The 51404-nt window shown below is 43.8% G+C and carries 43 protein-coding genes and 1 pseudogene; 17 read left to right on the top strand and 27 right to left on the bottom strand.

What is annotated here, in order from left to right; translation table 11 throughout:
* Positions 1–234: 234 nt before the first annotated feature.
* Together CKO50_RS23790 and CKO50_RS20115 are read left to right on the top strand one after the other, a co-directional pair.
* Positions 235–569, top strand: a pseudogene (locus tag CKO50_RS23790) (ISAs1 family transposase); the annotation flags it as partial.
* A 161-nt stretch (positions 570–730) separates the two neighbouring features.
* Complete coding sequence (locus CKO50_RS20115) at positions 731–1933, top strand: aromatic amino acid transport family protein (RefSeq protein WP_176474718.1); 1203 nt, start codon at positions 731–733, stop codon at positions 1931–1933.
* Between the two features lie 33 nt (positions 1934–1966).
* On the opposite strand, the gene CKO50_RS20110 is transcribed toward CKO50_RS20115, so the two are convergent.
* The 3 genes from CKO50_RS20110 to pomA form a co-directional block, all read right to left on the bottom strand.
* Complete coding sequence (locus CKO50_RS20110; RefSeq protein ID WP_095729601.1) at positions 1967–2473, bottom strand: hypothetical protein; 507 nt, start codon at positions 2471–2473, stop codon at positions 1967–1969.
* A gap of 585 nt (positions 2474–3058) precedes the next feature.
* Positions 3059–3988, bottom strand: coding sequence for a flagellar motor protein MotB (locus tag CKO50_RS20105; protein WP_095729600.1), 930 nt, complete (start codon positions 3986–3988; stop codon positions 3059–3061).
* A gap of 2 nt (positions 3989–3990) precedes the next feature.
* Positions 3991–4758, bottom strand: a complete 768-nt coding sequence (gene pomA / locus CKO50_RS20100; RefSeq protein ID WP_010372079.1) for a flagellar motor protein PomA — start codon at positions 4756–4758, stop codon at positions 3991–3993.
* 234 nt (positions 4759–4992) lie between these two features.
* On the opposite strand from pomA, the gene xseB reads away from it, so the two are divergent.
* The 3 genes from xseB to dxs all read left to right on the top strand — a co-directional run bounded on the left by xseB (position 4993) and on the right by dxs (position 8167).
* The gene (gene xseB / locus CKO50_RS20095) at positions 4993–5232 is read left to right on the top strand and encodes an exodeoxyribonuclease VII small subunit (RefSeq protein ID WP_010372081.1); all 240 of its coding nucleotides are present in this window, start codon (positions 4993–4995) and stop codon (positions 5230–5232) included.
* The gene (gene ispA / locus CKO50_RS20090) at positions 5232–6131 is read left to right on the top strand and encodes a (2E,6E)-farnesyl diphosphate synthase (RefSeq protein ID WP_095729599.1); all 900 of its coding nucleotides are present in this window, start codon (positions 5232–5234) and stop codon (positions 6129–6131) included. Before xseB ends, ispA begins: the two co-directional genes overlap by 1 nt.
* A 164-nt stretch (positions 6132–6295) precedes the next feature.
* A complete protein-coding gene (gene dxs / locus CKO50_RS20085; protein WP_095729598.1) occupies positions 6296–8167 on the top strand; it encodes a 1-deoxy-D-xylulose-5-phosphate synthase in 1872 nt (623 codons plus the stop codon).
* Positions 8168–8261: 94 nt separating this feature from the next.
* On the opposite strand, the gene CKO50_RS20080 is transcribed toward dxs, so the two are convergent.
* The 14 genes from CKO50_RS20080 to CKO50_RS20015 form a co-directional block, all read right to left on the bottom strand.
* Positions 8262–11342, bottom strand: a complete 3081-nt coding sequence (locus CKO50_RS20080; protein WP_095729597.1) for a ligand-binding sensor domain-containing diguanylate cyclase — start codon at positions 11340–11342, stop codon at positions 8262–8264.
* Between the two features lie 24 nt (positions 11343–11366).
* The gene (locus tag CKO50_RS20075) at positions 11367–11849 is read right to left on the bottom strand and encodes a phosphatidylglycerophosphatase A (protein ID WP_095729596.1); all 483 of its coding nucleotides are present in this window, start codon (positions 11847–11849) and stop codon (positions 11367–11369) included.
* An 8-nt stretch (positions 11850–11857) separates the two neighbouring features.
* Positions 11858–12820 (bottom strand): thiamine-phosphate kinase, encoded by a 963-nt coding sequence (gene thiL, locus CKO50_RS20070; RefSeq protein WP_095729595.1) that lies wholly within the window; start codon positions 12818–12820, stop codon positions 11858–11860.
* Positions 12821–12863: 43 nt separating this feature from the next.
* A complete protein-coding gene (nusB, locus tag CKO50_RS20065; protein WP_010372094.1) occupies positions 12864–13274 on the bottom strand; it encodes a transcription antitermination factor NusB in 411 nt (136 codons plus the stop codon).
* An 11-nt stretch (positions 13275–13285) separates the two neighbouring features.
* Positions 13286–13750, bottom strand: coding sequence for a 6,7-dimethyl-8-ribityllumazine synthase (gene ribE / locus CKO50_RS20060; RefSeq protein ID WP_010372096.1), 465 nt, complete (start codon positions 13748–13750; stop codon positions 13286–13288).
* A gap of 116 nt (positions 13751–13866) precedes the next feature.
* Positions 13867–14979, bottom strand: coding sequence for a bifunctional 3,4-dihydroxy-2-butanone-4-phosphate synthase/GTP cyclohydrolase II (gene ribBA / locus CKO50_RS20055; protein ID WP_095729594.1), 1113 nt, complete (start codon positions 14977–14979; stop codon positions 13867–13869).
* Between the two features lie 28 nt (positions 14980–15007).
* Positions 15008–15664: a riboflavin synthase gene (locus CKO50_RS20050; protein ID WP_010372102.1), complete on the bottom strand. Its 657-nt coding sequence runs from the start codon at positions 15662–15664 to the stop codon at positions 15008–15010.
* A gap of 1 nt (position 15665) precedes the next feature.
* Positions 15666–16778, bottom strand: coding sequence for a bifunctional diaminohydroxyphosphoribosylaminopyrimidine deaminase/5-amino-6-(5-phosphoribosylamino)uracil reductase RibD (ribD, locus tag CKO50_RS20045; RefSeq protein WP_095729593.1), 1113 nt, complete (start codon positions 16776–16778; stop codon positions 15666–15668).
* Complete coding sequence (nrdR, locus tag CKO50_RS20040) at positions 16775–17224, bottom strand: transcriptional regulator NrdR (RefSeq protein ID WP_010372109.1); 450 nt, start codon at positions 17222–17224, stop codon at positions 16775–16777. Before nrdR ends, ribD begins: the two co-directional genes overlap by 4 nt.
* 85 nt (positions 17225–17309) lie before the next feature.
* Entirely contained in the window at positions 17310–18566 is a 1257-nt protein-coding gene (glyA, locus tag CKO50_RS20035) for a serine hydroxymethyltransferase (RefSeq protein WP_010372111.1), read from the bottom strand.
* Positions 18567–18823: 257 nt separating this feature from the next.
* Positions 18824–20107 carry a threonine synthase gene (thrC, locus tag CKO50_RS20030; protein WP_095729592.1) on the bottom strand — a complete coding sequence of 428 codons (1284 nt, stop codon included), beginning with the start codon at positions 20105–20107 and terminating at the stop codon, positions 18824–18826.
* Entirely contained in the window at positions 20107–21045 is a 939-nt protein-coding gene (thrB, locus tag CKO50_RS20025; protein WP_095729591.1) for a homoserine kinase, read from the bottom strand. The genes thrC and thrB overlap by 1 nt, the downstream gene beginning before the upstream one ends.
* Before the next feature lie 5 nt (positions 21046–21050).
* Positions 21051–23465, bottom strand: coding sequence for a bifunctional aspartate kinase/homoserine dehydrogenase I (gene thrA / locus CKO50_RS20020; RefSeq protein ID WP_095729590.1), 2415 nt, complete (start codon positions 23463–23465; stop codon positions 21051–21053).
* A gap of 240 nt (positions 23466–23705) precedes the next feature.
* Complete coding sequence (locus CKO50_RS20015; RefSeq protein ID WP_095729589.1) at positions 23706–24071, bottom strand: response regulator; 366 nt, start codon at positions 24069–24071, stop codon at positions 23706–23708.
* Between the two features lie 198 nt (positions 24072–24269).
* Between CKO50_RS20015 and CKO50_RS20010 the strand changes: the two genes are divergently transcribed.
* From CKO50_RS20010 to CKO50_RS20000, 3 genes are all read left to right on the top strand, one after another.
* The gene (locus CKO50_RS20010) at positions 24270–26030 is read left to right on the top strand and encodes a sensor histidine kinase (RefSeq protein ID WP_095729588.1); all 1761 of its coding nucleotides are present in this window, start codon (positions 24270–24272) and stop codon (positions 26028–26030) included.
* Between the two features lie 157 nt (positions 26031–26187).
* Complete coding sequence (gene rdgC, locus CKO50_RS20005) at positions 26188–27102, top strand: recombination-associated protein RdgC (protein WP_010606126.1); 915 nt, start codon at positions 26188–26190, stop codon at positions 27100–27102.
* 347 nt (positions 27103–27449) lie between these two features.
* Positions 27450–28343 carry an EamA family transporter gene (locus CKO50_RS20000; RefSeq protein WP_095729587.1) on the top strand — a complete coding sequence of 298 codons (894 nt, stop codon included), beginning with the start codon at positions 27450–27452 and terminating at the stop codon, positions 28341–28343.
* 50 nt (positions 28344–28393) lie between these two features.
* Here the strand turns inward: CKO50_RS20000 and CKO50_RS19995 are convergent, their stop codons facing one another.
* Complete coding sequence (locus CKO50_RS19995; RefSeq protein ID WP_095729586.1) at positions 28394–29233, bottom strand: HDOD domain-containing protein; 840 nt, start codon at positions 29231–29233, stop codon at positions 28394–28396.
* Positions 29234–29625: 392 nt separating this feature from the next.
* Between CKO50_RS19995 and CKO50_RS19990 the strand changes: the two genes are divergently transcribed.
* Positions 29626–31326 carry a Zn-dependent hydrolase gene (locus tag CKO50_RS19990; RefSeq protein ID WP_095729585.1) on the top strand — a complete coding sequence of 567 codons (1701 nt, stop codon included), beginning with the start codon at positions 29626–29628 and terminating at the stop codon, positions 31324–31326.
* An 894-nt stretch (positions 31327–32220) separates the two neighbouring features.
* Here the strand turns inward: CKO50_RS19990 and CKO50_RS19980 are convergent.
* Positions 32221–32613, bottom strand: coding sequence for an HIT domain-containing protein (locus CKO50_RS19980; protein ID WP_095729584.1), 393 nt, complete (start codon positions 32611–32613; stop codon positions 32221–32223).
* A gap of 112 nt (positions 32614–32725) precedes the next feature.
* Between CKO50_RS19980 and CKO50_RS19975 the strand changes: the two genes are divergently transcribed.
* From CKO50_RS19975 to CKO50_RS19955, 5 genes are all read left to right on the top strand, one after another.
* Positions 32726–34957, top strand: a complete 2232-nt coding sequence (locus CKO50_RS19975; RefSeq protein WP_095729583.1) for a S9 family peptidase — start codon at positions 32726–32728, stop codon at positions 34955–34957.
* A 378-nt stretch (positions 34958–35335) separates the two neighbouring features.
* The gene (locus tag CKO50_RS19970) at positions 35336–36976 is read left to right on the top strand and encodes a methyl-accepting chemotaxis protein (protein WP_095729582.1); all 1641 of its coding nucleotides are present in this window, start codon (positions 35336–35338) and stop codon (positions 36974–36976) included.
* A 146-nt stretch (positions 36977–37122) separates the two neighbouring features.
* The gene (gene gshB, locus CKO50_RS19965; protein WP_176474717.1) at positions 37123–38169 is read left to right on the top strand and encodes a glutathione synthase; all 1047 of its coding nucleotides are present in this window, start codon (positions 37123–37125) and stop codon (positions 38167–38169) included.
* Entirely contained in the window at positions 38153–40132 is a 1980-nt protein-coding gene (locus CKO50_RS19960; protein ID WP_176474716.1) for a flavohemoglobin expression-modulating QEGLA motif protein, read from the top strand. Before gshB ends, CKO50_RS19960 begins: the two co-directional genes overlap by 17 nt.
* Before the next feature lie 59 nt (positions 40133–40191).
* On the top strand, positions 40192–40977 hold the full coding sequence (locus tag CKO50_RS19955; protein WP_095729579.1) for a hypothetical protein: 786 nt from the start codon (positions 40192–40194) through the stop codon (positions 40975–40977).
* A gap of 284 nt (positions 40978–41261) precedes the next feature.
* On the opposite strand, the gene yaaA is transcribed toward CKO50_RS19955, so the two are convergent.
* A complete protein-coding gene (yaaA, locus tag CKO50_RS19950) occupies positions 41262–42038 on the bottom strand; it encodes a peroxide stress protein YaaA (RefSeq protein ID WP_095729578.1) in 777 nt (258 codons plus the stop codon).
* Positions 42039–42310: 272 nt separating this feature from the next.
* On the opposite strand from yaaA, the gene tal reads away from it, so the two are divergent.
* The 3 genes from tal (at position 42311) to CKO50_RS19935 (ending at position 45206) form a co-directional block, all read left to right on the top strand.
* Complete coding sequence (tal, locus tag CKO50_RS19945; protein WP_095729577.1) at positions 42311–43261, top strand: transaldolase; 951 nt, start codon at positions 42311–42313, stop codon at positions 43259–43261.
* Positions 43262–43512: 251 nt separating this feature from the next.
* Positions 43513–44688: an ATP-binding protein gene (locus CKO50_RS19940; RefSeq protein WP_095729576.1), complete on the top strand. Its 1176-nt coding sequence runs from the start codon at positions 43513–43515 to the stop codon at positions 44686–44688.
* 326 nt (positions 44689–45014) lie between these two features.
* Positions 45015–45206 carry a DUF3545 family protein gene (locus CKO50_RS19935; RefSeq protein WP_010372168.1) on the top strand — a complete coding sequence of 64 codons (192 nt, stop codon included), beginning with the start codon at positions 45015–45017 and terminating at the stop codon, positions 45204–45206.
* A gap of 196 nt (positions 45207–45402) precedes the next feature.
* Here CKO50_RS19935 and ung read toward each other — a convergent pair whose 3' ends face one another.
* The 7 genes from ung to cobT are packed head-to-tail and all read right to left on the bottom strand — an operon-like array spanning position 45403 to position 51361.
* Complete coding sequence (gene ung / locus CKO50_RS19930; protein ID WP_095729575.1) at positions 45403–46071, bottom strand: uracil-DNA glycosylase; 669 nt, start codon at positions 46069–46071, stop codon at positions 45403–45405.
* Positions 46055–46918, bottom strand: coding sequence for a cobalamin-binding protein (locus tag CKO50_RS19925; protein ID WP_095729574.1), 864 nt, complete (start codon positions 46916–46918; stop codon positions 46055–46057). Before CKO50_RS19925 ends, ung begins: the two co-directional genes overlap by 17 nt.
* Positions 46918–47514 (bottom strand): cob(I)yrinic acid a,c-diamide adenosyltransferase, encoded by a 597-nt coding sequence (gene cobO / locus CKO50_RS19920; protein ID WP_095729573.1) that lies wholly within the window; start codon positions 47512–47514, stop codon positions 46918–46920. The genes CKO50_RS19925 and cobO overlap by 1 nt, the downstream gene beginning before the upstream one ends.
* Position 47515: 1 nt before the next feature.
* Complete coding sequence (locus CKO50_RS19915; RefSeq protein WP_095729572.1) at positions 47516–48988, bottom strand: cobyric acid synthase; 1473 nt, start codon at positions 48986–48988, stop codon at positions 47516–47518.
* On the bottom strand, positions 48985–49524 hold the full coding sequence (gene cobU / locus CKO50_RS19910; RefSeq protein WP_095729571.1) for a bifunctional adenosylcobinamide kinase/adenosylcobinamide-phosphate guanylyltransferase: 540 nt from the start codon (positions 49522–49524) through the stop codon (positions 48985–48987). Before cobU ends, CKO50_RS19915 begins: the two co-directional genes overlap by 4 nt.
* Entirely contained in the window at positions 49524–50306 is a 783-nt protein-coding gene (locus tag CKO50_RS19905) for an adenosylcobinamide-GDP ribazoletransferase (protein WP_095729570.1), read from the bottom strand. Before CKO50_RS19905 ends, cobU begins: the two co-directional genes overlap by 1 nt.
* Entirely contained in the window at positions 50306–51361 is a 1056-nt protein-coding gene (gene cobT, locus CKO50_RS19900) for a nicotinate-nucleotide--dimethylbenzimidazole phosphoribosyltransferase (RefSeq protein ID WP_095729569.1), read from the bottom strand. Before cobT ends, CKO50_RS19905 begins: the two co-directional genes overlap by 1 nt.
* Between the last annotated feature and the right edge of the window lie 43 nt (positions 51362–51404).

Below are 51404 nucleotides of genomic sequence, written 5' to 3'. Positions count from 1 at the left end.
TTTAGGGTAGTAAGATCGTTTAGATCTTCAAGTAATTCAATAAATTAAATTGGTTTCAGGGGCGACTAATTGCTAACGGACCATTGGGGTTCTTCTTGCTGCTTACCTATTAATAAACGACTCCAGCTGCATTTGCATGCAATTGAACAAACAACGTCGCCGTTATAGGCCTAGCTACATGAGTAATTCGATGAATCGCATTACAGTCCAGAAGGTAGGCATCACCCTTTTTTGCTAGTCGCAGTCGAAAGACACAGTAAGTCCGGCTCAACAACAAGAATAGACACGCACTTTTACATTGCTTCTGTCGAGCCAGATGCACAGATGTTGCAAAAAGCGATCCGCCATCATTGGCGCATAGAAAACCAACAGCATTGGGTGTTGGATGTCGTGTTTAAGGAAGACACTGCCAAATCAGTGAGCCAATTTCGGCGGAAAACATGGTGCTGTTCAGGCGGGTTGTTCGCAATCTAGTAAAACAACACACAGGCCGTAAAGATTCGATACGTGGCAAGTGTGTTCGGGCCAGTTTTGACAGTGAATTCAGGGCCGAGCTTATCTTCGGTTAAAGGTCGTTAACAAAGTATGCTCTCACCCTGCGTAAGCGGTGCTTTTATTTCTGTAATAAATAAAATACAACCGCACCCAACTTACATACCGATTTACTATTTCAATTCATCGCTATTCGTTATATCTTGCCCGCCATCATAATAATAATTTGGGGCATGTCGTGCTTAAAAATAAAACTCTGGGCAGCATGCTGATTGTAGCAGGTACTACAATTGGCGCGGGTATGCTCGCCCTCCCTATTGCATCCGCAGGACTTGGCTTTTCTACCGCCATTGTGTTACTCGCAATCACATGGCTGTTAATGACTTACACCGCATTACTGATGTTGGAAGTACATCAGTACGCAGATCAAGACGCAACACTAAATACACTGGCGAAAAACTTACTTGGTAAAACGGGGCAGTATGTCGCAAACTTTTCAATGGTATTTTTGTTTTATGCATTATGTGCAGCTTATATCGCAGGTGGTGGCGCACAGCTTCAAACCAAGCTTGTTGGTATGATGGGCGACGGAATAACCCCTCAACTAGGCTCTGTACTGCTTGCTGTTATCATAGCAACCATAGTGACATTAGGCACAAGTACCGTCGACAAGCTTAACCAGTTACTATTTACCATTAAAGTTATCGTGCTCGCGAGTTTGTTTTTTATCCTGACTCCCTATGTTCATGGCCAACATCTTATCGATATGCCAGTGGAGCAAGGACTTGTTATTGCGGCAATTCCTGTAATTTTCACTTCATTTGGGTTTCATGGCTCAATCCCATCAATCGTTAAGTACGTGGGCGTAGATATCCGCCAATTACGTAAAGTAATGATGTTTGGTGCTTCCCTCCCGCTTATCATCTATGTATTTTGGCAACTACTAAGCCAAGGTGTTATGGGTCAAGAGAGCTTAATGGCAAGTGAGGGACTACCGGGTTTTGTCACCAGTATTTCGTCTATTGCACACAACGACAACGTACAATTATTTGTGACGGTTTTTGCAGATCTTGCTCTCGCGACTTCATTCTTAGGTGTGAGTCTCGGCTTATTTGACTTTTTTGCAGATGCCTTTAAACAGCAAGATACCAAGAAAGACCGTGTAAAAACGGCGTTCATTACCTTTTTACCACCGCTAGGGTTTGCCCTTTTTTATCCCAAAGGTTTTATCATGGCACTGGGGTATGCGGCAATTGCGCTCGTGGTGTTAGCGGTATTTCTACCAGTTGCTATGGTATGGAAACAGAGAAAAGTTAGAGGTAATGATGGATATCAGGTTAAAGGTGGTACGCTTGGACTAGGACTTGCCGCCATTTTTGGTGTGATGATCATCACCTCTCAGCTAATGCAAATGGCTGGCCTTATTCCTAGTTTAGGGTAATGATGATTTCGATAGCTGGCCGAGGACTCTCAGCTAGCTTTCACCTTTTCTACAATAGCTTACTTCTTCTCCGTTGTGCTTAAGCTTCCAAAACATAATTATTGGAGCAAAAGCCAAGCACAAAGTCACCACATTGGTGATGGGTATGATAGTTGCGTATAAATAGGTCGAATAACTCAAATCCATTAAATGGTAATCAGTTAATCTAAACAGTTGTAAAATAGGTGCGGGTAAAACAACGAGCTGGGCTAATATACTCTGCCACATATACATTTTATCTTTTACAGCCCAATACGCAACAATCCCCATAAATAGGATATCATTTAAGGCCCAGTATACGTAACGGATGACTTGGTGCTCATCAATAGAGCGAACAAAGTCGCTCGAGAACGTACCCACTATATAAAAAATAGCTACAAGTAACGAATACCTTAGCGCTTTTTTATCTCTTAGTACAAAACAGAGGAAAGCAGAAAGCAAAGCAATCCAAACACTATTTTGTGCGAAGAATATACGAATAGGTTCCCAAGCTTCTAGCATAGTCAGACGCTATTCAGGCTTTTTTTCTACAGAGCCATCATCAGCATCACCACCATCACCATTACCGCCTGGTAGTTTAAAGTTTTGAGGTTTTTTTATTGAAATCATTCTATTTTTCCTTATAAGTAGAACCAAACGGAACAATAGCGAATTCACGGATAAAAAGCAACGAACTGTAATGCTAAGTTAACCGAATACAAACTCTATTTAAGCAGTAAAACATAATGCCATCAGCGTATAAAGTGAAGCTATCTACAACAAGCAAGGTAACAGAACACAAAAGTAAAATAGCAATAAACACTCACTGCCAAACAAGCAATTGAACGATGCTACTTATACAACCTGATACTCAATCAAACAAAAAGGGAAGCTTGACTGTAGCCTCCCTCTGCTATGTTTTATGTGCTTTATTAACTAGCGAGTTGGTCTGAAACCCCAGCCCCAAGGATGAGAATTCTCATCGTCACCCTCACCATTGCCATCAGGTATTCTTGCATTTAAAACAGCCATAGTTTTCACCTTAGACTTACTTGAATTACTGAGTTTGACTCTAAATAAGTTTTTTAATTTGGCAATAAACTGTAATTAATTTTCTCGAACCCCAATGGGGTCAGACTCTTTAGCTTTACCCTGTAAAATAGAAATTTCAACGCGTCTATTACGGCGTCTATCAGCATCGCTGTCATTGGGAACAAGCGGTCTGGTGTCTGCGTGTCCAACCACGACCATTCTGTTCTTATCAAAACCACGAACGCGTTCCATCACAGTTGCGACGGCCACAGCTCGAGTTGCCGATAAGTCCCAGTTGTTCGAATAAAGCTCGTTCGTCACTCTAAAATCGTCGGTATGACCCGACACTGTGATTTCCCCAGGAACATCTTTCAGTAACTCTGCAATTTCTTCAACCACAGGCTCAAATTTAGGCTGCAAAAATGCACTACCTGCAGGGAAAGAGCCATTCTCCTGAATACGTATAATGATTTGCTGCCCTAGAGATTCAAGCTCAATCGCACCATCCATAATTTGCTTTTCTAGCTGCTGTGCAATCTTTTTCACAAGCTCATTAACTTGTTCTTGATCTGCGGATGCTATTGCTTGCGTTGACGCCATTTCTTGAGCTGTACTGGCTGATTCACCACCACGCTTATTGCCCCGCTGCTCTTGCCGACCACCCGCAGACGATTCATCACCGGCTTGGAACTCTAGCATTTGCTGCGTCATTTCCACGGTTTGCTGTTGGATAGTTTCAATTGGCGTGGGCTCTGGCTTACCTGGGGTAAATTCCATCGCAATCACGCTGGTACCTTTTGGGATATCCTTTACTTCAATTTTGTTTTGCACACCGAAAGCAAATTTCATCGACCCGGCAATTTGCTTAAATTTCAGCACGTCCATTTCTGAAAAAGCCAACAGTAATACGAAAAAGCACATCAGTAATGACATCAAATCAGCAAATGTCCCCATCCAAGCCGGAAGACCCGGAGGGGGACATTTACATTCTTTCTCGTCTGACATGGTTATTCCTCAGCCTCTGCGCCACGTTTAGACTCAGGCAAATAATTTTTCAAAATACCTTCAATGACTTTCGGGTTTTGGCCATCTTGAATACCTAAGATTGCATCTAAGATAAGGCGCTGGTTTCGTTCTTCTTCATCTTTACGAAGCTCAAGCTTTACCTGAATTGGGATCGCAACCACATTAGCTAAGAACGCACCATACAAAGTTGTCAAAAGTGCAACAGCCATAGCAGGCCCAATTGCTTTTGGGTCATCCATGTTAGATAGCATAGCTACCAAGCCTATGAGTGTTCCGATCATCCCCATCGCAGGCGCAATATCAGCGAGGGATTTAAATAAACCCGCGCCTAGTTCATGTCTTGAAGACGTCAGAGAAATATCTTTTTGCAGTGTAGCACGCACAACATCAGCGTCATGACCATCGACTAGCATATCGACGCCTTTGCGCATAAACTGATTGGGAATTTCAGCTTCTTCTAACGCTAAGAAACCACCTTTACGCGCAGAATCAGCAAGCTCAACGGCTTTTTCAATCAGCTCTTCAGGGGTTTCGATCTTAAACATGAAGGCCTTACCAGCCACTTTACCAATGCCGAAAAATTGTCCAAGCGTAAAATTAGACAACACGATAAAAATTGAGCCACCAAATACGATAACGACGGAAGGCGTGTTATAGAACATAGCGATCTGGCCATCACTACTTAGTACCATCGACATTACAATCAAACCTATGGCACCCAGAATCCCTATTACCGTTGCTAAATCCACATGTCCTCCGGGGGAAGTTATTTGTGATAAATCACGCAGTTATTATTGTTTGAGTTATCGGCAAGTTTCTCTACAACTTAACACTATTATATTAAAAAGTGTTTAAAATGCGAGTTTATAGCAGATCTTGTAATGCCGATACTCCGTCAGATCAAAAAGTCTCTGGTTTTTTTGACCTTGGCGCGCAATCCCCCTAAAATTGCCACACTTTTACTTTACGGGTCAGCGTGACATATGGCGGTAAAAAAACCTGATAACTTGAGCTTTGAAGAGGCCATGCAAGAGTTGGAACAAATCGTTGCAGACATGGAAAACGGTAGCTTACCTCTAGATCAAGCACTTAAGCAATTTGAGCGTGGGATAAAACTCGCAAAAGCTTCAAACCAAAAACTTCAGCAAGCTGAGCAGCAGGTCGCTATTTTAATGGGCGAAGATGAACAAGCACAATTACAGCCATTTGAAAACGAAGCCTAATGTCAGCGAAATTACAAGAAAAACTCCTGTCTGCTAAGACGCGTGTAGAAACCACCGTTTTACACTATTTTGATAATGTGCTTGATACTGAAGAGAATATCAAAGCCGCAACACGCTACAGTATAGAAAATGGTGGTAAACGCTTGCGACCATTTTTGGTGTACTGCACTGGTGAATTATTTGCTGCGGCTCCCGAAGACTTAGACAAGGCTGCTGCCGCAATTGAGTGTGTTCATAGCTATTCGCTAGTGCACGATGATTTACCCGCGATGGATGATGATGAACTTAGACGCGGCCGTCCAACTTGTCATATTCAATTCGATGAAGCGACAGCTATTTTGGCTGGTGACGCTCTGCAAACGCTGGCTTTTGAGCTGTTAAGTGAGCATCAATTCGCAGTAAACCACCATGCACAAATAAAAATGATTTCCGCGCTAGCTAAGGCATCGGGTCTACAGGGTATGGTTGGTGGCCAAGCACTTGATATAGCTGCGACTGATCGTTCAATTACCATAGATGAGCTTGAACGTATCCATAAGCTAAAAACAGGTGCACTGTTAAGCTGTGCTGTGGAGCTTGGGATCTTATGCGGCAACCCAGAGCGAGTTACCGAGCAAGCATGTAATGCAATCCGCACTTATGGTCGTGCAATAGGTCTTGCATTCCAAGTCAGAGATGACATTCTTGATGTAGAAGGTGACACGGCAGTGCTTGGTAAGCCACAAGGCTCTGACATAGAACATAATAAGTCTACCTACCCTGCACTGTTAGGTTTAGAGCAAGCAAAAGAAAAAGCCGAACAATTGATAGATGAAGCACTTGATGCGCTTACAAAAATAGATGGTGACACAGAAATACTTGCAGATTTAGCAAAATACATCATAGATCGAGAATATTAAGCTGACGTATAAAATAACTACGCCAAGCTAAGAAAATGTTCACAAGTACTTTGTAAACGCTGGCTAACATAATATCATGGCCAGTTAGTGAAGAATTTTAATAATTATGAAGTGAACCACGTGAGGAATTGCGCTGAGATTCACTTAGGACTCTGATAAAAACCATGAAACTTGATAGTAGCAAGTATCCCTTACTCGCGTTAATTGACGAGCCAAGTCAACTCCGTCAATTACCCCAGCACAAGTTAACCGCCTTCAGTGATGAGCTTCGCGAGTATTTGCTGAACTCAGTCTCTCAAAGTAGCGGTCATTTTGCCTCCGGCTTAGGCACTGTAGAACTTACCGTAGCGTTGCATTATGTGTATAACACACCAAGCGACAGGCTCGTTTGGGATGTAGGTCATCAAGCCTATCCACACAAGCTACTGACAGGTAGAAGAGATAGAATGCATACTATCCGTCAAAAAGATGGTCTGCACCCTTTTCCTTATAGAGAAGAAAGTGAATACGATACGTTTAGTGTTGGCCACTCTAGTACCTCTATATCAGCAGCACTTGGTATGGCTATCGCAGCCGAAAAAGAAGGGATCGGACGCAAGACCGTTGCCGTTATTGGTGATGGTGCAATGACCGCTGGCATGGCGTTTGAAGCCATGAACCACGCTGGGGACATCAATCCAGATATGTTGGTGATCTTAAACGACAATGAAATGTCTATCTCGGAAAACGTTGGTGCGCTCACCAATCATTTTGCGAAGATCCTCTCTGGTAGCTTTTACACCAATATTCGAGAAGGCAGCAAAAAATTGCTGTCTGGCGTGCCTCCGGTTAAAGAGCTTGCAGGCCGTATGGAAGAGCATTTAAAAGGGATGATAATTCCGGGCACCTTCTTTGAAGAGCTAGGTTTTAACTACATTGGGCCAATTGACGGGCATAACGTAGATACTTTAGTAGATACGCTGCGTAATATGCGCAACCTAAAAGGTCCTCAACTGTTGCATGTTAAAACCCAAAAAGGGAAAGGCTATAAACCAGCAGAAGCAGATCCTATTGGTTATCATGCAGTGCCAAAGTTCGATCCAAGCGTGCATAGCTTACCCAAATCAAAACCCAGCGCACCGACCTTTTCAAAGGTATTCGGAGATTGGCTATGCGATATGGCAGCGCAAGATAATAAGTTGATGGCTATCACGCCAGCAATGCGGGAAGGCTCAGGCATGGTACGCTTTTCTAAAGAGTACCCTACTCAATATTTTGACGTTGCCATTGCTGAGCAACATGCTGTGACACTGGCAGCGGGTTTTGCTTGTGAAGACCTCAACCCAGTGGTTGCAATCTATTCTAGCTTCTTACAACGTGCATACGACCAACTCATTCATGATGTCGCACTACAAAATCTGCCAGTGCTGTTTGCTATTGATCGTGCCGGTGTCGTTGGTGCGGATGGTGAGACGCACCAAGGCGCATACGACTTAAGTTTCTTGCGCTGTATCCCTAACATGGTGATCATGGCACCAAGCGACCTTAATGAGTGCCGCCAAATGCTCTACACAGGTCACCGTTTAGATAGGCCAGCAGCGGTAAGATACCCTAGAGGCAGTGCTGGAAGCGCAGAGATTAATGCAGAAATGAACGAACTAGAAATTGGTAAGGGCAAGGTAGTAAGAAAAGGTGAAAAGCTGGCTATTTTAAGCTTTGGTACATTGCTTGAAAACGCTCAATCCGTTGCAAAAGAGCTAAATGCCACACTAGTTGATATGCGCTTTGTAAAACCTTTAGACACGGCTCTTATCGAGGAGTTAGTAGTAACTCACGAGCGCTTTGTAACACTTGAAGACAATGCGATTTCTGGTGGTGCAGGCTCTGCAGTGAGCGAATACCTATTAGCCCAAGGTCATCTAAAGCCAATCAAACTACTTGGCCTACCTGATGAGTTTATCAAGCATGGCTCGCAAACTGAGATCCACGCCGAACTAGGTTTAAGCAGCGAAGGAATAAGTCAGCAAATTAAGGCTTGGCTAAATCCACAGTCTTGACTCTGTGAGCTGTTCTAAAAAAGGCTTCCACATGGAAGCCTTTTTATGCTCTTGTTCTGAAATGCGTTTACAGTTTAAAAGTTAGTGCCGAGCTTTACCTCATCCACACTCTTACTTCCGCAAGTCCATTGCTTTGCAGAAGTTGTAGCTGAGACTCTATGTTCGCGCTTTGCTCAAATTCGAATGCATCCAATTGATCGTCAAAGATGATTGTCGCAGCACCATCACCGCCACGTTGTTTGACCTGATGTAATGCGATATCAGCTAGGTTCACAGATGATTCCCAACCAATGACCTTACCACCCAGTAGTGGCAACGGGTAATATGACCACCCCATCGACACCGTCAATTTAGTTGTTTTACCATTCGGTAAACGGTAATCCGTTTCAGCAATCGCCTTACATAAGTCGCTGACATACTCTTCGATATAGTCTCTGCTAAAGTCACGCAGTAGCAATAGGAATTCATCGCCGCTCCAACGGACGACATAATCAGAACCTTGCGTTCGTGTATTGAGTAACGTCGCTAATTGTTGCAAACAACTATCACCGCCAATTGGACCATAAGAATCATTAATTTTGCTAAAATCATCAATGTTCATGATCATCAATACCAAACTCTTATTTTGAGCCTGTAATGACTGTGCATTGCGCTGATAATGCTCGACATCTTTTGGTAGCTGATCAAAGAGGAAGCGACGACTACGTAGCCCCGTCAATTCATCTGAGTGACTTACAAGCTTAAGTTGAGTATTGACTTGATTAAGCTTTTCGTTGGCTTTTCTGAGTTCTGTCGTACGTTCTGCTATCAACGCTTCTAGCGCGGCTTGCTTCCTTCTTTCTTGTGCTCTAAATACCCAGAAAATGAGATAGAACATAAATATAAACGCACAAGTGATAAACAGTCTAAAGTAAATCGTCTCATCAAAACGGCGCGGTAACATAATGGATAAGTTAAGCACCTTCGCCTGCTCCCAATCTTGCCCTTGGCGCTTCACTTCTAAAACAAAGGTGAAGTTGCCCGGTGGCAAATTGGTATAAATTGCTTCGCGGCGTGACTGAGCATCACGCCATTGCGTATCGTGCCCTTTAAGCTTGTATCTAAATTCAATGCTATGCGGCGCGTAAAAATCGATTGCTGTATAATTAATGGTTAGATCACGCTCAGATGTATCAAGCTGGATCACTTGATTTAATGATTCTGTACTAAATACTCTATCGTGGGTAGACAATGACTCTAGTCTTGGCAATAAATCTCCGCCACCAAAAAGCTGGACATTTTTAGGGATCTCAACAACACCTTGTAAACTGGGGTAAAAAATAGCAGATTCGGTTTCAACCACAGCATCATGCCCAAGTCCTGAACAACATTGGCTTGGTCTGCCATCAAGTTGCCTATCGAATGGGCTTATTACTTGTTCAACCTGCAAACTATCTATAACGTGACCAAATTGCGCGACGGGCATGCGATATACCCCTTTCATCGTGCTCACCCAGATGAGCTGATTGCTCTTGTCATAATGCAGTGAAAATATCGATCCGTAAGGCAATCCATTTGAAGCATCAAGCTGGTACCAATCACCATCTGAAGTACGATAGAATAACCCATCGTTGAGGGAGCCAACTAAAGTCGTCACGGTATCCAAATGCAAAATACTGGTGATATAAGCGGTATCCAATGACGTTTGAGAACCAATTTTTTCGATCCCCTTATCATTGTAACGATAAGCTCCTTTGTTTGTACCAATGAAACCGTATCTAGGGAAGTCTTCAACAAAAGTGACGAATTGGCTACCGAGAAAGGCATTATAGGCAAACGGTGTTATCCCCTTGTAATCAAGACGATACAAACCTCTCCCTGTACCAAACCACATTCCCCCTCGGTTTGAAGGGCTTAGTGAAAAGACTGGATTCTGTCTGAGCTCTCGCTCAGTTAATTTTTGTAGTGTGCCATTTTCGTAGATAAGTGCACCACGGTCTGTCCCAAGAATGAGTTTTTCGCCAATAAACTCCAAGTCGTGTATCACGGAACGATTTAACTGCGCACTAGTTAGCACGGGTTGATAACTATCATTCAATCCCATAATGCCAAGCCCCTCACGACTAGCAACCCATAACTGACCAGAGGGTCCCTGTGTGATGGCTGAAATTGCTTGGTTTACTCTAGGACCAATATGGTGCCGCTCCACTTTTCCTGAGTGGGCCAGCCACAAGCCTTCATTTAAACTGGCAAGCCAGATATTATTATCTTTGTCCATAAAGATATCTGCAAACCAGATACTTTGATCCAACTGAATTGGCTCGACAGCTTGCCAAACACCATTATTCTGTCGATATAACAGCCGACCATAAGTAGAGACCCATAGCCCGCCTTCCTTATCATTTAGAAACTTATATACGGCATTGTTACCTGCATCTTGATAACGGCGTAGTACTTCGTCAATATCTAGAAAATACGCCCCCAGCTCTGATGCTAAGAACAACTTACCATCGACCCAAGCTAAGTCATGTATAATGGTTTGCGCTAACTGCTCAGGTAGTGAAACCTTACTCGCCAGCTCAAGCCTAACGCCATCACCGTTGCGATTGCTTGATTCACTGATTTTAAGTAGGTGACGTTCATTCACTAGCCAAATACCATCAGGCACCAATGCCATTTTAGTCACAGAACCTACGATTTGGTTTATTTGAGTCACATCTAACGTACTTTGTTCGATGTTATTGGCGGCTAACGTCAGCTTTTTCGCAGAAACATAATACAGACCATTCGCAGCAATCCAGATCCCGCCATCTTCATCTTGCAAGATATCCCGTACAGGCCCCTGCAGATCGAAACGCCGAGCTTCTAAGGTTTGGGGATTAAGTCTTAACAATCCTCGACGCGTGCCAACCCAGAGCATGCCAAATCGATCCACCACCAATTTATTAATGGCATTGCTATTTAAAAATTCGGTATTTTGGGTGTTGAAGTTTTGGAATTGATGACCATCAAACTGACTTAAGCCAAACTGAGTTCCGAGCCAAATGTAGCCCTGATTGTCTTGAACAACACTCTTAACGCTTTGTGACGGTAATCCACTTTGGATATTCCACTGTTTAACTACGTAATCATCTATCGCCGCAAAACTCGTAATTGGTAGCAGCAAAGTGAAAATGAAAAACAATAGCCTTGTCATCTCGATTCCATCACATCAGCACAGTTAGACTAAAATGCCAGTTTTAAACAAAGCTTGCACGCAAATCAATGAAAAAATGCCAGCTAATACATCATCTAGCATAATCCCAGAGCCACCGTGCAAACGTTTATCGAGCCATCTTATCGGACCCGGTTTCAAAATATCGAAAAAGCGGAACAAAATAAAGCCAACGATTAATGACTGCCAGCTAAGTGCCGCCCCTATCATGGTAATATAAAAGCCTGCCACTTCATCCCAGACAATGGCTGGATGGTCATGAACATTAACATCGCCCGCTGTTTTACCACACACCCAAATCCCAAATAATGTCATGGCAATCGCAACAAGACATTGCAGCCAAATTGGTGCACCTTGGGTTGCAAAAATAAACGGTAATGCGGCGAAGGTACCGAAAGTACCTGGTGCTTTTTTCGCTAAACCAAGACCAAACCCGAGTGCAAAGAATTGATGCGGCTTCTTTAAATTAAATACATACTGCTTAGCCAAACCAACTCCTAGCTAAAATGTTCAAAACCAAGCCCTGAGAGCTGGTATGGTTGACCTTTTTTGAGCAATTGAATTTCACCATTATTAGCCGTAATTTGGCCAATGCAAACTGGCTCAACACCATATTGCTTCAATCTGGTTTCCACGGCATTTTTGTTATTATCATTGACCGTGAAGAGTAACTCGTAATCATCACCAAAACCGAGCGCGAGCTTCATGCGTGCATCTTCATCAAGGCTTGAGCGCAGCGCATCAGACTGAGGAACTTTATCGGCGTTTATCTTAGCGCCAACTAACGAGCTACGTAAAATATGCTTAAGATCCGCAAGTAGACCGTCTGAGATATCGATTGCTGAGGTAGCAAGCCCTCTAAGCACTTGACCAGCTGCAACCCGTGGCGCTGGGTAGTGAAACTTTTCAAGCGCCGCTTTGTAATGTTTTGGCTCAAGCGTCCAGCCCTGCTTTCGCGCTTCAATAGCAAGCCCTGCGTCACCAAGTGGACCTGTTACATAAATCCAATCACCCACTCGCGCTCCTGAGCGCTTGAGTGCTTTACCAGTTGGTACGATACCTTTAGCACATACAGTGATAGTTAATGGGCCTTGTGTTGTATCACCACCGATCACCTGTACGTTATAGTATTCAGCGATTTCGTGCATGCCTTCGGTGAAGGCTTCTAGCCATTCCATGTCAGCCTTAGGTAGCGTTAAACCAAGTGACACCCAAGTAGGCTCTGCACCCATTGCAGCTAAGTCGCTAAGATTCACAGCGATAACCCGATGGCCTAGTGCCCGAGGTGGAATATCTTCAAAAAAGTGCACACCCGCAACTAGCGTATCCGTTGTTACCGCAAGCTGATTGCCAGCAGGAACTGAAACTAAGGCGCAGTCATCACCGATCCCAAGCTCCACATCTCGGCGAGTAATGCCACGGCCTTTAAAGTAGTGATTGATTAGCTCAAATTCTTTCATACACAAAAAAGCCGGCCAAGGCCGGCTATTCCTATAGTAAAGCTTATTTGCGAATAAACTTAACCGCTTTGTCTAGTACACCGTTAACGAATTTGTGGCTCTCTTCAGCGCCAAACATTTTCGCTAACTCAATACCTTCGTTGATAGCCACTTTATATGGCACATCTTCACGGAATTTAAGTTCATAAGCACTAACACGTAACACGGCAAGCTCAACCATATCCAATTCTTCAAGTGGACGAGCTAAATGCGGACGAATTGCTTCGTCTAGCTGCTTTTGGTTAACAACAACACCACGCGCTAAGTCTTTGAAGTATTCTACATCGACTTTCGTTACGTCGTTTTCGATCAGCATTTGCTGTTCGATATCGGCAATTGGGTTACCACTTAGCTGCCAAGAATAAATAGCTTGTAAAGCAAGTACACGTGCTTTGCGTCTAGCTGCTGGTTTCACTGAGATTCCTCTTAAATTTGCTCTAGCACGTTCACCATTTCTAGAGCTCCAAGGGCGGCTTCTCCCCCTTTGTTGCCCATTTTAGTGCCCGCGCGCTCGATAGCTTGCTCAATGCTTTCAGTAGTAAGTACACCAAAAGCAACAGGGATGTCATAATCTAATGAAACGCTAGCTAAGCCTTTGTTAGACTCGTTAGCAACCAAATCGAAGTGTGGCGTACCACCACGAATAATCACACCTAGCGCAATAATCGCGTCGTGCTCTTTTTTCATTGCAACGCGCTTTGCTGCTAGTGGTAGTTCAACCGCTCCCGGTACATATACAACCGTGATGTCTTCATCGCTAACACCACCGGTACGTTTTAATTCATCTACAGCGCCTTCAAGTAAGCTGCTACCGATAAAATCGTTAAAACGTGAAATGACAATGGCAAATTTTTTGCCAGGAGCGTATTTATTACCTTCGATTACTTTCATTAGATGTTCCTAATCTGTATGAGCAATTGCCAAATTGAGGCGCATGATAGCACAGTAATGTGGCAATCGCCTACTATCTGAATATAGGCGATTGCGATCAATTTGGCATTTTGGAATTATTTTGGTTCGACGTATTCAACCACTTCTAAGTGGAAACCAGACAGTGCATGATATTTTTTAGGTAGACTCATGAGGCGCATTTTCTGAATGCCTAAATCAGCCAAAATTTGCGACCCCACACCTACGGTGCGCGAAGTACCTTGGAATTTACGGTAGTTCACCTGCTCTCCCGCATCTTCCGCTGCAAATGCTTTAACCAGCGCTTCCATCTCTTCGCTGCGCTCTTGCTTACCAAGAATGACTAATACGCCTTCGTTGTCGGCGATGTGCTTCATGGCACTTTGCAGTGTCCAGCTTCTATCCGCACTACGATCTGAATGAAGAATGTCGTTAAACGTGCTTTGCAAATGCACACGGACTAAATTGGCTTCTTCCGATTTGATCTCGCCTTTTACCATCGCATAGTGAAGTTGACTATCAATGGTGTCTTTGTACGTCACTAGGTTAAACTCACCAAACTCTGTAGGCAGTTTACACTCTGCTACCTTTTCGATGGTAGTTTCGTTTAAGTTACGATATTCAATTAAATCAGCAATGGTGCCGATTTTAATATCGTGCTCTTTTGCGAATACTTCTAGTTGTGGGCGACGTGCCATAGTGCCATCTGGATTTAGAATTTCAACAATCACAGATGCAGGCTCCAATCCCGCCAAACGCGCTAAATCACATCCGGCTTCAGTATGGCCTGCACGCGTTAAAACGCCGCCTGGTTGCGCCATAATTGGGAAGATATGACCAGGTTGCACAATATCTTCAGGCACTGCACCTTTGGCAACTGCAGCTTGCACTGTACGAGCGCGATCTGCCGCTGAAATTCCCGTCGTTACGCCTTTCGCGGCTTCAATAGACAAAGTAAAGTTGGTAGAGAACTGAGCGCCATTGGTTTTCACCATTAGTGGCAAGTTCAGCTGCTCACAGCGCTCCTGTGTCATGGTCAAACAGATTAACCCGCGACCATATGTTGCCATGAAATTAATTGCATCTGGTGTAATGTGCTCTGCTGCAATGATCAGATCACCTTCATTTTCTCGGTCTTCATCGTCCATCAAAATAACCATTTTACCGGCTTTAATGTCCGCGATGATTTCCTCAGCACTATTTAAACTCATAGTTTTCCCATTTTTACTTTGTCTATGGCTACTTTATAAAGCCAGCTTTCGCCAATAGACTGGTTGTGAGAGTGGACTCGCTGGCAGCGCTTGGCTCACCCTGAATTAGTCTTTCGAGGTAGCGGGCGATTTGGTCAACCTCTAGGTTTAGTTTTGACCCGACTTGAAAACCTGCAATCGTCGTTTCTTGCGCCGTGTGTGGCACTATGGTCAATTTAAAGCGATTTTGTTCCACGGCATTGACCGTCAAACTGATGCCATCAATGGCAACTGAACCTTTATACGGAATATACTTCATTAGCGATGACGGCGCGGCTAACCAATAGTCGGTCGCTCTGGCATTAGCGGTTATCTCTACCACTTCAGCGATGCCATCCACATGGCCAGACACCAAATGACCGCCAAGGCGTGAAATCGGCTGCAGTGCCTTTTCAAGGTTGACCTTTTGGCCTTGTTGGTACTCGGCAAAACGCGTCAAACTTAAGGTTTCGTTAGAAACATCGGCTTTGAAGCCATCATGAAACTTCTCAGTTACGGTCAGACAAACCCCGTTCGTGGCAATACTATCACCCAAGTTTACATCGCTCATATCAAGAGATGTCGTGGTCACACGAACAATTAAATCACCGCCCTTGAGCTGCAATTGAGTTAATGTTCCTGTTGCTTCGATAATACCTGTAAACATTTTACTTCTCTTTAGTCGCGATAAGTTTGAGATCAGGCCCCACTTGGCAAACGTCGCCAAACACTAACTCAGGTATTTGCGACATGGCACTAAGTGGAGAGGTGTTAAACAGCCCTTTTCCAGCGCCAATTATTTTCGGTGCCAAATAGACGATATATTCATCAATTAGCCCTTGTTCATGCATTACCCCCGCAAGGGTGGCACCGGCTTCTAGCCAAACATAATTACAGTGCTTTTCAGCCAGCTTGTTGAGCACGGCTTTTAGGTCGAGCTTACCGTTGATTTCAGGCACGACAATTTGCTCTACGAAATGAGGCCATTGCACTGAATTATCAATAGTACGGCGAAAAATAATCACTGGAGATGCAGTTGTAAATAGCGCAAGTTCTGGTGTCAGACGATTTTGTGAGTCAATAATCGCACGTATCGGCTGGCGTAACTCAGATTGAGGATAATCGGTGTCTTGCAAAAACTCCTCACGAACATTGAGTCTTGCGTTGTCTACCATAGCCGTATCGGCTCCGGTCAATACCACGCAGCTTTGCGCGCGGTGGCGCTGTACGTCTAAGCGCGCTGCAGCTGAGGTTATCCACTTGCTCTGGCCATTGTTTAATGCGGTTTTGCCATCAAGAGAAGCGGCAAGCTTACAGGTCACAAACGGCACCCCATACTCCATTCGCTTCAAGAAACCGTTATTTAGCGCCCTTGCTTGTGGCTCTAACAAACCAAAAGCCGTTGCAATTCCCGCGGCTTCTAACATTGCCAACCCACGCCCTGCAACTTGTGGATTGGGGTCAACCATAGCAGCAACCACTCTGCTGACGCCTGCGTCAATCAGACCTTTAGCACACGGCGGCGTTCTGCCATAGTGACTACATGGCTCAAGCGTTACATAGGCAGTTGCACCAGCGGCTTTAGCTCCAGCTTGCTTAAGCGCATGCACTTCAGCATGGCCTTCACCTGCTTTTAAGTGCGCGCCTTCGCCGACGATTTCACCATCTTTTACGATCACACAGCCGACGTTTGGATTGGGTGTTGTGGTGTATTTACCACGCTTTGCAAGCGCGATGGCGCGGCTCATGTAATCATGGTCTTGCGCTGTGAACTGGCTCAATCCCCCAGCCTCGCAATTTCTTCACCAAACTCACGAATATCTTCGAAAGAGCGATATACCGAAGCAAATCGTACATAAGCCACTTTATCGAGCTTTTTGAGGGCTTCCATAATACATTCGCCAATCATGTCGCTTGGTACTTCACGTTCGCCAGTACCACGAATTTGAGATTTAATCTGATGCACGACTTCTTCTATTTGTTCTGTGCTGACAGGGCGCTTTTCCAGCGCTCGGTGCATGCCATTGAGTAACTTATCCTCATTGAAAGGCTCCCTGGTACCATCTTGTTTTATCACGCGCGGCATTAAGAGCTCTGCGCCCTCGAAGGTAGTAAAGCGTTCGTGGCATAAAATACACTCACGACGGCGACGGACTTGGTGGCCGGAAGCAACCAAACGTGAATCTATCACTTTGGTATCTTTGGCTGTACAGAATGGACAATGCATAGACGCTCTCGTTGACTCAAAAACAAAAAAGGCCGCTTGAATGCGGCCTTAATCATAACAAAAAACTGCTTTTTTGTGAGCGAAATTATGCGTAAACAGGTAATTTAGCGCAAATTGCTTTTACTTTTTCTTTCACTTGTGCCTGTACAGACTCATCATTGATGTTGTCTAGTACGTCACAGATCCAGCCAGCAAGCTCTTTCGACTCAGCTTCTTTGAAGCCACGACGAGTGATCGCAGGAGAACCGATACGCAGACCAGAAGTAACGAACGGTGAACGTGGATCGTTTGGTACAGAGTTTTTGTTTACTGTGATATTTGCACGGCCAAGCGCTGCATCTGCATCTTTACCTGTGATGTCTTTATCAATCAGGTCAAGTAGGAACAGGTGGTTTTCAGTTTTGCCAGAAACCACTTTATAACCACGCTCCTGAAGTACCGCAACCATAGCTTGTGCATTTTTAACCACTTGCTCTTGGTATGACTTGAACTCTGGCTGTAGTGCTTCTTTGAACGCAACCGCTTTTGCAGCGATAACGTGACATAGAGGACCACCTTGGCCACCAGGGAATACGGCAGAGTTTAGCTTTTTGTAGATTTCTTCATCATCACAAGCAGAGATGATAAGACCACCACGAGGACCCGCTAGCGTTTTGTGCGTTGTTGTTGTTACAACGTGTGCATGAGGCACAGGGCTTGGATAAATACCAGCGGCAACTAGACCTGCAACGTGCGCCATATCAACAAGTAGGTAAGCGCCTACTTTGTCAGCGATTTCGCGGAACTTAGCCCAGTCAACGATACCTGAGTACGCAGAGAAACCACCGATGATCATTTTTGGCTTGTGCTCAAGTGCTAACGCTTCAACTTGCGCGTAATCGATTTCACCAGTTTCTTCGTTTAGACCGTACTGGATAGCATTGTACGTTTTACCAGAGAAGTTTACGTGTGAACCGTGCGTTAAGTGACCACCGTGAGCCAGGCTCATACCTAGCACTGTGTCATGTGGCTGAAGTAGCGCTTGGAATACCGCCGCATTTGCTTGTGAGCCAGCGTGAGGCTGAACGTTTGCGTAAGTCGAACCAAATAGCGCATTGGCACGGTCAATCGCGAGCTGCTCAACCACGTCAACGTGCTCACAACCGCCATAGTAACGCTTACCTGGGTAACCTTCAGCATACTTGTTTGTTAGCTGAGAACCCTGCGCTTCAAGTACACGTGGGCTACAGTAGTTCTCAGAAGCGATAAGCTCGATGTGCTCTTCTTGACGTGAAGTTTCTGCTTCAATCGCTGCAAATAGTTCTGGGTCAAAATCTGCAATATTCATGTTACGTTCTAACATGGTTTCTCCTAGGTAAACGTAAGGGTATTTTTAAAGACAATCTAGCATCACAAGATAACGAGTTTGCCTATGAAATCAGCATGGGCATATTTAAGCAGGGATTGAATTTATTTCACACCCCTATCGCGATGATATTTTTTTATTTAAACATTAATATTTTAAATAAGACAACCTAAGTTGCATTTGAAAAGCTAATATAGTCTTGAAATTGACCTTATCTGAGTGGCCGTTCTACCCACTCAGACAGGATCTCTGATTTAGTTGAGTTTTGCTAATATTGCTGCCTTCAACGCATCATAATCTGCACTAAGCGGCTCTGCCAAACATGGTTTTTGCAATGCATCGGCCAACGGTTTCGGCATATCAAGCAGCTGATTTAAAACACCTTCTACAGATTCCTTAAACTTCGCAGGATGCGCAGTGGCAAGGAAAATTCCGGTTTCATCCGCTTGAGAATCCAACGCTAATCCCTCGTAGGCTATCGCAGTGTGCGGCTCAGCCAAGTAACCTTTATCATGTAATTCTTGCATTACTGTCTGAGTTCGCGCTTCCGTCACCGAACGTGAATAAAAGTCATGTTTGTTAAAACCCCCTCTTTCTAGCATGATTTCAACACGAGGCCAGTTATTAGGTTTACTCACGTCCATCGCATTAGAGAGTGACTCCAAAGTCTCATTTGGTTGCCACTCACCCGAGGCTATGTAACGGGGCACAGTATCATTTTGGTTTGTCGTGGCACTTAACTTGGCAATAGGCAGTCCAATCGCGGCCGCAATCATCGCCGCACAGACATTACCGAAGTTACCACTTGGCACTGAAACATGCACTTTATCACGCTGAGATTTAGGTAATTGTGCTAGCGCTTCAAAGTAATAACACACTTGCGCCACTAAACGGCTGATGTTGATGGAGTTTGCCGAATTGAGACCAAGCTTTTGCTTTACTTCGTCATCAAGAAATGCTGACTTCACCATCGCTTGGCAGTCATCAAAACTGCCATCTACAGCATAACAATGAATGTTTTTCCCAAGTGTTGTAAACAGCTTTTGTTGGGCAAGCGAAATTTTGCCATGAGGATAAAGGATCACAACATCGACATTTTCTTTTTCGTAAAATGCATGGGCAACGGCGGCGCCAGTATCACCACTTGTTGCCGTGAGGATAGTCACGCGCTCACCTTGATTAAACATGCTAATGCATTCCGCCATAAAGCGGCCGCCAAAGTCCTTAAACGCCAGTGTTGGTCCATGAAAGAGCTCTAAACAATGCTGATTTTTAGCAACTTCAACTAACTTAGCAGGGAAATTAAAGGCGCGTTTTACCATCGCATCGAGGGTATCTTGTGGTAGTTCATCACCAATAAGGTGATGTAATACCTTGGCACTGCGCTCTGCAAAAGGTAATTCAAGTAGTGCATCAACATCCGCAATACGCTCAAATGTAGGAGGAAAAAAAACTCCTTGGTTACGACCTAAACCAATTTTTACCGCTTCAACAAATGAAACAACCTGCTGTTCGTCTTTTAAATTCACTAATTTCATTACTTTTGATCCTTTAATTCTCTTGTGCCAAGCGCATCTAATCGGCAAATATGGCTAAAACCCGCTTCATTAATGTAATTTTGTTGCAACCATTGCTGCACTGCATTTGCCTGTTGCTCAGACTTACAAATAGCAAATAGTGTGGGCCCTGCCCCTGAAATACTCACCAGCTCGGCACCTAGGGCTGGTAGCGCGTCTTTTGCTTCGTTAAAGCCAGCAATGAGTGGCGCTCTCGCTTCCTCGGCAATACTGTCTTTCATCATCGACAGCGCTTTATCAAATTGACCTGACTGCATCAATAAACAAAAGCCCGACAGTCGCTGGGCAAACTCCACCGTATCATGCAAAGAAAACTGCTGTGGTAGTGCTTGCCTTGCTTTCGCTGTATTCAAGGCAAAGCCAGGATATGCAATAACATAAAACCAGCTTTCATCATGCACAACGCTGATTGCTTTACTTGGAATGCAGTCTGCTGTCAGTTGTAGCCCACCAAGGTAGCAGGGCGTGATGTTGTCGTAGTGACGACCACCACTGACCTTAGCTTCAAAGTCGGCCATTAATTCAATAAGCGCCTCTTGGCTTAATTGTGTATTAGCAAAGTCATTGAGTGCAGCAAAAGCGGCAACCACAGAGCAAGCACTTGAACCTAGACCTGAACCAACAGGGAGCCCTTTATACAAGGTCATAGCAACCGCAGGCATGTTGGGTGCCACATGCTGTTTAAAGTGCTGTAAACACTGAAACGCCAAATTATCTTTGGGATCGGCGGAAAGCTTTTCAGCATATGGACCAATACAGTTGAACGTATCACGCTCTGCGGCTTCAACGCTGACCTGATCACCCAGTAAACTGCCATCAATAGGCTGGAGTGCGGCGCCAAGGGCATCAAAGCCAACACAAAAATTACCCATTGACGCTGGTGCATAAAATGTTTTCATAACTCCTACCTCGACAGCGTTTTTAGGATATCAGCAAATACGCCTGCAGAGGTTACCTCTGCGCCCGCGCCATAACCTCTGATCACAAAAGGCTTTGGTTGATAATATTGGCTTAAAATAGCCAGTGCGTTTTCACCGTCACGAATATCGTACAAAGCGTGCTCTTTATCTACCGCTTCAATGCCAACGCGGCATTTACCGTCAACAATTGAACCGACATAGCGTAGCACTTGGCCTTGTGCTTTGGCCGCCGCAATACGCGCTGCGAAAGCATCATCTAATTGCGGTAATTGCGCCATAAATTCATCAACACTGGCGCCCTCAGCAAACCCTTCAGGTAATACCGATTCAACTTCAATATCACTGAGCTCCAACGGCAGTCCCGATTCACGGGCAATGATAAGCAGCTTACGTGCGACATCCGTACCAGATAAATCATCGCGCGGATCTGGCTCTGTAAAACCGCTTTGCTTGGCTTTCTCTGTCGCTTCCGATAGCGATAAACCATCTGATAATACACCGAAGATATACGATAGCGAGCCAGACAAAATACCACTGAATGAAAGCAGTTCATCTCCTGCGCCAAACAGCAATTTAAGGTTGTCTAATACAGGGAGTCCGGCCCCAACGTTAGTTTCGTATAGAAAGTGACGGCGCTTAGCAAGTGCAGCCTGCTGCAATGACTGATAATATTCATAGCTGCCAGTATTGGCTTTTTTGTTAGCCGCAACGACATGAAAGCCCGCATTAAGAAAATCTAAATAGCCATCGGCAACAAACTGAGCAGCACTACAATCGACAATCACTGGGTTAATTAAATGATTTTGTCTAACAAACTGACTCACCTGTTGTAAATCAAAGCCCGACTCCGCTTTCTCAAGCGCCAGTTCCCAGTTATCAAACGGTACGCCTTCTGGGTCTAAGTAACACTTACTTGAGTTTGCAATGCCATAAAGGTTCAAGCGTATATTGCGTTTTTCAAGCCATGCTTGCTGCTTATGAAACTGCTTCATTAATTCTTGACCCACTAAACCGCAGCCAATCAAGAAAACATCGATGGACGGAACGTGCGTGAAAAAGTTTTCGTGACACACTTTTACTGCATCTTGGCAAAGTTCACCATCAACTACCGCCGAAATCGAACTCTCCGTTGAGTCCTGCGCAATGGCAACAATATTCACCTGCGCCTGTGCAAGTGACGCAAAAAATTTGGCCGCAAGACCTTTGTGCGCTTTCATGTTATCACCAACCAAAGTCACGATAGCAAGGTTACGCTGCACTTCAATTGGGTCGATTAAACCTGCTTGCGTTTCAAGCTCAAATGCCTGTTCAAGCGCAACCAGCGCAAGTGTTAAGTCTTGCTCATGGACACAGAAACTGATGCTGAATTCACAAGAAGATTGCGTAATAAGTACAATGGATACGTTATCTGCTGCCAGTGCAGAAAAGACCCGAGCAGCCATGCCAACCTTGCCTTTCATCCCAGGTCCTGCAACGGTCAACATAGCCAGTCTATCAAGACTCGAAAGCGCTTTAACGGGAGCTTCTCCGCCGCCCTGAGCACAAATCAGTGAACCCGGCACTTCTGGGTCATGCGTATTTTTAATTTCACAAGGCACATCTGCTTTGGCGCAAGGTAAAATGGTTTTTGGGTGCAGCACTTTAGCGCCAAAATAAGATAGCTCCATCGCTTCTTTATAGGATAGCACGTCGACCTTAGTCGCTTTCTTTATCAGGCGAGGATCTGCACTGTAAACGCCATCAACGTCAGTCCAGATTTGGCAGATTTCAGCTTCAAAACACGCAGCTGCGACAGCTGCAGAGTAGTCAGAGCCATTGCGACCAAGCGTTGTCAGCTCGCCCGCTTCATTGCTTCCCGTAAATCCTGCCATGATATAAAAACGCGACGCTTGGGCACGCACCAACTCTGCAAAACATAGTTTACTTAGCTTAAGGTCAACTTCGGCATCAAGATACCCGCCCTGCGTTTTTACACAAGCATCGGCACTGAGCGCCACGGAGTCCGATTGCAGCATAGTATCCATCAGCGCAACGCTAATGCGTTCGCCAAAACTAATGACATAGGCTCTTGCTTGGTCTGGGCAATGTCCCAGTAACTTAGCCCCATCTAATTTATTCTTCAGTAATTCAAAGTCAGGCCAATCTACAACACCACCGTACACCGCTTGTACTTCATCGTATAAGCCTTGGCTGCGGGAAGTAAATGACAGCCACTGGGAGTCAAACGCTTCCCCTCGCTCAGCCAAATCAGCAAGCTCAACGAGCTGATCAGTCATGCCACCGGGAGCCGACAGCACGATAAGCGCTTGTTGTTGGCCATGGTCTTTAACTAGCTCTCTGACTCTTTGTAAACAGGCAAAATCTTTGAGGGAAGACCCTCCAAACTTTAGTACTCGCATCATTTTTCCTCACTCCAAAAACAAAAAAGGCCTGTGTTCTTAGTGAACACAGGCCTTTTTCAAACTCGCACCGACCTATGCCACTATCCCGTTAGGATGGTGGTTGTAATAATGGTCGTAGTAATAATATTCGTTTTCATAATTTTAGAGTGCCTGAAGTTTAGCCACGCTGTCAATACGAAAGAGTAAAATAGATTATGCAATTTTTTAATAGTGACATTTGTAATTTGCATAGATAAGTTATCGGATACCAAACTGATGTAATAATCTTAATAACTGCTCTGCTTTAACCGGTTTTTCTAAAAACCCTAACGCCCCCAAATTTGCTACTCTTTCTTTCATCTTGGCCTGAATATCTGCCGAAATAACCACAACAAAACATTCAATTCGGTGTGTTTTTATTGCCTCTAACACAGCAATTCCATCAAGTATTGGCATGGTTAAATCCAGGCACAATAAATCTATTTGCTGAGTTTTCAGTAAATCAATCGCTTGCTGGCCATTCTGTGCTTGATGCAAAGTCAGGTCTAATTTGCTCTGTAAGTTTTTAATGACTTGTTTACGGGCAACAGCCGAATCATCGCAAACTAAGACGGAATAACTCATAAAGTGGTCAGTCTTGTACTATCGTTAATAAAACGGTCACTGGATATCGCTATCTTATAACACATTAAACTTTCCTAGGTAAGGCGCTAAAAAGCATAATTAATGAAGATAATTATTTATTTTTAACCATTTATTGGCTAACTTTAAAAACAGATTATACAAAGGCGATGAACTTACCGTAGGAGCTCAGCTTAATTCATGCTGCAAAAAAGCCTCTCAAAAAAATTGCTCACCAATGTGCTGTCGGTTTACTTCCTTCTAACCTTTGTCGTCACATGTGGTCAAATCGTTGCCGAATACGTCAATACCAAAGACTATATTCGCAATGAACTTACTATGCTGCAAAAAACCTTTAGCCGCAGTTTGACCCGTGCCATATGGGAACTCAATACGAAGCAGACCGTTACTACGGCTGAGGGGCTACTTGCGATCCCCATGATCGAAGGAATTATTGTACGTGATGACAGCGGTGAAATTATTTCACAGCTTGGCCGCTCACTAGATATTCACGAGCTGTATAGCCAACAGCTTGTTCAAGAAGAAGCAATAATCGAAGATACACCATCCGGTTTATTTGGTTATACATTTCCGTTGATTTTTGAATTCTCGGGACGTGCAACGCAAGTCGGCGACGTAACATTATTTTCTAGCCGAGAGGTGGTCTTTAGTCGCATCATGATCTCTATCTACTTTTTGATAGGTAATGCGATGATCAAGACAACATTCTTGATTATTCTATTTTTAATTGCCTTCAGAAAGCTACTTACTGAACCATTAAGCGACCTCACCGAGCAAATTGAAGACTTTGAGGTCGACAACGTTGATGGCCATAAGATAGATATTGGTGCTAAAGAGCGCAATGAACTAAAGATCATGGAAGAGGCATTCAATAAGCTAATTGACAAGGTCTCCGAATATCGTAAAAAGCTCGATCAAACTCAAAAAGAGCTTTTGATCAGCAATGAAAAACTTGATCAACATAACATTCAGTTGGAACAAGAAGTCGCACGTAAGACCTCAAACCTGAGCCAAGCGATGATGGATCTTCAGCAACAAAAATATGAATTAGAAAAGCAGAAGTTAACGCTCACAGAAGAGATTGATTTAAGAAAACAAACAGAAGAAGAACTACTAACTAAACAAAAAGAGCTTGAGAAATACGTAGACGAGCTAAATATGGCTCAAGAGCGCTTAGTGGGCTCTGAAAAAATGGCGGCTCTTGGTGGCCTCGTTGCCGGTATTACACACGATATTAACACACCTGTTGGTATTGGCGTGACTGCGACGTCGTTCTTACAGGAGCGTTTAGATCAACTTGAGGCGGCTTACAACGGAAAAACTTTATCACCAAAAGCGTTAGAAGAATTCATTAGCGAAGCAAAGCAAAGTGCCAGCCTACTTACCACCAATTTAGACCGCGCATCGGAGCTTGTCGCAAGCTTTAAGCAAATTGCAGTCGATCAAGCCAGTGAAGCGGTTCGTACCATTAACCTGAAGCAATACCTCGGTGAAGTGATCCGCTCATTGCATCCAAAATTGAAGAAGACTCATCACCTAGTGAATGTTGAATGCCCTGAAGACATGACGCTAAATTTACCAGCTGGGGCAATTAGCCAAATATTCACTAACCTTATCATGAACTCTTTGATCCACGGTTTTGAAAATCAAGACCAAGGACAAATAGATATTAAGATTAAAGAAGACAATGGTATGGTAAATATCGTCTACAAAGACAACGGCAAGGGCGTAAGTAAAGCCCAACTAGACCGGTTGTTTGACCCCTTCTTTACGACCAAGCGCGATCAAGGTGGCAGTGGGCTTGGTACCCATATTACCTTAAACCTCGTAAAACAAACCTTGAATGGAGATATCGAAGTAAATAGTGAAGAAGGCAAAGGCCTCACCTACTACATCAGTTTCCCAAAAGACTTACAAAAACCAATGGCGATGTTTAGCTAACCAAGTTTAGAGCACAACAAGCGTCCAATACGCCATACTGCAAAGTGGCGTATTGGCGCAAGATATCTCCCCCACCACCAAACATCATCTAGTGGAATACAAGCTGTGACCTTTTTGCTATGATGACCGCAATTTTATTCCAGACGGGCATATTTCTATGTGGTTCAGTAACTTAATCTGCTACAAATTCAAACAAGATGTAACTTACGCACAAGAAGATTTCGAAAAAGCACTCGAGCAGGATATTTTTCGTCCTTGTGGTAGCCAAGACATGACCACTTTTGGCTGGACAAAAGCCTTCGGTAAACATGGTCAGATGCTTTCTCATTTTTCTCAAGACAGTATCTTAGTTTGTGCTAAGCGCGAAGAAAAGGTGCTTCCTGCAGCCGTAGTCAATGAAATGGTCGCCGAAAAAATTGAGCAAATAGAGCAACAAGAAAATCGTCCGGTAAAGAAAAAAGAAAAAGACGATATTAAAGAAAATATCCTAGCCACTTTATTGCCTCAAGCGTTTAAAAAATCGAGCCTACAATTTGCTTTTATCGACCAAAAATCAGGTTGGGTGATTGTAAATAGTGCCAGCTTCAATAAAGCGGAAGAACTACTTGCACTACTGCGTAAGTCTCTGGGCACGCTTCCTGTTGTACCGGCGTTTGCAAACTATGATTTAGACTTACAGCTAACACACTGGCTCACCGAGTTTAGTGCACCTGAAGGCTTTGCAATAGGCACCGACGCGGAGTTGCAAGAACCAGACGACAACGGTGCTCAAGTCAAGTTAAAACAACATGACCTTTCATCAGACGAAATCAAAACGCACCTAGAAAACGGTAAACGTGTGACTAAACTCGCGTTAGATTGGCGTGAGCGCGTGAAGTTCGTTTTACAAAACGATGGCACATTAAAACGTTTAAGCTATGCAGAAGCACTTAAAGACCAAAATGCAGATATCCCTAAAGAAGATCTAGCCGTTAAACTTGATGCTGACTTTATTTTGGTATCGGAAGAAATCAAAGAGTTGTTAGAAGATCTAACCAAAGGTCTTGGTGACGACGAAGGCCTAGAGTCTTAATTTTACCATCTATAGTCCGTTGAGCTTTGGGTACGAAAAATTGATAGCGGATATGGCTATCAATTTTTCTTTATCCAGCTCAATACGCTATCTTCACAAGGTCACTTTGCGCCAATAGCAAGCAGATTGCACGCACTCAAGTGCGAGCGTATAGTTACTGGCTCGACACTTTATTTGCATTAACCAACGCATTTGTCGCGCTTTATTTACTCTTCAATGGCATGATAGGAGCCCGGTTTTGGCAGTAACGCTTTGCTAACCTGAATTTCAGGCATCGAAGACAATTTACGCCAATAGTCCGATACCCGAAAACGGTAACTCGTACAACTAAACGGAGTTTGACGCACGTGAATGTAAAAAGCATTTCATTGGCTTCGATGGTAGTGATCATTTGGGGGCTTAACTTTTCGGCCATTAAATTTGGCCTAGCAGAGTTGCCTCCTATTTTATTCTCAGGCTTGCGTTTTTTGGTAGTCGCGATCCCTGCAGTATTTTTCATTCCCTTTCCTAACACGTCGGTATGGAACGTACTCGGTGTTGGGCTATTTTTAGGTGTGCTTAAGTTTAGCTTGCTATTTATTGCGATGGAATCAAATGCTTCAGCCGGCATTGCTTCTTTGCTGCTACAAGCCCAAGTCATTTTCACGATTTTGCTAAGTGTTTTGTTGTTAAAGGAAACCATGGATCGCTTTCAAGTGGTGGGGATCAGCATCGCAACGTTTGGCTTTGGTTTGTTTTTTATCAACTCGTCAGGGGCAACGACGATATTGGGCGCGGTACTCATTCTGTTCGCGGCATTATTTTGGTCGTTTTCAAACCTCATCATGAAGCGCCTGCAAGACGTGAATTTACTCCATTTTATTGTTTGGGTAAGCCTAGTGCCGCCATTGCCACTTTTTACACTGTCTTATTTTATTGAAACTGACGCCCCATTGACCTTACTACTGAACACCACAACACAATCTTGGCTATCTATTGCCTATGTGGGTTATATCTCGACGCTGATTGCATTCGCAATATGGGGTTGGCTACTTAAAAATCACAAGGCCGCAGCAGTGACGCCTTTTGCTTTATTAATCCCTATTGTCGGCATTGTAGGCTCAGCCTTATTACTTAATGAGCAGTTGATGTTAATGGAAGCTATTGGGGGTGGTTTTATTTTATGTGGCTTAACGATTTCTGTTACAGGTGCTCGGATAAGCAAAATATTTAGAAAGCCCCGAGCAGAGGTTTTGCCTTAAACGACAAAGACCTCAACAGAGGTCTTTGTATTCAAAGGAAGCAAAAGGCGCTAAGCAAACATTGTTTTGACGTCTTCGAGTACACCTAAATAAGTATCATCGGCAAACATGTTCACCTCCTTAATAACGCCCTTTTCTTCATACTGTTTTAATGCTGCGGACTTATCAGACACCTGTAAAATACCTTCTACGATTGCACCCACACGAATAAAGTCGACATAACAGACATGTTCAGGCCGATAATTAGGATTTGCCCAGCTTTCTGCGACTTCAACAAACTCGTCGGTGAATTCCCATTCACGCATTATTGCACCACCTATCTTACCGCCTAATTTCTGGATTGCATGAGCCAAAAAGCTTGGATTGGCAAACACTTCAGGGTGACGTTCGGCCTCCGTCAAAATCGGTAAAACACCGATATTGAACACCAAAGAGGCCAACGTGATTGTATCTCTGTTGAGCGAAGTGTGCTTATTGACACGGAGATAAAAGTCCATCGTCGTTATCGCTTGGCAAGCGACTTTTAACGTCTTCTGCCAAGCTTTGTCCATGTAAGTCTTGATAAGTTTGTTATTAGAAACAAATAACTGCTCCATCGCCATTGCAGTCGCTATATTCTTGATTTGTCTGAGACCGATACGAGTTACTGCTTGGTTTAGGGTGTTTACCTTCACCGAACGGCCCATAAAAGCGCTGTTGGCAACTTTGATCATACGTGCTGCAAGGGCTGGGTCGTGAGAAATAACATCAGCCATCTGCATCAAGTTAATTTCAGGGTCATCTGCCGCTTGCCTTACCCGCACTGCGATTTCAGGTAATGTCGGCAATACCAAGGTGTCGTTATTGATTCTGTCAGTTAGAATCGTGAGCAAAGCATTTTCTGTAGACATGAAACCAAATCCCTTAATAACTGAATAAAAGACCCGACTACAAGCGTAAGCTTATGCAAAAGTAAGCACTTGCTTGCTGGAGGTCACACTGCTGATTTTTAGTATCTATGACGTAAGTATTGTCTAACTTTCGGATAAAGTTAAGAAAATCTAATAAAATAATATTTTATTTATATACCCTCAATAATTAGCAAGTTAGAATTCATAGCATATGGTGCTTTGTGGCAAACCTTGCCGCAAAAATACTGAAGATGACCCATAGCTGGACACAAATGATGACCTTTCACGTTAACAGCAGCTTGCGTATCACACGCCAACCTAAGTTAACTAAGTATTGTGATACAAAATCGTGTAAGGTGATCGCCACATAATTAAGACAACAAGGGAGCATTATGAAACACTCAATGATTTCGGTTGCAATCGCGCTTGCAACAGGTCTCACCCTAACAGGCTGCTCTGAGCCATCAACCTCTTCTGAGAAACCTAGTGCACAAACTGAGCAAGCACAAGTTGATACAAAACAATCAGGCTATAAGCTCGTTAATGCATCTCAAGACCGGCTAGATATTTATACCCCAGTAACACTCGAAACAGACTTGAGTCACTTAAACGATAACCAGAAAAAGATGCTAGCTTTACTCATCGACGCTTCGGTTATTATGGATGATTTATTTTGGCAGCAAGCATTCGGCGAAGACAAAGCAACATTCCTAAGCAAAATCTCAGACGAAAAAGTACGCCAATTCGCAGATATTAACTATGGACCTTGGGATCGTTTAAATGGCGACCAAGTTTTTCTTTCTGGCTTTGAAGAAAAAGCACTGGGTGCAGAATTTTACCCAAGCGACATCACCAAAGACGAGCTAAATAACGCCGATGTAAAAGATAAAACAGGACTGTACTCTGTCATCCGCCGCGATGAGAACGGCAAGCTATACAGCACTTCTTACTCATCCGCATATAAAGCTGAATTGGATAAAGCCGCAGAGCTTTTACGCCAAGCAAGTAAACTGGCACAAGATAAAGAGTTTGCAAACTACTTAAACTTGCGCGCAGATGCATTAGTCAATAATAGCTACCAAGCGTCTGACTTTGCTTGGATGGACATGAAAAATAACCCGATTGATGTGGTGATTGGCCCAATTGAAACCTATGAAGACCAGCTATTTGGCTATCGCGCCGCTTTTGAATCTTACGTTCTAATTAAAGACTTGGCATGGAGTGAGCGTCTCGCTAAGTTTGCCGCTTTTTTACCTGAGCTACAAACTGGCTTGCCAGTTGATGATAAATACAAGCAAGAAGTGCCAGGCTCTGACGCCGACCTAAACGCATATGACGTCATTTATTATGCAGGCCACTCAAACGCTGGTAGTAAAACTATTGCGATTAACCTGCCAAATGACGAAGAAGTGCAACTCCAAAAAGGCACGCGTCGCCTACAGCTTAAAAACGCTATGCGTGCAAAATTCGATAAGATCTTAGTACCAATTGCTGACCAACTTATCGTCCCGGAGCAACGTAAACACATCACCTTTGATGCTTTCTTTGCTAATACCATGTTCCATGAAGTCGCCCATGGACTAGGTATTAAGAATACCATTACAGGTAAAGGTACTGTGCGCCAATCACTGCAAGAACACGCCAGTGCGCTTGAAGAAGGCAAAGCCGATATTCTTGGCCTATACATGGTTGAGCAACTACTTAAAAAAGGCGAGATCACCGAAGGTACGCTTGAGGATTATTACATCACCTTTATGGCGGGAATCTTCCGCTCAGTGCGCTTTGGTGCATCTAGTGCACACGGTAAGGCGAATATGATCCGCTTTAACTTCTTTAAAGAAGAAGGTGCATTCTCTAAAAACACGGACGGCTTATATCAAGTGAATATGGAGAAGATGGGCGCAGCGATGGAGAAACTGTCTAACCTTATCCTAACGCTACAAGGTGACGGCGACTATCAAAAAGTCGATCAACTAATCGCCACGCACGGCGATATCAAAGAAGAACTACAAAAAGACCTAGATAAGCTTTCTAAAGCAAACATTCCTGTCGATGTTACCTTTAAGCAAGGTAAGCAGGTGCTAGGACTCTAGTACGAACTAGAACACCATGCCATAGTGACTAAAGCGACAAGCTGAAAGCCTATGGCATGACTCAACGCGTTACAATGTAAGTTGAATAAAAATCGCAAAATCACCTAAAGTAAATTAAGAACAAGGCCGATACAAACCAAACATTGTTAAAACAAAAAGGAGTTTTTGTGACAATGAACTTTCGCATTCATTCTGCATCACTGACTATGGCACCTGTAAAGCCTGCTACTACGCAAGCAAAAGCACCATCAGAAGCTGCCAACCCCAAGGGGGATGAAGTACAGCAACCGTCTGACAAGTCAAATGCTATTGCAGCCTACACTGGTGATATTCCCAATAGTTCACCTTACAATGCGCTATTAAATCCAGAAGGTTTTGATTTTGACAATATGTCCCTCAATGAATTTTACGATGTTGTTGATGCGATTAGAACCTTAGAATCTGATATAGAACGTGCCAGTGGTAATACGGGAAGTTTACGTGATACATTTTGGTATGATGTGATGTCTGTTAAGGGCTCTTTGGAAGGGGTAAATTATGAGAAGCAAGGAATAAAGCCTGATGAAAAAATCAATATTTCACAATTTTATGAGCAGTCAGNTAGATGAAGCCAGAAATATGGAGGAAGAGAACTACCGCTCTTTTCATGGTGTGTTAGGGTATGCTCAAGAGCNAACAAGAAACTGTTGCGCTCATCACTTCCGAATCTTTTATTAAAGAATATCAAGAAAAAGCAATCCGCTTTTTAAAAAGCCAAGAAACTCAATTAATTGATACGCAGGCTTAAGTGGCCTGCGCAATATTGAGTACCTATTGAATTAATTCTCTCGATATTCGTAACGTACGCCACCATTATTCATTAACGCTAAACGGTAGTTACGAAGTGATATACATCTATTCAAAATTTGTTTTTAGTTTTGCAATTTCCTCATCACTATAAGGTTTTGCTGGATAGAGTCCCCACACGGGTTTTGGCCATGCAATATCGGTTTTAAATCGTGCGATGTGATGCACATGTAGTTGCGGCACCATATTACCAAGTGCAGCCACATTTAATTTATCTGGGGTAAAAGTGTCTTGTAACAAACGACTGAGCTTGGCCGATTCTTGCCAAAATTGAACTTGCTGCGACTCAGGTAAATCAATAATTTCTTTCGCGCCCACAACCCTAGGTACTAAGATAAACCAAGGGTATTGTGAGTCATTCATTAACAATACCCTACACAGCGGCCACTCGGTAATTAAGATACAGTCTCGTTGTAATTCTTTAGCTAATTCAAATGACATAGTGAAGTTCTTTAAATCCTATTTACTCGGCACTCTATCCGAATTTGTTGCTATTGCAAAGCGGCTTCATTACCATCCGATCAGACTTTAAAAATATAACAAGGTGGCTACCGTGCACTCTCGCATTAAACACTACACCATCGCCCTTCCATTAGCACTTGCCTCTGTCACCGCTAGCGCAGAGCAACTAACGCTAGAGCGACTTTTTGACGACCCCTCTCTTTCAGGTAAAGCGCCTGTAAAACTGCAATTTTCTCCTGACGGTTCTCGTGTTACTTATCTTCAAGGTAAAAAAGAAGACTATAACCGTTACGACCTTTGGGAATACAATCTAAAAGACAATACCAACCGCTTGTTGGTAGATTCTGCGGCGCTATTTTCTGGCCCAGAGAACCTCTCAGATGAAGAAAAAGCACGACGTGAGCGTCAACGTATTTTTGGCCGTGGTATTTTAGAATACAAATGGTCAAAAGATGGCAAAGCGCTACTTTTCCCACTCAATGGCGACTTGTACTACTATGAAATCGCTTCAGGTAAGAGCAAGAAACTAACGGAAACTGAAGCATTCGAAACCGACGCTCGCTTCTCACCAAAAGGTAACTTTGTTTCATTTATTCGTGAGCAAAACCTCTATACCATCAATCTCAAGTCAGGCAAAGAAACGCAATTAACTAAAGACGGCGGTGGTGTAATTAAAAACGGCATGGCTGAGTTTGTTGCCCAAGAAGAGATGAGCCGCATGACGGGTTACTGGTGGTCGGGTGATGAGCAACAAATTGCTTTTACTCGCATTGATGAAAGCCCAGTTCAAGAAGCCATTCGTAACGAAATCTATGCCGAAGAGGTCAAGCTATTCAACCAACGATACCCATACACTGGGACTGCTAACGTTGAGATTGAATTAGGTGTTGTAAAGATCAATGACCAAAAGGTGGATTGGATTGATTTAGGCGAAGATAAAGATATCTATATTGCCCGTGCAAATTGGTTAAAAGACAATAAAACATTGTCATACCAGTGGCAAAATCGCTCACAGCAAAAACTGGAACTGCGCTTTTACGATACTAAAAGCAAAAAGCAGCAAGTCGCCCTAACCGAAACCAGTGATACTTGGATTAACCTACACTTTGACCTTGAATTTTTAAAGGACAAAAAGCATTTCGTTTGGGCATCTGAGCGCGATGGCTTTAAACACCTTTACCTGTACAGAACCAATGGTCAACTGGTGCGCCAAATCACTAAAGGCGATTGGATTGTTGAGAGCCTTCAGGGAATTGATGAGAAAAAAGGCATCGTATACTTCTCCGGCCGCAAAGACACGCCGCTTGAAAGCCACCTATACAGCGTACCACTTTTTAAAGATGGCGATGCAAAACGTATTACCGAAAAAGGCAGCTATCATAGTGTCGTACTGGCAAAAGATAACCGTACGTTTATCGATAAAAGTTCTTCTGTAAACCGTCCACCAGCGGTTGCGCTACGAAAAGTGAATGGTGACTTTGTTACTTGGCTTGAAGAAAATGCGCTGAATAACGAACATCCATTAACGCCTTATTTGAGCAATCTAGCTACGCCAGAATATGGCACACTTAAAGCGGAAGATGGTCAAACCATGTATTACCGCTTATTTAAGCCAGCAAAGGTTGAAAACGGTAAGAAATATCCGGTTATTGTGAACGTGTATGGCGGCCCTCACGCGCAACGCGTAACCAACAGCTGGCGTAGCAAAAACTTGTACTTCCAATATCTTGCACAACAAGGTTATGTGATTTTCCAATTAGATAACCGAGGTTCATATAACCGTGGTAAAAAGTTTGAAGATCCAATCTACAAGCACTTAGGTGTAGTGGAAGTGGCTGACCAAATTAAAGGCGTTGAGTTCTTGCGTACGCTAGAGTACGTCGACCCTGAGCGTATCGGTATTTATGGTCACAGCTATGGTGGTTATATGGCGCTGATGACAATGTTTAAAGCTGGCGACTACTTTAAAGCCGGTGTCTCTGGTGCGCCAGTAACCGATTGGTCTCTATATGACACGCATTACACTGAGCGTTACCTTGGTCACCCAGATACAAATGCCAAGGGCTATGAGCAAAGCGCGGTTTTCCCTTATGCTGATGGACTAAAAGGCCCGCTGATGATCTATCACGGTATGGCGGATGATAACGTACTATTTACCCATGCAACTAAACTATTTAAACAGTTGCAGGATGAGGTTAAGCCATTTGAAATGATGACTTATCCAGGCTCGAAACACAGCTTACGTGGCAAAAAAGTACAAACCCACTTGCATCAAACCATTACTGACTTCTTTAATCGTCATTTTGAGGTTGAAGCTAAGTAAACACTTAATAGCGCCCAGCTTCCTATGAGCTGGGCGATTCTTCTTTTCTCTACATTTAGTTCTAGTCCATTGGTCTAATTGTTTATTCTTCAAGACTAAGAAAAACTGAATTTATTGTTCTATCTCAAGTTATTATATCAATCGCGTTAAGTAAATGAGCTATTTGAAGCGGAGAAATAGCTTTAGTAGCTAGGCAAAAATTTTGCTATTTAGTTGTTCTAAATGAAAAATTTTTAACGAAGCTAATATGGTATTTCACCCTTCAAATTGGTTGGAGAATTAACGTAATTGGTATTACTACTAAAATTAACTAGTATAAATTGATGAGGCGTTCGCGCTTGCTACTTTCAATAATAAAAACGACATAAGGATTGCGTTATGTCCAAACAGTTTTTTCGAAATCTCACCATTTTCCAGCGCCTCGCGTTACTGATCATTGTCGTTATTATCGGCGTTATCCTTCAAAGCGCAGTAAGCTTATCGCAACAGTATGATGCGCTCGAAAAGCAGCAATATCATAAAACTCAAAACCTTGTTGAAAATGCCTATAGTTTAGTAGCTTACTTTCATCAACAATATGTATCAGGGAAACTCCCAGAAGCGCAAGCGAAATCCGCAGCCCTTGATGCCGTTGCCGCTTTACGATACGAAGGAAACAATTACTTTTGGATCAACGACTATCATCCAAAAATGGTGATGCACCCATTTAAAAGCGAGCTCAACGGCAAAGATCTCAGCCAATCAAAAGATCCCACCGGCAAACGCTTATTCGTTGAAATGGTACAAGTGGCAAAAAAAAGTGGTGCGGGATTTGTTCCCTACCTTTGGCCAAAACCCGGTAAAGAAGCCCCTGTCGAAAAAATATCTTACGTCAAAGCGTTTACACCTTGGGGTTGGATCATCGGCTCCGGTGTGTACCTCGACACTATCGAAGCTGAGTTTGCCTATATTCGAAATTTGCTATTAATTGAGATGGCGGTGCTTATTATTCTGCTATTCCCATTTAGTGCAATCATAGGTAAGAGCATCATCACCCCCATTCAACAAGCCAAAGACATGATGAAAGATATCGCTCAAGGCGAAGGAGATTTGACTCGACAACTCGACGAAAGCGGTAAAGATGAGATCACCGCGCTTGCCAAATACTTTAACTTGTATACTGAAAAGATGCGTCATTCCATCGCGACAGTGGCTCATAACGCCAAAGAAGTTGAAACACTGGCCAATCAGGTAAAAGCGGCTGGTGAAGAGAATCTTGCATTTATTGAGTCACAAAATGACAATAGTCGCCAAGTAGCTACTGCTGCCGAACAAATGACCATGCAAGTTCGTGAGATCAGTAGCAATGCAGATACTGCCGAGCATTCCGCCGCAGACGCACGCAATTACAGTGAAAAAGGCAAACAAACTATTTCTCAAACCATCGCCGCGATTAAAAAGCTGTCGGAGCAAATTCAATCTGTGAGCGTGACCACAACGAGTCTTGCGCAAGAGAGTCAACATATAGGGTCAGTGCTCGATGTTATTCGAGGCATTGCGGAGCAAACCAATTTACTTGCACTAAATGCGGCAATAGAAGCCGCTCGAGCAGGTGAACAAGGACGAGGCTTTGCTGTTGTTGCAGATGAAGTACGCACCCTTGCAAGTCGTACAGGTCAAAGCACGGATGAAATCCACAACATGATAGAGCGACTGCAAAAAGAAGCGCAGCAGGCCGTAGCAGCAGTTAAAATTAGCCAACAAATCTCGGAGCAAACGGTTGAACAAGTACAGCTTGCCGATAACGCATTAACCGAAATTGAGCGCCTAATTGACGCTATCTCTGATATGAGTACCCACATCGCCAAAGCCACCGATGAGCAGAGTCTTGCAGCACAAGAGGTCAATGAACGAATCGCTCAGCTTTCTGACTCCACCCATCACTCTTTGGATACCACACATTCACTCAACAACACCAGTGAGCAACTCACACGGGCAAGTCACGAATTGAGTGACATAGTTAGCCGCTTTAAAGTATGATACCCGCCTTGCAGAGCACTAATTTGTGCTCTGCTCACGCCTTATAGATGATTGATATTCCTTATCTTGTCGATAAAAATAATCCGTGAGCATCTAAGCTATTTTACCGCTATATTGCCAATTTATTTGCTGAGCAAACATAGCCCGTGAAAATCTGTTTTATTATGTACCCTTGGGAGCGTGTAGAAGCTGAAAACGACAGCACGCTAAGACTTATCCACGAAGCCGTATCGCGCGGTCACGTCGTTGCCATCACCACCGTAAACAACCTCACTATTCGCGAAAGTGTTGCTAGTGCCTTCTGTGATGTATTTGTTGCGGGCCAAAAAGTATCTGACAACTTCGTGAGCTTTTACAACAAAGCTGAGTTTAAAAAAGTACAGCTTCCTTTAGCAGGTTTTGACGCAATATTTATGCGCGCTAATCCGCCGCTTGATACCTTAGCGATGAACTTTTTAGACTCTGTTCGTGATGACACTTTCATCATCAACGACATTGATGGCCTGCGCATTGCTAATAACAAGCTATACACTGCATCTTTCCAAGGCATCGCGAGAGAGTTTATTCCAAATACACATGTATCTAAAAACAAAGAGTATTTAGAGCGTATATTCTCGGAGTCAGAGCAAGAGAAAATGATCTTAAAGCCGCTTGATGGCTTTGGCGGTCGCGGTGTTATCGTCGTTGAAAAACGCGCGAAACAAAGCTTTAGCTCACTCCTTGAGTTTTATATTGGTGGCGACGAGGCTGGTAAAGGCAGCAACTACGTCATTTTACAAGATTATGTTGAAGGTGCCGACGAGGGTGATGTTCGTATTCTAATGCTTAACGGCGAACCGATTGGCGCCATGAAACGTGTGCCTGCAGCGAATGAAGTGCGTGCCAACGTACATGCCGGTGGCAAAGTAGTGAAACACAAACTCACCAACCAAGAAAAAGCGCTATGTAAGCACATCGGTCCTAAGCTTGTGCGTGATGGTTTGTATTTTGTTGGCATTGACGTGATAGGCGGCAAGCTGATTGAAGTTAACGTGCTCTCGCCTGGCGGGATAACCCGTATTAACCGTTTAAACCGCTGTAAGCTACAAATGCAAGTTATCGATTTTGTAGAGAGTGTGGTGCACGCCAAAGAGCTAGTAACGCATCGCAAAAACCAATTCCGTCAAGTAATAGAAGATGCTCATGCTATCTGAACAAGCCATCATTGCCGCGCTTGAAGCCGGTAAACCCATCAGTGGACAATTTGCTGAAGGCGCTTTTCACCTCGAAGTGAGAGAATACGTACCTTATGTCGCCACCGCTGTACACGCAGGCCACCGTACCCGTGCTAGCCTAAAAGGCTTGTTCGCCATTAGCGATGTAGAGCGTTTACAAGAGGAAGATCCGTTTACCGACGGCATGATTGAATCATTACCCATCACGCTTATCGCGCGTGACTCACGTTACGAATACGATCTTAACCGTGCGCCAGAGCTTGCGATATACAAAGAAGCATGGGGTAAACAAGTGTGGAGCCAAGCGCTACCAAATGCAGACATAGATGTTAGCTTGTCTAAGCATGCAGCCTATTACCGTGTGCTCAGTGCGCTGTTAACCACGCTTGAGCGCAAGTTTGGTGCCTGCTTGCTATTTGATGTGCACAGCTATAACTATCAAATTCGTAGCTACCCTTATGCACCAACCTTTAATATTGGCACTGCACAACTTGATACCTTGCGTTTTCGCGCCGTATTAGATGAGCTGAAAAAACAGCTAGGACTGAAAAAACTGGCAGGCCAGCTGGTGGATTGTGCTGAAAATACAGTCTTTCAGGGCCATGGTTATCAAGCGCAATATATTACCAGTCACTTTGATAACACCTTAGTGGTGCCGCTGGAAGTGAAAAAAGTCTTTATGGACGAAAACAGTGGCGAATTATTCCCCGTGGTGTTTGAAAAACTACAGCGCAACATGCATGTTGCTTTGAGTAAAACGGCAAAAACATTTGCTAGAAATCACTGCTATAAGCCACTTCGCAAAGCAAAATCAACGTCGCAGCTTGACCCTGCGCTGATTAACGTGGACTCTGCGCTGTACCGCATAGCCAGAAACCTTGAAACGCTGCATTATGTTAACCCCAGTAATATCGCACAAGAAAAACGTCGCTTTTTCTCGAAACGTCATTATCAGCCTGCGTTTAAATATCGCCCGCTGAAAATTGACCCGTATGAGTTTAAAGAGCAACTCTATCGCTTGCCCGTTGGAAAAATCCAAGATCCGATCGTAAAAGATTTATATCGTAAAGTGATCGACAGCTACGCCACTAAAATCGAACTGATCACCCAAATTGGTCGCGAAGCCTTTTTGTATAACTCGCTACGCTATTATGGTGAGCCGGATTACAACGATATAAATAATGCGACCTTCTTGCTGCACGCGCGCGAAACAGAGACCCTGCCAAAAAAAGACATTACAGCCGAGCAAGCCTTGGTACGTTTTAATCAAGCGATTGAGACTATGGGCTTACCTTGTAAGGTCGCTATTTCAAGCAAGCTCGTTGCCAAAGCAATGGTCGACAATAGTAAGCGTCTTCTGCTTGTAAATAGCAGTGCGATGCTATCTGAGCTTGATATCAATGCCTTGATAGAGCATGAAATAGGCGTACACTTGCTTACGACCTTAAATGCTGACGCTCAGCAACTAAAAGTGCTGCACTTAGGTCTACCCGGCAATACCTATACTCAAGAGGGCCTTGCCATCTATCGTGAGTATCAATCTGGGCAAATAAATTTGACACGATTGAAAGTATTGGCGCTCAGGGTGATTGCGGTCAACATGCTACTTAAAGGCGATAAATTCTATCAAGTGTATGAATTTTTGGCTGACTCGGGTGTATTAAACGTCAATGAAGCCTTTGCGCTGACCACGCGTATCTTCCGTGGTGGCGGGTTTACTAAAGACCATCTCTACTTAAAAGGTTTTAAAGACATAGTACAACTTGCCAATACTCGCAGCTTAGATAACTTGTATCTCGGTAAAACAGGCATTGCGCATTTAGATGCGCTGGACGCGCTAGTAGAGCAAGGTATATTTACAAGGCCGAAATATCTGCCGGATACGAGCCGAGATCCAAAGCCAGATGCTATCCTAAGTTATTTAATTTCATCAATTAAATAGGCCAAATTCGCCACTGTGGTTATACTAGTGCCATCTAGTATCTACCCAGTGGCTTCGTTTTGAAACAGCAGGAAATAGATTTACTCGCTTTTGAGCTGGCAAACCTTCGTCTCAAAGCCGATCTTACGCTCGCGCCAAAGTACAGTTATTTTTCAGATAAACCCTACCCACTTGGTCGCTGCCTAGAAATTCGCGATGAAATGTTTAAACTCGTCACCACAGAGCTCAAGCAAAATTCAGAACGTTTATCTGTGCTCAGACATTACATGCTTAAGGAGAATGCCGAGCTAAAAAAAGTATGGGGTTCGCTACGCGATGAGTACTTTCAAAATGCGATGTTCGTGGGAGATTGGTATATAGATACCGCAAACGATACGGTAAATGCAAACAAACCCAGAGTTGAAATTAAACCCATCGCACAATCAGGCTTTTCAGCCATCACTAATTTCGAGCAGTTTGTGAAGATTGCTCGCGCTTACTGGCAAGTGGAGGTGTTTAAAAACACAGCCTTTCCAGCTATCGCACCTTATTTACCGTTAATTTGTGTCAACGCAAAAGGCGCTACTTGGCTAGCTGCGGCCAATGACGATATGATCAAAGTCGCTACCAATAGTGAGTTTAGGCTATCTGAGCAAATTCTCTTTCAGCTGCCAGAGCCTGACTCTAATATCGTATCTCGCTGGCAACAGACTCTAACTGGCATCGATGCTTTAGATGACATTTTATTGCAAACAGGAAAACCCGAGGGCTTTTGCCAACTATACAGAGCTGCCGAAAAAGCAGCGGATTTAGCATTTAGAGATAGAGTTGTACGCGCCTATATGAGCTTACCCAAAGGCGCGTAGCGCGGCATATTAAAAGGAAGTGGGATAAGTCGGTTTTTCGTCTGTAATTTCCCATTTATCTTCTGTTGGTCTATCTACTCGACATTGATTTTGCTGTTGGAAACACCTGTCCTCACAGTTTTGTACTTGCATCGGATCCGAGTAATCCTTGCGGCAGGTAACAGAACACGAACGTGAATCACCTTCGCAATCGACCGGCACATTGCTGACTCTAGTTGTAAAATGTCCACTACAGCCACTCACAAACGCAGCGGCGAACACTGCTGCTACACATAATTTTGTTGTCATTGTTCTGCTCTCAAAAACACCGGTTCTTGAGCCTTTTGCGTTGCTTCTTCACTAAAGCGGTATCCTGCAATATCAAACGCTTTCAGGCTTTCCAAATCCGATACCTGATTCTCAATGATATACCTTGCCATCATACCGCGCGCTTTTTTCGCGTAAAAACTGATGACTTTGTATTGACCATTTTTACAATCTTTAAAGATAGGAGTGATAATGTCACCTTTCAGCGCCTTCTTATCTACCGCTTTAAAGTACTCATTTGAAGCTAAGTTCACCAAGTATTGTGTTTGTGCCCCTTCCATGACCTTATTCAGTTTTTCAGCGATAATCGTGCCCCAAAACTCATATAGGTTTTTGCCACGCGGGTTACTTAACTTTGTACCCATTTCTAAACGATAGGCCTGCATTAAGTCAAGTGGTTTTAGGATGCCATACAGCCCAGATAAGATACGTAAATGATTTTGCGCATAATTTAAATTAGCCTCAGTTAGACTTTGCGCTTCTAAACCGACATACACATCGCCATTAAAAGCAAAAATAGCTTGTTTAGCATTGTCTTGTGTAAAGGGCTCTGACCACTCGGCAAACCTTGCCGCATTTAAGCCTGCGAGCTTATCGCTTATCTTCATTAAGCTACCGATCTGCTGTGGCGATAGATCGCGACAAACTTGAATAAGTGACTCGCTATGCTCCAGCAGCTCTGGCTGTGTGTGCATCTTGATTGGCGCGGGTGTTTCATAGTCTAGGTTTTTCGCTGGAGAGATAACTGTGATCATGGTTTGCCTATTGACTTAGCTAGTAATTAATGTCAATTTCAACACTATCCCCAAGTAACTTCAAGTGTTTGTCCGCTTTCACTTGGGTTTAAGCAATTCGCTGTTAAAGTACAGCTTCGCTTTACAACTCGACCTTATATAACAATAACCCTAAATAACGAGTGTGATATGTCGACCGATACGGACATATGACCTATTCAGCTATTTAATGGTGTTGCAACATAAGGCGTCTAATATCACTTCGCTGTTATCAATATTGGAATGAGGAACACATGACTTCAGCATTAGATAGGCTAAAACAATACTCATCGATCGTCGCTGACACCGGTGACATTGAAGCCATCCGCAAGCTACAGCCTGAGGATGCAACAACTAACCCTTCTCTTTTACTTAAAGCGGCGGAGACGCCTGCTTATCAGCCTTATCTAACAGAAGCTTGGGATTATGCCAAAGCCAATGAAAGTGACGCTGAAAAGCAATTAGCGCTTGCTTGTGACTATTTTGCCGTTGTGATTGGTAAAGAAATCGCGAACTCTGTGCCGGGATATATCTCAACCGAAGTAGACGCACGTTTATCTTTTGATACCGAAGCAACTATCGCAAAAGCAAAAACGCTATTAAATTTATATGAAGCGCAGGGCGTAAGCAAAGACAAAATCTTGATTAAGATTGCATCGACTTGGGAAGGTATTAAAGCCGCTGAAGCACTGGAAAAAGAAGGTGTTAAGTGTAACCTAACGCTGCTATTTAGCGAAGCGCAAGCACGTGCATGTGCCGATGCAAAGGTATTTTTAATCTCACCATTTGTTGGGCGTATTCTAGATTGGCACGTTGCCAACGGCCTAGAAAAACCAACTGACCCACTACAAGATCCGGGTGTGCAATCTGTTCGTAGTATTTTTGAATTCTATAAGCAGCACGGTTATAAAACCGTTGTAATGGGCGCCAGCTTCAGAAATACAGGTGAAATTCTAGCCCTAACGGGTTGTGATAAGCTCACGATTAGCCCTTCTCTGCTAGAAGAGCTTGCTGCAATGCCTGCAAATGAAGATTATTTACTTGAGACTGACTTTGAACCCAAAGCAAAGCCTGCAGCGCTTAATGAAAGTGAGTTCCGCTGGTTACACAACCAAGATGCAATGGCCACTGAAAAGCTAGCTGAGGGTATCCGCTCATTTGCCGATGCGCAAGAAACACTAGTGGCACGCTTTAAAGCACTATAAGTGCCTTAAACTTTCGACTTCAAAGCGCCGCGCAATGCGGCGTGTACCTTATTATCAACCTTTTATATTATATAAACTCCTCATAACGCATAGCACATAAAAAACCTTTAAAACATTGCTATATTGAAAGCTTGTCTCTCAACTCAAACCACCCAATGCCCCTAAGCTCAATAATCAATCAATAGTGGTTTGCAGAAGGCTATTATTAGAGTTATCATAAATTAATAATTTATATAACTTTGGTATAGAATATGGATCCAATTGAAAATCCTTACACACCTGGAGCTGGTACACAACCTCATCAATTAGCAGGTAGAGATAAACTAAGAGAAGATCTGAGAATCACCATAGCCAGAGTCATGCGTTCTAAGCCAGCTAAGAGTATGCTAATGGTTGGGCTTAGAGGGGTTGGAAAAACTGTTTTACTTGAACAGATGCGCCAAGATGTGGAAGCAATGAAAGTTCACACTATTTATATCGAGGCGCCAGAAAATAGATCATTACCTTCTCTATTAAGTCCACAATTACGACTCGCCTTGTTGAAACTTAGTCGTATCGATGCCTCGAAAGAAGCTGCGGTTAGAGGACTTAAGGCGCTCGCGGGATTCGCAAAATCTTTAAAGGTAACTTTTGGAGATATTGAAGTTGGCTTTGATCAGGAGCCTGAAGCAGGTCTTGCTGACAATGGTGACTTAGAAGCTGATTTAACGGCACTCATGATAGAGGTCGGATATGCAGCAAAGGCTGGAAAAACAGCTGTTGTCATGTTTATTGATGAGCTTCAATATGTTGTTCCTGAGCAGTTTTCCGCTTTAATTGCAGCGCTTCACAGATGTGCACAGCTAAAACTTCCTGTTACTTTAGTTGGTGCAGGTTTACCTCAATTGAGAGGACTTGCCGGTAACTCAAAATCATACGCTGAACGACTATTCAACTATCCTGAAATCGGAGCATTGGACTCTGATTCAGCTCGGGAAGCTATTATCAATCCAGCGAATGAGCAAAATGTCGAATTTAAAGATGCTGCCGTAAACAGAATCATAAATAAAACAAAAGGCTACCCATATTTTATTCAAGAATGGGGTAGCCATACATGGGATTTAGCAGAATCTAGTCCGATTACAGTTGAAGATGTGGATAATTCAACCGAGCTTACCATTGCAGAGCTTGATGAAAGTTTTTTTAGAGTTAGGTTTGACCGACTGACACCGAAGGAGAAAAGCTATTTACATGCGATGGCAAAACTTGGACCGGGTCCTCACCGCTCAGGTGATATCGCAGAATCTATGAATAAAAGGGTTTCAGACGTTGCGCCTGTTAGAAACAGCTTAATTAAAAAGGGGATGGTTTGGGCTCCTAATCATGGTGATACAGCTTTTACTGTACCACTTTTTGATGAATTTATGATACGCATTATGGAAGAGTAAGGCAAAACGAAAAAAATGCTCCAACCTTCATCAAACTGTCACGTTGTTTTAACCCAAAAGACACAATTGTGTTTTATTTTTATCCCGTCTGTGGTATATCAATATCACTGAAGTGAGAATTGATGCCGTTACTTTCTGGTTTTGGTACAAAAAGCAAGCAACGCGGGGTTGTTTGTAGCGTACTTTAGCTATCAGACTTTTATCGGTTCCTCATATTGAGGTTTGCCAAATAGTATGAAGAAATCAACGGTGTCATTGCAGTTGTAGTGCTAACAACAGCCAAAGCAAATGCCACTTTAGGTTGTTTTTATCAATAGGAGATTTTCATGGATACCCTAGACGAGTTATTAGAATTATTAGAAAGTCCGGATACTAGGAAAAAAACTTCATCTAAGGGCAAAAAAAGAAAATGGCGTGAAATAGAAGCGCTAAAAGATAAACAGCGACTACGCAAAGAATTACAGGAATTGGATATTTTCGCAGACAGTGTTGATTTAGACGAATTTGATTTTAACTAAAAAGAGCGCCCTTCACGGCGCTCTTTTTAGTTGTTATACCAATTCTCTTAATTAAGTGGTCTATTTTGAGGCGAGGAAATCTTGTCGATAACAAGGCAAAAATTTTGCTATTTAATTGTTCTAAATAATAAATTTTTAACGCAGTTAGCGTCAGATTTACTCCTTCAAATTGCGCAAGTATTAAGACTAATTGGTACTATAACTNGGCCAATCGCCAGTCGATTGGCTGCTTACCCATTTGTGTGAGCAGCTGATTGGTTTTACTGAAATGGCCACTACCAAAAAAGCCGCGATGTGCTGAGAGCGGCGAAGGATGTGGCGCGTGTAAAACATGGTGACGGTTTTTGTCTATGCTCTTACCCTTTTTCTGGGCGTGTGAGCCCCAAAGTAAGAAAATCACATCTTCGCTGTGGGCATTCAGTCTTTCAATCACTACATCTGTAAAGCGCTCCCAGCCCAAATGCTTATGTGAATGGGCTTGGCCTTGTTCTACTGTCAACACCGTATTTAACAGCAGTACGCCCTGTTTAGCCCAGTCAATTAGGTAGCCGTGATTAGGTATACGAAAACCATCAATATCCTGCACTAACTCTTTATACATATTATTTAACGACGGCGGCGGCTTAACCCCTGGCAACACAGAGAAACATAGACCATGGGCTTGATTGGGGCCGTGGTAGGGGTCTTGCCCTAAAATCACCACTTTAACTTGATCGAAAGGTGTGACTTTGAACGCTTCAAATACCTGCTCATGGGGCGGAAACACATTTACACCTTGAGCGCGACGCTCTGCCACGTAATCCATGGTTTGTTTAAAGTAATCTTGTTGTTTTTCCTGACCTAACACGTCACTCCACGTTGTCATGCTTCACCTTTTTCATCATATTATAATGGCTTCGAGAAGCGTCAAGTTTACCACATAAATCCGATATCCCCTCGAGCATACGATAGCTATAACGATGGAGCAGATCGGCATCTACCGAAATAGTTTGTTGGTGCTTTACCGCAGGGATCGACGGCCATTGCTGCCATGCAATTGCTTTAACCTCTTGTTTGGTCTTTTCTTCAGGGATCACAATCACTTGTGGTGATTTCAACAAAACATTTTCAATGCTAATTTGTGGATAGTCCGTGGTGGCGTCGGCAAAAACATTTTTCACATTACACACAGTAAATACTTGCTGTAACCAACTTTCGCCTCCTACGGTCATCAGTGGTGATGGCCACAATTGATAAAATACAGCTAAGCTAGCGCTTTGTTTATACTGGGCTTTTAGCTCATTTAAACGTTTAGCAAATAAATCTGCCTGTTGCTGCGCTTGAGTTCCAAGACCGGTAATTTTACCTAGGCGTAGCAACTCTTCCGGTAGTTTATCTAGATATTTCGCTTCACTATAAATCACGTCAACACCAAAACTCTCGAGTTTTTCTAGCATAGGAACGTGACTTGCATTTTTCCACGCAATGATAAGATCAGGCTTAAGTGCCAAAATTTTTTCAACCGAAATGCCCTGATAGTCACCAACTTGAGGCAGTTGCTTGGCTGATTCTGGATAATCTGCATAGGCTACCGTGCCTACAATCCGCTCCTCAGCTCCAATTGCATAAAGATTTTCGACAATATGAGGCGCAAGCGCGATGATCCGCTCTGCCGGCTTAGCACTAACGCTAAAGGCAAAGCCTAGAACAATAAAGAAGGCGAATTTTAGCATCAGTAGTCAAACCCTTTTTGCGCCTTAATGCCGGCCTCAAACGCATGCTTCACATTACGCACTTCGCTCACGGTATCTGCAAGCTCGGTCAGGCGTCGATGTGCACCGCGCCCAGTTACAATCACTGATTGCATGGTAGGACGGTTTTCTAGTGCCGTTATGACTTCGTCCAAATCTAGATAGTCATAGCTCAACATATACGTAATTTCGTCAAGCAATACCAAGTCGATGCTTTCATCTTGTAGCCATAATTTTGCTTGCTGCCACGTCGCCTGCGCAGCGGCAGTATCGGTTTCACGGTTTTGCGTTTCCCATGTAAAGCCTGTTTTCATGACCGCAAATGGCACGCCGACTTTTTCGAGCAAATTGCGTTCACCACAATCCCAGGTTCCTTTAATAAATTGTACAACCGCAGCGTTCATACCATGACCAACACAACGTGCAACGGTGCCGAAACCAGATGTTGACTTGCCTTTACCGTTACCTGTGATCACTTGAAAAATGCCCTGCTCTTGCTGCGCCGCGGCAATTTTTTCATCGACTTGTTGTTTTACTTTTTGCTGTCGTTGCTGATGTTTATCTTGTTGTTCGCTCATGTTATTCCTCAATTATTTTCATCAATTTTTGCCAATCTAAATGTGCTTCACAGCTATCGGCAAGACGCGTAATTTGCTGCTCTCTGTGCTTCGCTAAATCAATCGCGGCAGTGCCCGCTTGATTACTACCAGCCCAAGACAAGATAGCCTGTGTGGCGGCGACCGTATCAAATAAGCCATGTAAATAGGTGCCTGCAATTTGATTATCTCGAGAGATAAAACCATCTTGCACACTATTATTTGGATGTGTGTTAAATCGCAAAAATGGCATCTCTAGTGCCGCTCCAGAAGAAATCCCTGCATGGATCTCGTAACCACACATTTCAGCACTTTGCTCATCCAATTGGCAAATGCCAGACACTTGCGTCAGTACTTTTTGCTCTGAAAGTGTGGTTTCAAAGTCAGCCAGACCAAGCCCAGCGACTTCACCGAGTGTTGATTCCACCGCATTTGGATCTCTGATGAACTTACCTAACATTTGCAAACCGCCACACACACCTAGTACCTTACCACCGTACCTCAGGTGCCGTTTGATTTCTTCTGCCCAACCCTGTTTGCGCAAGAAGGTTAAATCGCTCAACACATTTTTGCTGCCAGGCAGAATGATTAAGTCACAAGGACCGATAGATTCTTGATAGCTTACATAACGCAAATCCACTTCAGGGTTCAAGCGCAAGGTGTCAAAGTCGGTGTGATTGCTAATATGAGGAAATAGTAAAACCCTAACGCTTAACGATCCCCGTTCACATATATTGTCCACCGTCACCGCATCTTCTGCATCAAGCGCTAAGCCATGCAAATAGGGCAATACCCCAAGTACAGGCTTACCCGTTTTTTGCTCGAGCCAATCAAGTCCAGATTGCAATAACGCGATATCACCACGGAAGCGATTGATCACAAACCCTTTCACCAAGCTTTGTTCATAGTCACTTAATAGTGCAAGTGTGCCAACCAAGTGTGCGAACACCCCGCCTTTGTCAATATCAGCGATAATGATCACGGGGCACGTAACTTCACAGGCAAACCCCATATTGGCAATGTCATTTTCACGCAGATTGATCTCAGCAGGGCTCCCAGCTCCTTCCACTATGCACAGCTCAAATTGTTCGCTGAGGCGTTGATGTGAGGAAAGTACGGCCTCCATCGCTACCTTTTTGTAATCATGATAAGCGGCTGCCTCCATATTGCTAATGGCTTTGCCGTGAATGATCACTTGTGCGCCAGTGTCAGAGTTTGGCTTAAGCAAAATAGGATTAAAGTCTGTGGATAGCGGGACTTTTGCGGCTTCGGCTTGGAGTGCTTGTGCCCGACCAATTTCACCGCCACAAGGTGTGACAGCACTATTTAGTGCCATATTTTGCGGCTTAAAAGGCGCAACAGATAAGCCTTTTCGTTGCAGCACCCGGCAAAGTCCCGCAACCAGTGTACTTTTACCGGCATCAGACGTGGTGCCCTGTACCATTAAGGTTTTCATACCTCTTGACCTTTTAAACATTGTGGCAAGCCTGCAATAACAAAGTCGACTCTGTCGGCCACTTTAGCAATGTCTTGATGGAGCCAACCAGACTCATCAACAAACTCACGGCTTAGCTCGCCCAGCGGAATTATCCCATGCCCCACTTCATTACTCACCAAAATAACAGTGGCAGCGCAGCTTTCTAGTGCCGCCAGCAAATGCTCTTTTTTGTCTATGGTCGCGGCTTTGCCCATTTCGCATAAGCCAAAACTCAGCCATAAGGTCAAACAATCGATAAGTAACAGCGTATCTTCGCGTGCAGTAGCAATAAGCTTATCAATATGCCACGGCTCTTCTACTAGCTGCCAGCGGCTATCGCGCTGCATCTGGTGAGCAAACACTCGGCTTTTCATTTCTTCATCTTGAGCTTTTGCAGTTGCAACATAGTAAAGTTCGTTCACCGCACCTTGCTCTAACAATAGAATAGCGCGCTGCTCTGCCAAGCGACTCTTGCCTGAGCGAGCACCGCCCAGTATTAACTGTATTTGTGCCATTAGAGATGACCCACAATAAAAAGCAAAATAACAAGCTCAGCAAGTTGCTGCGCAGCCCCTAAACAGTCTCCGGTGTAACCACCAAGCTGAGCGTTAAACCATTTAATGCACACAAGTCTTAACACAAATAAGCAAGTACACAGCATCAGCAAGTCGAACAGTGAAAGCGCAAGCCATGGCCAACAGAAAATTAAAATCGCGATGGTAGTGAGCGTAAGGCGAGTCGCCGCAGCACTTGATAGATGTTTCGCTACCGGCTTAACTTTGCTCAGCTCATCAGCCTGTACATAGTTAAGTGCACCGATTAAAGACACCGCAAAGGCACGGCTGAGGCTATGGGCTAAAATAAGTGCAGCGAGTGTCACTGCAAAGTCATTAAAGAGCATGGCCAAAAGCGAAAATTTGGCCAATATCAGCAATATCAGCGCACAACTACCATATGTACCAAGACGGCTATCTTTCATGATCTCAAGCTTTTGTTCACGACTCCAGCCACCGCCAAAACCGTCAAAAACATCGGCAAGACCATCTTCGTGAAAAGCCCCGGTAAGTAAAATACTCGCAGCCAGTACGACAACGGCACCAAACATCGGCGATACACCACTGCTGGCAATATAGCCAAGCATGGCCGAGAAGCTAGCAACAAATAAACCAACCAAAGCAAAGTAACCACTCACTTCGTTGAGTTCATCAGATGAAGGGGCAGGATCCAAACGAATTGGCACCCGCGTTAAAAACACCACGGTAAGCTTAAACAGTCGCCACTCTTGTTGCCACTGCATTATGCGTCTACCACTTGCGTAACATGGGCATCGGCAAAGCTTGCCATTTCGCAAAAAAAGCCTAGCGCAGCTTGTAATAATGGAAGCGCTAGAGCGGCACCCGTTCCCTCACCCAAGCGCATGTCTAAATGCAGTAATGGCTCAGCGTTTAACTGCTCTAACATTAACTTATGGCCTTGCTCCATAGAACCGTGAGCAAACACCATATATTGCTTACTATGTGGTGCTATTCTACTTGCCAACATAGCCGCTGCGGTGGAGATGAAGCCATCCACTATAATCACTTTTTGTGCACGAGCAACCGCCAGCATGGCACCAACCATTTGCACAATTTCAAAGCCACCTAGGCGCTGTAAAATTTGTTCTGGCGTCGCAAGCTTATCTTGATGATATTCTAGAGCCTGTTTGATAAGTGCCCGTTTTTTGCAAAGCGTTTCATCGTCAATGCCTGTACCGCGGCCCACACATAATTCCACACTCGCCCCGCTAAGCGCCGCTAAAATTGCAGCTGCAGAACTGGTGTTGCCAATCCCCATTTCACCAAAAGCAATCACGTTGCTACCCGCTTCAATAGCGGACATCACCACTTGCTCTCCATATTCAAGTCCTTGCTTGAGCTGCATTTCGCTCATCGCAGGCTGTTTATGGAAAGCATGAGTAATATCGCCAAGTCGCTGTGAGCGCAAATTCGGCGCAGGCTCACATGGCACTAATGTGCCACAGTCTACTACGGTTAACTGCCAACCAAGTTGTCGACAAAAGACGTTGATCGCGGCCCCCCCCTGCACAAAGTTTGCAACCATTTGCCCAGTCACTTCGCTTGGCGCAATAGAAACACCTTGACTTGCAATACCATGGTCGCCCGCAAAAACAAACATTGCAGGGCGTATTATTGCTAACTGCTCTATGTCTAATTGCGTCTGCCCTTGTGAGAAGATCTGTACTAGCCGCGCAGCCAAGGCTTCAAGCTTACCTAGCGCACCTAGCGGTTTGGTTTTTAAGTCGATGCGCTGTTGAATAAGCGTGTTTAAGCGAGTATCTAACGGTTTAACCATGGGTAACTCCGACGCCTCCAGAGCGGCGATTTTTGAAAATAAG

It is taken from the genome of Pseudoalteromonas sp. HM-SA03, from assembly GCF_002289345.1.
Lineage (GTDB): Bacteria > Pseudomonadota > Gammaproteobacteria > Enterobacterales > Alteromonadaceae > Pseudoalteromonas.
Note: the sequence above shows the minus strand (reverse complement) of the source record. Positions and strands in the feature narration are given on the sequence as shown.

Excerpts from the sequence above, each read along its gene's own strand:
- CKO50_RS20110 (WP_095729601.1), bottom strand. The coding sequence starts at position 2,473 with ATGCTAGAAGCTTGGGAACCTATTCGTATATTCTTCGCACAAAATAGT.
- CKO50_RS20105 (WP_095729600.1), bottom strand. The coding sequence starts at position 3,988 with ATGTCAGACGAGAAAGAATGTAAATGTCCCCCTCCGGGTCTTCCGGCT.
- xseB (WP_010372081.1), top strand. The coding sequence starts at position 4,993 with ATGGCGGTAAAAAAACCTGATAACTTGAGCTTTGAAGAGGCCATGCAA.
- ispA (WP_095729599.1), top strand. The coding sequence starts at position 5,232 with ATGTCAGCGAAATTACAAGAAAAACTCCTGTCTGCTAAGACGCGTGTA.
- dxs (WP_095729598.1), top strand. The coding sequence starts at position 6,296 with ATGAAACTTGATAGTAGCAAGTATCCCTTACTCGCGTTAATTGACGAG.
- CKO50_RS20080 (WP_095729597.1), bottom strand. The coding sequence starts at position 11,342 with ATGACAAGGCTATTGTTTTTCATTTTCACTTTGCTGCTACCAATTACG.
- thiL (WP_095729595.1), bottom strand. The coding sequence starts at position 12,820 with ATGAAAGAATTTGAGCTAATCAATCACTACTTTAAAGGCCGTGGCATT.
- ribE (WP_010372096.1), bottom strand. The coding sequence starts at position 13,750 with ATGAAAGTAATCGAAGGTAATAAATACGCTCCTGGCAAAAAATTTGCC.
- ribBA (WP_095729594.1), bottom strand. The coding sequence starts at position 14,979 with ATGAGTTTAAATAGTGCTGAGGAAATCATCGCGGACATTAAAGCCGGT.
- CKO50_RS20050 (WP_010372102.1), bottom strand. The coding sequence starts at position 15,664 with ATGTTTACAGGTATTATCGAAGCAACAGGAACATTAACTCAATTGCAG.
- nrdR (WP_010372109.1), bottom strand. The coding sequence starts at position 17,224 with ATGCATTGTCCATTCTGTACAGCCAAAGATACCAAAGTGATAGATTCA.
- glyA (WP_010372111.1), bottom strand. The coding sequence starts at position 18,566 with ATGTTAGAACGTAACATGAATATTGCAGATTTTGACCCAGAACTATTT.
- thrC (WP_095729592.1), bottom strand. The coding sequence starts at position 20,107 with ATGAAATTAGTGAATTTAAAAGACGAACAGCAGGTTGTTTCATTTGTT.
- thrB (WP_095729591.1), bottom strand. The coding sequence starts at position 21,045 with ATGAAAACATTTTATGCACCAGCGTCAATGGGTAATTTTTGTGTTGGC.
- thrA (WP_095729590.1), bottom strand. The coding sequence starts at position 23,465 with ATGCGAGTACTAAAGTTTGGAGGGTCTTCCCTCAAAGATTTTGCCTGT.
- CKO50_RS20015 (WP_095729589.1), bottom strand. The coding sequence starts at position 24,071 with ATGAGTTATTCCGTCTTAGTTTGCGATGATTCGGCTGTTGCCCGTAAA.
- CKO50_RS20010 (WP_095729588.1), top strand. The coding sequence starts at position 24,270 with ATGCTGCAAAAAAGCCTCTCAAAAAAATTGCTCACCAATGTGCTGTCG.
- rdgC (WP_010606126.1), top strand. The coding sequence starts at position 26,188 with ATGTGGTTCAGTAACTTAATCTGCTACAAATTCAAACAAGATGTAACT.
- CKO50_RS19995 (WP_095729586.1), bottom strand. The coding sequence starts at position 29,233 with ATGTCTACAGAAAATGCTTTGCTCACGATTCTAACTGACAGAATCAAT.
- CKO50_RS19990 (WP_095729585.1), top strand. The coding sequence starts at position 29,626 with ATGAAACACTCAATGATTTCGGTTGCAATCGCGCTTGCAACAGGTCTC.
- CKO50_RS19980 (WP_095729584.1), bottom strand. The coding sequence starts at position 32,613 with ATGTCATTTGAATTAGCTAAAGAATTACAACGAGACTGTATCTTAATT.
- CKO50_RS19970 (WP_095729582.1), top strand. The coding sequence starts at position 35,336 with ATGTCCAAACAGTTTTTTCGAAATCTCACCATTTTCCAGCGCCTCGCG.
- CKO50_RS19960 (WP_176474716.1), top strand. The coding sequence starts at position 38,153 with ATGCTCATGCTATCTGAACAAGCCATCATTGCCGCGCTTGAAGCCGGT.
- yaaA (WP_095729578.1), bottom strand. The coding sequence starts at position 42,038 with ATGATCACAGTTATCTCTCCAGCGAAAAACCTAGACTATGAAACACCC.
- tal (WP_095729577.1), top strand. The coding sequence starts at position 42,311 with ATGACTTCAGCATTAGATAGGCTAAAACAATACTCATCGATCGTCGCT.
- CKO50_RS19940 (WP_095729576.1), top strand. The coding sequence starts at position 43,513 with ATGGATCCAATTGAAAATCCTTACACACCTGGAGCTGGTACACAACCT.
- CKO50_RS19935 (WP_010372168.1), top strand. The coding sequence starts at position 45,015 with ATGGATACCCTAGACGAGTTATTAGAATTATTAGAAAGTCCGGATACT.
- CKO50_RS19925 (WP_095729574.1), bottom strand. The coding sequence starts at position 46,918 with ATGCTAAAATTCGCCTTCTTTATTGTTCTAGGCTTTGCCTTTAGCGTT.
- cobO (WP_095729573.1), bottom strand. The coding sequence starts at position 47,514 with ATGAGCGAACAACAAGATAAACATCAGCAACGACAGCAAAAAGTAAAA.
- CKO50_RS19915 (WP_095729572.1), bottom strand. The coding sequence starts at position 48,988 with ATGAAAACCTTAATGGTACAGGGCACCACGTCTGATGCCGGTAAAAGT.
- cobU (WP_095729571.1), bottom strand. The coding sequence starts at position 49,524 with ATGGCACAAATACAGTTAATACTGGGCGGTGCTCGCTCAGGCAAGAGT.
- CKO50_RS19905 (WP_095729570.1), bottom strand. The coding sequence starts at position 50,306 with ATGCAGTGGCAACAAGAGTGGCGACTGTTTAAGCTTACCGTGGTGTTT.
- cobT (WP_095729569.1), bottom strand. The coding sequence starts at position 51,361 with ATGGTTAAACCGTTAGATACTCGCTTAAACACGCTTATTCAACAGCGC.